The sequence below is a fragment of the Roseobacter sp. HKCCD6576-2 genome (assembly GCF_013179285.1).
Taxonomy (GTDB): Bacteria; Pseudomonadota; Alphaproteobacteria; order Rhodobacterales; family Rhodobacteraceae; genus Rhodophyticola; species Rhodophyticola oceani.
In genome coordinates, this window is record NZ_WVNW01000008.1 from 1 (window position 1) to 47,379 (window position 47,379).

General features: G+C 58.0%; 33 protein-coding genes, 1 tRNA gene and 1 pseudogene. 14 read left to right on the forward strand and 21 right to left on the reverse strand.

The window, feature by feature from the left end:
• Nucleotides 1–174: 174 nt before the first annotated feature.
• The 6 genes from GTF44_RS18685 to GTF44_RS18710 all read right to left on the reverse strand — a co-directional run bounded on the left by GTF44_RS18685 (nt 175) and on the right by GTF44_RS18710 (nt 6,501).
• A complete protein-coding gene (locus tag GTF44_RS18685; protein ID WP_171562409.1) occupies nt 175–1,995 on the reverse strand; it encodes a RiPP maturation radical SAM C-methyltransferase in 1,821 nt (606 codons plus the stop codon).
• An 8-nt stretch (nt 1,996–2,003) separates the two neighbouring features.
• Nucleotides 2,004–2,237, reverse strand: coding sequence for a hypothetical protein (locus GTF44_RS18690; RefSeq protein ID WP_171562411.1), 234 nt, complete (start codon nt 2,235–2,237; stop codon nt 2,004–2,006).
• 43 nt (nt 2,238–2,280) lie between these two features.
• The gene (locus GTF44_RS18695; RefSeq protein WP_171562413.1) at nt 2,281–3,630 is read right to left on the reverse strand and encodes a radical SAM protein; all 1,350 of its coding nucleotides are present in this window, start codon (nt 3,628–3,630) and stop codon (nt 2,281–2,283) included.
• On the reverse strand, nt 3,594–3,830 hold the full coding sequence (locus GTF44_RS18700) for a hypothetical protein (RefSeq protein WP_171562415.1): 237 nt from the start codon (nt 3,828–3,830) through the stop codon (nt 3,594–3,596). The genes GTF44_RS18695 and GTF44_RS18700 overlap by 37 nt, the downstream gene beginning before the upstream one ends.
• Before the next feature lie 499 nt (nt 3,831–4,329).
• Nucleotides 4,330–6,003 carry a hypothetical protein gene (locus tag GTF44_RS18705; protein ID WP_171562417.1) on the reverse strand — a complete coding sequence of 558 codons (1,674 nt, stop codon included), beginning with the start codon at nt 6,001–6,003 and terminating at the stop codon, nt 4,330–4,332.
• 60 nt (nt 6,004–6,063) lie between these two features.
• Nucleotides 6,064–6,501, reverse strand: coding sequence for a hypothetical protein (locus tag GTF44_RS18710; protein WP_171562419.1), 438 nt, complete (start codon nt 6,499–6,501; stop codon nt 6,064–6,066).
• A gap of 385 nt (nt 6,502–6,886) precedes the next feature.
• Between GTF44_RS18710 and GTF44_RS18715 the strand changes: the two genes are divergently transcribed.
• The 4 genes from GTF44_RS18715 (at nt 6,887) to GTF44_RS18730 (ending at nt 21,571) form a co-directional block, all read left to right on the forward strand.
• A complete protein-coding gene (locus GTF44_RS18715) occupies nt 6,887–7,123 on the forward strand; it encodes a hypothetical protein (protein ID WP_171566157.1) in 237 nt (78 codons plus the stop codon).
• Nucleotides 7,124–7,474: 351 nt separating this feature from the next.
• Nucleotides 7,475–10,528 (forward strand): hypothetical protein, encoded by a 3,054-nt coding sequence (locus GTF44_RS18720; protein WP_171562424.1) that lies wholly within the window; start codon nt 7,475–7,477, stop codon nt 10,526–10,528.
• Nucleotides 10,525–15,468, forward strand: a complete 4,944-nt coding sequence (locus GTF44_RS18725) for a DEAD/DEAH box helicase (RefSeq protein ID WP_171562427.1) — start codon at nt 10,525–10,527, stop codon at nt 15,466–15,468. The genes GTF44_RS18720 and GTF44_RS18725 overlap by 4 nt, the downstream gene beginning before the upstream one ends.
• 67 nt (nt 15,469–15,535) lie before the next feature.
• Nucleotides 15,536–21,571 (forward strand): hypothetical protein, encoded by a 6,036-nt coding sequence (locus tag GTF44_RS18730; protein ID WP_171562430.1) that lies wholly within the window; start codon nt 15,536–15,538, stop codon nt 21,569–21,571.
• Nucleotides 21,572–23,379: 1,808 nt separating this feature from the next.
• Here the strand turns inward: GTF44_RS18730 and GTF44_RS18735 are convergent.
• The 6 genes and pseudogenes from GTF44_RS18735 to GTF44_RS18760 form a co-directional block, all read right to left on the reverse strand.
• A pseudogene (locus GTF44_RS18735) lies at nt 23,380–23,549 on the reverse strand (IS5/IS1182 family transposase); the annotation flags it as partial.
• A gap of 96 nt (nt 23,550–23,645) precedes the next feature.
• On the reverse strand, nt 23,646–23,849 hold the full coding sequence (locus GTF44_RS18740) for a hypothetical protein (RefSeq protein ID WP_171562432.1): 204 nt from the start codon (nt 23,847–23,849) through the stop codon (nt 23,646–23,648).
• 165 nt (nt 23,850–24,014) lie between these two features.
• Nucleotides 24,015–26,915 carry a UvrD-helicase domain-containing protein gene (locus GTF44_RS18745; protein WP_253261353.1) on the reverse strand — a complete coding sequence of 967 codons (2,901 nt, stop codon included), beginning with the start codon at nt 26,913–26,915 and terminating at the stop codon, nt 24,015–24,017.
• Nucleotides 26,912–28,231: a type II toxin-antitoxin system HipA family toxin gene (locus GTF44_RS18750; RefSeq protein ID WP_171562434.1), complete on the reverse strand. Its 1,320-nt coding sequence runs from the start codon at nt 28,229–28,231 to the stop codon at nt 26,912–26,914. The genes GTF44_RS18745 and GTF44_RS18750 overlap by 4 nt, the downstream gene beginning before the upstream one ends.
• On the reverse strand, nt 28,231–28,524 hold the full coding sequence (locus tag GTF44_RS18755; RefSeq protein ID WP_171562436.1) for a helix-turn-helix domain-containing protein: 294 nt from the start codon (nt 28,522–28,524) through the stop codon (nt 28,231–28,233). The genes GTF44_RS18750 and GTF44_RS18755 overlap by 1 nt, the downstream gene beginning before the upstream one ends.
• Before the next feature lie 203 nt (nt 28,525–28,727).
• Nucleotides 28,728–28,871, reverse strand: a complete 144-nt coding sequence (locus GTF44_RS18760) for a hypothetical protein (protein WP_171562438.1) — start codon at nt 28,869–28,871, stop codon at nt 28,728–28,730.
• A gap of 66 nt (nt 28,872–28,937) precedes the next feature.
• On the opposite strand from GTF44_RS18760, the gene GTF44_RS18765 reads away from it, so the two are divergent.
• On the forward strand, nt 28,938–29,465 hold the full coding sequence (locus GTF44_RS18765; RefSeq protein ID WP_171562440.1) for a hypothetical protein: 528 nt from the start codon (nt 28,938–28,940) through the stop codon (nt 29,463–29,465).
• A gap of 53 nt (nt 29,466–29,518) precedes the next feature.
• Nucleotides 29,519–29,621 (forward strand) — tRNA-Pro (locus GTF44_RS18770).
• A 66-nt stretch (nt 29,622–29,687) separates the two neighbouring features.
• On the opposite strand, the gene GTF44_RS18775 is transcribed toward GTF44_RS18770, so the two are convergent.
• From GTF44_RS18775 to GTF44_RS18785, 3 genes are all read right to left on the reverse strand, one after another.
• A complete protein-coding gene (locus GTF44_RS18775) occupies nt 29,688–30,650 on the reverse strand; it encodes an IS1595 family transposase (RefSeq protein ID WP_171562441.1) in 963 nt (320 codons plus the stop codon).
• A 165-nt stretch (nt 30,651–30,815) separates the two neighbouring features.
• Nucleotides 30,816–32,258 (reverse strand): hypothetical protein, encoded by a 1,443-nt coding sequence (locus tag GTF44_RS18780; RefSeq protein ID WP_171562443.1) that lies wholly within the window; start codon nt 32,256–32,258, stop codon nt 30,816–30,818.
• Nucleotides 32,255–33,598, reverse strand: a complete 1,344-nt coding sequence (locus tag GTF44_RS18785; RefSeq protein WP_171562445.1) for a DUF4365 domain-containing protein — start codon at nt 33,596–33,598, stop codon at nt 32,255–32,257. Before GTF44_RS18785 ends, GTF44_RS18780 begins: the two co-directional genes overlap by 4 nt.
• Before the next feature lie 269 nt (nt 33,599–33,867).
• Between GTF44_RS18785 and GTF44_RS18790 the strand changes: the two genes are divergently transcribed.
• A complete protein-coding gene (locus GTF44_RS18790) occupies nt 33,868–34,422 on the forward strand; it encodes a recombinase family protein (protein ID WP_171562447.1) in 555 nt (184 codons plus the stop codon).
• Here GTF44_RS18790 and GTF44_RS18795 read toward each other — a convergent pair.
• A complete protein-coding gene (locus GTF44_RS18795; RefSeq protein ID WP_171562449.1) occupies nt 34,330–35,502 on the reverse strand; it encodes an ABC transporter substrate-binding protein in 1,173 nt (390 codons plus the stop codon). The two genes, GTF44_RS18790 and GTF44_RS18795, sit on opposite strands and share 93 nt — an antisense overlap.
• Nucleotides 35,502–36,344 carry an N-formylglutamate amidohydrolase gene (locus tag GTF44_RS18800; RefSeq protein WP_171562451.1) on the reverse strand — a complete coding sequence of 281 codons (843 nt, stop codon included), beginning with the start codon at nt 36,342–36,344 and terminating at the stop codon, nt 35,502–35,504. Before GTF44_RS18800 ends, GTF44_RS18795 begins: the two co-directional genes overlap by 1 nt.
• Before the next feature lie 288 nt (nt 36,345–36,632).
• Here GTF44_RS18800 and GTF44_RS18805 point away from each other — a divergent pair, with 288 nt between their 5' ends.
• A complete protein-coding gene (locus GTF44_RS18805) occupies nt 36,633–36,995 on the forward strand; it encodes a hypothetical protein (RefSeq protein WP_171562453.1) in 363 nt (120 codons plus the stop codon).
• Nucleotides 36,995–37,381, forward strand: a complete 387-nt coding sequence (locus GTF44_RS18810) for a hypothetical protein (RefSeq protein ID WP_171562455.1) — start codon at nt 36,995–36,997, stop codon at nt 37,379–37,381. The genes GTF44_RS18805 and GTF44_RS18810 overlap by 1 nt, the downstream gene beginning before the upstream one ends.
• Before the next feature lie 539 nt (nt 37,382–37,920).
• On the opposite strand, the gene GTF44_RS18815 is transcribed toward GTF44_RS18810, so the two are convergent.
• Complete coding sequence (locus GTF44_RS18815) at nt 37,921–38,820, reverse strand: LysR family transcriptional regulator (protein WP_171562456.1); 900 nt, start codon at nt 38,818–38,820, stop codon at nt 37,921–37,923.
• 115 nt (nt 38,821–38,935) lie between these two features.
• On the opposite strand from GTF44_RS18815, the gene GTF44_RS18820 reads away from it, so the two are divergent.
• The 4 genes from GTF44_RS18820 to GTF44_RS18835 are packed head-to-tail and all read left to right on the forward strand — an operon-like array spanning nt 38,936 to nt 43,625.
• Complete coding sequence (locus tag GTF44_RS18820) at nt 38,936–40,516, forward strand: sulfatase (RefSeq protein WP_367383421.1); 1,581 nt, start codon at nt 38,936–38,938, stop codon at nt 40,514–40,516.
• A gap of 31 nt (nt 40,517–40,547) precedes the next feature.
• Nucleotides 40,548–41,537: a tripartite tricarboxylate transporter substrate binding protein gene (locus GTF44_RS18825; RefSeq protein WP_171562460.1), complete on the forward strand. Its 990-nt coding sequence runs from the start codon at nt 40,548–40,550 to the stop codon at nt 41,535–41,537.
• A gap of 24 nt (nt 41,538–41,561) precedes the next feature.
• Nucleotides 41,562–42,113: a tripartite tricarboxylate transporter TctB family protein gene (locus GTF44_RS18830; protein WP_171562462.1), complete on the forward strand. Its 552-nt coding sequence runs from the start codon at nt 41,562–41,564 to the stop codon at nt 42,111–42,113.
• 9 nt (nt 42,114–42,122) lie between these two features.
• Nucleotides 42,123–43,625, forward strand: a complete 1,503-nt coding sequence (locus tag GTF44_RS18835; protein WP_171562464.1) for a tripartite tricarboxylate transporter permease — start codon at nt 42,123–42,125, stop codon at nt 43,623–43,625.
• Between the two features lie 533 nt (nt 43,626–44,158).
• Here the strand turns inward: GTF44_RS18835 and GTF44_RS18840 are convergent.
• Nucleotides 44,159–44,872: a FadR/GntR family transcriptional regulator gene (locus GTF44_RS18840; protein ID WP_171562466.1), complete on the reverse strand. Its 714-nt coding sequence runs from the start codon at nt 44,870–44,872 to the stop codon at nt 44,159–44,161.
• A gap of 74 nt (nt 44,873–44,946) precedes the next feature.
• Between GTF44_RS18840 and GTF44_RS18845 the strand changes: the two genes are divergently transcribed.
• Entirely contained in the window at nt 44,947–45,696 is a 750-nt protein-coding gene (locus GTF44_RS18845) for a TSUP family transporter (RefSeq protein WP_171562468.1), read from the forward strand.
• A 696-nt stretch (nt 45,697–46,392) separates the two neighbouring features.
• Here GTF44_RS18845 and GTF44_RS18850 read toward each other — a convergent pair.
• Entirely contained in the window at nt 46,393–46,698 is a 306-nt protein-coding gene (locus tag GTF44_RS18850; RefSeq protein ID WP_171562473.1) for an H-NS family nucleoid-associated regulatory protein, read from the reverse strand.
• Nucleotides 46,699–46,846: 148 nt separating this feature from the next.
• Nucleotides 46,847–47,140, reverse strand: coding sequence for a hypothetical protein (locus GTF44_RS18855; protein ID WP_171562469.1), 294 nt, complete (start codon nt 47,138–47,140; stop codon nt 46,847–46,849).
• Between the last annotated feature and the right edge of the window lie 239 nt (nt 47,141–47,379).

The window sequence follows — 47,379 nt, forward strand, 5'->3', positions numbered from 1 at the left end:
AGCAAAACAGGAACGGATTCTACACCTGAGCGGCCCGGATCAGGGGGCTGGGTCACCAGGACCGTACTTTCGCCTAAGTCATGTTGGACAACTGAGACCCTACCTAGCAGCCTTTGGATCAATGAAGGCAGTGCCTGAAGGCTACGATGCGAAGGCTGGGATGCCTATGAAGTTCTAAACGGTGATGAGTTCCTGTGAAGTTTCCAGCTTTTCCTCGCGAAACTCCAGAAATAGTTGCGGTGTGCAAGTAGCCAAGGGCGTCAACGTGTCCTCAATTTCCGCGATTGCCGAGCAACTTTTCGCAAAGGACAGGGACTTTTCATCACCTACGCCAACAAGACACGCTCTTGCCTGTTTACGGTCTATGAGCCTGATCTCCTTCTCTGCAATGCGTCGTCGGTCCACCAAGACAAAGATATCCTCCCCCATCTTGATGATCGAAAGCGTTGGCACTTGTGATTCTCCAAACCACTGTTCCCTCCACTCTTCGACCCGCTCAGAAAGCATGAAGTAAACCTCCGGGCTAGTGCGACTCGCTGTTTGGTAGTCACCTTCAAAGTGGTAAGAAAGTGCTCTGATCTCTGAGGTTTCAGGAAATACAGATTGGTACGCTTTCATGGGCCGGACGTTAGATATGCCGTATTCGCCGGGTTCGTTGAAGTACGGGCTGAACCTATCAATTGACAAATGCGATAGCCCGGACGGAGGGAAAAGGTGCTCGATTAAGGGTATCAATTCTGCGGGTTTGGTATAGTCCTCAGGTCGGTCTTCCGGCATTGCATACAAGAGATTCCACTGAACTTTGATCCCAAACATTTGCGCATACCGAAGTGTTGCCACGTTCTGCGCAGACTTCACGCCTTTCTTCATCAGTTTTAGAGCGTGATCAGAAAGCGCTTCAATGCCAGGTTGAATTATTTTGATGCCCGCTCCTGCTATTTGAGCCATTTTCTGAAAATTGATATTGGCTTTTTGCTCGTAAAAGATTTCGAAACCATGGTTCAATTCGCATAGATCACTTAGCGCCCCCTTAAAGAACGTATGCGGCATAATGTTGTCGACCATCAGTATCTTTTTCGCAGGGTATTTCTTTAGTTCTTTGATCTCAGAAATGAACTTTTCTCGGCGCTTTTCTCGAAAACCCATTCCGGAACCGTTCACGCCGCAGAAAGTGCAATGATGTTTCTGGCCCCACCAGCACCCACGTGAGCCTTCATAGGGTAACCAGCTCTGTTTTTCCTTGTGCACTCCCGATTCCGGAAAGCAGTTCGACAAGTAGTCAAAGTAGTCGCTATAATCGACCATCGGGACGCTGTTCAGGTCAAAGTTTGGCTGACACTTCACGATGCGCTGTCGAGCCTCCTCTTCCGTAAGTCCACCCTTGATAACCCGGGCGATAGCTGCCTCGGCCTCGCCCGAAAAGATTAGGTCGATAGGCGTAGGCAAGGAACGAAGCCCCAGTGCCAACTCGTCATCGCAAAGTGCCCCCCCAAACCAAATTTCAGTTTGGCTAGACCCCTTCTTTAGGCGTTTGGCAATCGCGCAAGCGGCATTCACTTGTTCGAACATCAGGTTGAAGCCGACGATATCAGAACCCTCTTCACGCAACCTGTCTGCAAAGGCAATCGTCCACCTCTCTGCGACTTCCAGCAGCTCTCGTCCTGGACGCGCCTTCCTCGCGCCTGTGGTGGGAGAATGCGGTTCAAACAACTCTGAAAGTTGGCTCTGTTGAGCCAATTTTCTGGGGAAATCTTCTCCCCACGCGCTTCGTGAGAATACTTGCTCGCCGAATAGAGTCCCAGTATCTCCGTAGCAAATGTTGGCATAGTCAAGCTCGCCAATCTGTTTAGCAAAGTCGATGTTAGCGTAAACAACTTTTGAGTACACATCATGTTGCTTCAGAACGGCTTGCAAAATGTGTAGACCCAAAGAAGGCCGGTCTATTGCTGCAAACGGGGGGACGACGAAAAGAATCTTCGGTTTAGAGCCACGCATCTATCAACTCAGAATTCGATCCGGATTGCGATACCAACCCCTGCAGCCTCGACTTCTCCCGCAGATTTCGAGGCCTCCTGACGTGCTTCTACGTCGCGCAAGTCTGAAGACATTTTCTCTGCCATCTCGTCAGAAATCTCAACGCCATAGTTTGCGAGAAAAGCCTTCGGGTCTGCTAGGAATGCCTTCTTGGAATCCTCTGAAGCGTTAATCGCTTCTTCAATTTCAGATAAGTTTGCCATCGCTATTTTCTCCAGTTAAAATTCTACAAGTCTCTCAAAAACCTCAATAGTATGTCGTTAAGACTTCTTTGGCATTGAACTTTAGAGGCGTACAAATGAAACGTTTGTCAGGGTTCGAAGCCTTATGCTTGCTACAACCTCCCAAGCACACTGGTGAGAATGTGCACGACGCGCACTCTGGATCGTTCGCGTATTCTGCTTCACGCCACTTCTGCAGATTTTGCTTCTGAGTGATACCTTCGTACACTGTTCCGAAGCTTTCTGACAAATCGCCGGCATCCAAGTAGCATTTCGCTAAGCTTCCGTCTGAATGAATGACTGCAGTGTTGTCTCTAACAGCACTGCAAACGCCATAGTCGACGTCAAGCGGGTCTGGTGTCGAAAACCCATTGGCGACAGCATCCTTCAATAGTTTGTGCTGAATTTCCGCAAACTCTTGGGATGACAAAAAACCTGAGCTGCCGTCCTGAAACTGGCGGCTCGGATCATCTTGCCGAAAATTGAACAATGGGGCGAAGTAGATGCTCTTGATAATTGCTTCGAGACCTCGGGCCTTCAATTGCTCGAAAAGCTTACCGATTGTGTCCTTGCTTTCGGGTGTTACATGCACCCGAACGCTGATGTCGATCAGATTTTCCGCCGTCGTAATGTTGTCCAGAATTCTGTCAAACGATCCAGACTTGCCGTGTCTTCGGATGCTGTCATGATGGTCACGATCCCCCTCCAAAGTGATCTGCGCCTTCGTTATGCCAGCGTTTGCTATCCGTGCAGACGTGCTTCGATCCAAGAAGTAACCATTTGTAACGATATCTCCGGCGAAGCGTTTTCCCATACTCTGGGCCAATCGTCTGAGCGCAGTTGAGGCGTCCTCTACAAGTTTTGGACGTATTAGCGGTTCACCGCCAAACCATCGCAGGCTGAGAGCCTCAGTCTCGGTGTTGCTGAGTTTGGAAACCACAAAGTGTTCAATTTTATCGACTAAGGTTTCAGCTTCGCGATTTAGCCTGTTCGTCTTCTGTTCGAAACAGTAGTGGCAAGACATATTACAGGAAAGCGTGGGAACAATGATGATCCCAAAAACAGTTGGATCAGCACGTGCAAAGGCACTCTGTTGCCGAACAAACTCCGTCTCATCAAAAGAGCTGTCCTTCAACACGCGGCTTGCTACCAGGTGTTGGATCAGCTCTGAATGCGCGCGATCTGTTGGTGCAAACGCAAAATTCTTAACTTGCGACCATACCGATTTTTTTATGCGAACAGCGGTCCGCTTTAAAAGCCCAACTACGAGTACCTCATCATCGTCATCGACAACGATTGTATGATTGGATAGTTCGTAGGGCCCTTCGAGCCCTATGGTCATAGTGCGGCAATGGCCGTGTTGCCGCTGCAGCATCGGATCGTCACTTCGTCGGATGCACGGCCACCAGTTGGCTTGCCTTTTGAAATAATTTTGTGCTTCTCGATCGCCTCAACAATATCCTCAATTGTCAAGTCGTTGGACGTTAAATGTAGACCATCTGGAAGGACGAGTTCGACCTCTGAATCTGATTTTCGTTTTACGATCCAACCCTTGTTTTCTTCGTTCGATGACATACTGAAATCTCCATATCTCGCTCAAAATATGCGACAAACATAACATGTACTACTCGGGTTGTCTGCCTGTTTTCGCCTGCCTCTTTTCTGATTGCAGAAAAATGAGGTCACCGATCGCTCTGTCCCACGCCATGAAGACTATGGCTATAGGTTTTGGCTTGCGCAGAACGAATGGCCAGTGTCCACGCTGCTTCGCGATGCGAGAAATTTCGCTGATGTATACCTCCGAGCGCGGTTTTCGCTCGTTGCACGAACTCGCTTTGACCAGGTTGGGCTCACTGCCGACCTGAAAGGCGGCGCAGCATCTCTTGTCGCCTGGCACAGCAGGCACGACGACGGCCCATACCGGTCACTCAACTTGCCATCCGGATTCTGCAGTCGCAGCCCGCATTGCTGACATTCGCTGCAGCCCTCGGATTAGTAGATAGATGACTTCTGGAACATCGGCTGTGTTCGCATTGGTCAAACGCGTTCGTGAGTCATTTGTTGCGAAGTGCAACTAGTCCGTGTCTGCATACGGCGCTGCGCCTTGCTCTTCGACTGCTGGAGAATAAGGATGCGAAAGATCGTCCAGCAGATCGATCGCATGTTGCTTCAGTGACTTCTGCTTCTGGGTACTAGCTATCCTTGTGAATTCTTTGATAGGCGTTTTGCCGGGACAGTCAGCCAACAGTGACATGAGTGCTTTTATCTGCGGGCCGCGCCCGCTGTGATCCTTGAGATAGAAGCGCAGCGTCTTTCGAATATCACTTGCAGGCAAGGTACAGCACAACGCTAGGGCGCCTTTCGCGTCGTAGGATGAACTGACATATCGGCCCCAGGTTGTCTTGCCGCGAAGGAACTCCTTCACCTCATCGGGCGAAATGTCGGCTGCGTGTTCGGTGGGAGTTTTAGGCGGCTTGCCAGGTACGTATCGATGGCGATACCAGCGCGCTCCAATCTCGTGAATGCTGAGGTAGAGCTGATACATCTCGGGCTCGAAGAGCGGCCGGTGTCTTTCGAAAGTCAACTCTTTCCACATAAGCGTGTCATGTCGCACCCATCCCTCCAGCACCACTCGTGCAAGGGCCAACTGGCTGCTTTCGTCGAGATGGATAAGGCGGAGGTTCAGCAATTCATTGCGCGATGGCAGGCCCATGTCGGCGGCATATCGGACGAGCCATGGCGCAAGTTCCAGTGGCGCCGGGGAGCCATCATCGAAGAAAAGATCGGGAAGGTCGAGATCGGCCAGGAAAGCACGTTGCTCTGGCAAAGGTTTGCCGAGGCCGGTCCGCGCTTCTTCCACCAATGCGGCTCGGTCGAGGCCGAAGCCCGTGACCTCCTCGCCAAGTGCCCTAAGCGCGGCGATACAGATGTTTTTTACTTCGACGTTCTTTTCCTTCGCGATGCGCGCCGCCAGCATTTTACCGGCGGACTTGTTGCCTGACCGGCCCAGACACGCGGCGGCCTGGACACGTTCGTCCTTGCCTTTTGCGTTCAGCGACTTCTCCAGACGCGGCAGGAGCCCTTGCGCGCCTTTCAGAAGTCTTTGGGCATCGATCCGTCCGCTTCGCTTCTTGCCGAGAGCAAGACGATAAAGTGCGTCTTTGTATCGGTTCGGCGTTTTCGGCAGATGCCTCAACAGTTCGGCGGCAAATCTTGGCTGATACCCATGATCGGCGACCGGCTCGTCGTTCAAGCCGAACGCCAGATCGATGATATCGAGACGTTCGGAAATATACCGCGCCAGCAACTCCGTGGGCAAACGCGTCAGACCGCTCCGGCTACCGCCGCATCTGAGGTAATAGGCCGCAAAGGCGCCGCGGGGAGGCTTCCGGACCTGCGATCGGGCTTCGCGGGCCGAACGCTCGAGAAGCGATCCCATCACACCGAACTCTTCAAGTTCGCCTGCCTTCAGTTCGACGCCGAGCACCTCGGACACGATCGGCTCCGCTGGTGGGGTCTCCTTCTTCAACTCTGCCAACTTCCGCCTCAGCGTGCGAGTTGCCTTGCGCGCCTCACTGGTACCGCCCATCATGACGTCCTTGATGTTGATCCCAAGATCAATACGGCTGTGGTCAAGCGGCGTGCTTCCTTCAAGTTGACGAAGATCGCCGTAGGGACCGTTGAGAAAGGCGACAAGGCTGGGCTCGTGGAAGAAGGGACGAAAAGGATCGAGAAGGTAGCCGCTCAATCCTCCGCTGACCGCCGGGACGAGCCGGGCCGGTGGCAGGCTTTCCAGAAGCCGAAGGACTCAGGGATGCTCCCGCTCCATCCAGCTGGCGTAACCATTTGCATAGTTCAAAGGGGCGAACCCCAAAACGCCTGGCAAAAGCGATTGAAATGCGCCGGCGGTTTCAGGTGACGCGAGACAATCGATCAGCGCATCAACATTCGCGCCTACATTGGCTTCCCGATGCGCCCGTGCCTGCATGAGGATGTTCTCGATGCGACGAAACATCGGAGCGCTCATGTTTTCGCGCGCCCATTTCGGAAGCGCATCCTGCGCATCAAGCGTTTGATCGAGCATACCGAAGAGGCGGCTGCAGGAGTTTCTTGCGGCCTTCACAGCCGACGTGAGAGCACTCTGACGGAACGAGTTCAGATCAATCTCGCCATCGGGCAAGGCAGTTATCGGCTCAGTCGCGACGAATGCACCGTCCGTGGCGACGTACCCTTTTGCCTCAACCATTCATTCGAGCTCCGTAGCCAACTCTCCTGATCCCTACGAAAAGAATTTGGAAACAATTGGGCAAGCAGCAAGCCTGCAAGCCGGCCTGGTGCAGTTTGCACTACGGATGCCCTTAAGCTCGAACTCGATTTCAGGCGCGACAACGCCTCTGCACAGCTTGAGTTATTCTGGCTGGGTCAAGGACTCGGCCCTGAGCTGCCCTTCGACCGGGGCACATTGCGCCGCAGTGAGTCCGTCAGAACGGACATTCGCTGCGACCGCTTCATCGGGCTGCGGCCGATATCTTCGTATGACACCCGTGACCAAGCTGGAGCGACGGGCGATTTGATCCGGAGCTCCTGCCATGTGCTACCATCTTGATACCGTTCACCAAGAAAGCGCCGGCATGTCGCAACGGAAGCCACGCCAGATCACCTTCGCGCGCTTGCCGGACGTCCCGTTGGATGTGCTGATCGCGCACACGTCCAACCCACGCATCGCCGAGCACATGCCGTTCTTGACTTTCGCGTGGGATCGCGAGGCCGCTGCGCGCTTCGTCGCGACCAAGGAGGAGTGCTGGCACCGCGACGGCCTATCGTCGAGCATAGGCTTGGTGCGAAGCCGATATCGTTTGATACCATAGGCCCAATCCAATTCCGACCTCGGGACTGAAATGAAGCGCCAAAAAAATTACAACGAGCGTCGCTTGATTCGCCGACTACCGGAACGGGGTCAAACATCTTCGTAGGGTGTCCGCTGGAGCACCATCTGGGCGCGGGCGCGTTAACAAACCCCGACCGGACACCTTTTCTTGCGAGATCGGGCACGATAAATTCAGATCGGATCTGCCGTTTGATTGATTTTTCAGGGCCATTGGTTTTGGGTGACTCTGATTTGACCAACATATTGTGCATCCGGCCGTCGACACAAAGAAAAGGCCTAAATGAAGACTACGGGATTTAGCAACACCAAAGCCGCCCAAGCCGAGCAGCGCTTGCCGAACATCGAAAACAGACTCCACACCGTGTGGACCGGTTCCGGATCAACTCCCTTTATCGTCGATATCCAGCCCGGGTCGAGCGTTCTCGACGAGGCGGCGGAGATTGCACGCGCACTACCCCTCTGGCGTCTCTTCAACCTCGCTCCGACACTCGCCGTCTGGGCGGCATTGCGGCCTCTTGCGCTCAACTACGGCGAGGCCACCAAGGACGTCTATCTGCATATCAGCCGGTTCGTCGGAGAGGACTATGGCGACCTTGCTGCACGCGACGACTTGAAGACGCGCTTCCGGCGCGCAGCGCGTGATCTTGGTCTTCCCGTCTCCGGAAATGACCCGACAAGCCTGTTTTTTGCACCCCTTGGCCCAGCTCATGCACAGCACGGTGACCTCGCGCGAGCTTTCGTTGGTGTCGCACTCCACCACGGCCCGCCGGCGATCGAGGACACGGCGACGGCGCGCCACTGGCAGCGACGCGCGGTCATTGAGCGGTGCCCCAACCTCACGAGGCTGCGCGCGACGGCGCTCTTCGACAATTCGGCCCACCTGGCCCGGCGTTTTGAGGCCTGGCGCCAGGGCATCGCTCCGATCGGGGACACCGAGACACACCTTTTCGAAGCCTATGACCATGCGGCCGCGTCCATGGGGCGCAATCGCTCCGACCTTGTCGGTCCGCCGCGCCTCTTCTGGGCCGGCGACCGCCTCGGTCTCGAGTTTGAGCGTTCCAAGAGGCCGCAATCGCTTCGCCTCGGCGCCATACCGACGCGCCTGGCCGGCGGAGATCGCCTCAGGATCGAGCCACCGTGGGCCCGCGAACTCACATGGAGCGCCGGCACGGTAACGCAGAAGATCTCCTTCGCGCCAGCTCCTGACGAAGCCCTGGTCTTCGACGCGGATAGTGGCGCGTTCCTTGCGCGCCTCACGGGAGAGCACGAAGAGCTCGAAGTCGCCGCGGAACGGCTCATCGTTCTTTCACCCCAAGCGTTTTCAAGCACGTCTTTTGGCGATGCCATCCCGGCCAAGGATCCCGGCTTCTATGTGGCTTGGGTGAATGCCGCCGAGACGCTCTCCTTCTCGGATCGTCCGGATATTGCGCTGAAGACGCCGCATGAGGATGCGATCTGGATCGATGGCTCTGTCTTGGGGCGCGACGGAAGTCGCGCGCTCTATGCCTGCGACGGCACATTGTGCCTCAAGGCGGATCCCGATATTGGCGGACCTGCGCGGATCATTCGTGCGCGCATTGGCGACGACGTCAGATTCCACAGCATTTCCCTCTCCTCGACCGGGGAAGTTCAAGTGCCTTTCTCCGAGGTCCGGCTCGATAGGACGTCCGACCCTTGCGAGGTTGTCTTCGAGGTCCTGACCCCAGGTGCCGCGGGCGATCTCGGCGCCCGCGCAGCGCTATCGACGCGCGGCTGGATCTGGCCGGGAATGGCATCACCCGAGGATGACCTGGCCGATGTTCCGGTCCCGGGAAACTTCAGCCCAGCACGAAGCTCTGGTTTACGCGTGCTCGACGGCCTGCTTTCCGTCGATCCGCATTCCGACGAAGAAACACCCATCCTGGGCCTCAAGGGTCCGGACCGGGTTCACGAATTTCGATTGGCCGCACGCGGCGAGAAACTCTGGCATTACCGCGTCGCGAGCGGCGACAAGGCCTTCGTTCCGCGTGGCTCTACGATGCATTTCGGGCATGAGAACCGACATGACACACTCCTGCTGCGGTCGCCGGATCGCGACGCATTCCTTCTAGTTCTTGGGCGCGAGACGCGTCGCCCCTTCTTCCAGCGCCAGATCATCGAGATCGGGGCAGCTCAGCTTGAGGATGTGGAGGATGGAGATGACCGGATCGCGCTCCGGCGCGCCGACGGACGGGTCGACCTGCTCGCGCGGCTGCACCGCACGGCAGACCCGTCGGGTTTGGCGGTCTCGGTTTTTGAGGGTGGGTTACATCTGAGCTTCACGCCGGCATTGGCCTGCCACGGCCTGCGTGTGCGCATCGAGCCCATCGCAGGACCGACACGCGAGGGAGAGCATGTCTTTGACTATTCCCCGCCGGAGATCCCGCCTCTTGATGGCGTGCAGGCTGTCCAGGATCCATCGAGTCGCCGGATTGATATTCGACTTCGGCTTGCGGAACTTCCCGCACCTGCGCGCGCCACGTTCTACCTGCGTGGCGCGGATGGATCCTATTCTCTGCTGCGCGACAGTCGCAATGCCACGGTCGCCCTGGGTCTGCCCGGCGAACTCATCCATCCAGACCACCGTCAACTCATAACGCTTGCGCGTTTCCTGTCCCGGCTGGAGCCGGAAAGCCTTGGGGGGCAGCTGAGCGAGGCCCTTGCCCCGCTCTACGAGGCCGCTATCGATCATATCGGTGCCTCCCGCATGCTGGGATCCGTGAAGGGCGTCCTGAACGTCGTGCGGCCGGGTGGGCAGCCGGCGCGTCATGATCTGGTCGCGGCGGCGCCTTGGATCTTCGAGGCACAACCGCTCGCCTTCCGTGGATTGAGTGCCGAAGCTGGGCTTGAGCCCCTTGCCCGCATGGTCTCGACCGTGTCGCCCGACCCGGCACCCAGTCTCGACGGTGATACCCCCCTTTCTGACTGGCTCACCCGGATCGGCGCAGACTCTAACATCCCGCCCGAATTCCAGGCCGACAAACTTCAGCATGGCTTCCGGGTCCTGCGCTACCGACTCAGGGAAACCGACCTGCATGATCTCGTGGGCGGCGGCGCACTTTCGAGCACCGTCAGGCTGATCTGCGGAGCGCGCGTCGATGGCCTGGAGCAGCTTCGCTCGTTTGACGACAACGGCGGCGGAGATCCGCTCCCTGCCCGGATTGCGGCCCAGGTAGAGCGACATGCCCGGAGCTGTGCGGATAAGCGCGCCTCCGAACTCGTCGATGCCATCGTGTTCCGAACAGGTCTCCCGCGCCACGAGGTCGGCCAGGCTCTCACCCTGATGCTTCGCGCCGGTGTCGAGATATTCGCTTATTTTCGTGCCCTCTGGGGGCATGCCACAAGAAACGGACCCTCCCCGTCATGACGATCCTCGACCCGAATTCGTTTCGCGAACACCTGAACGCTATTCTCGCGCGCTTCGTGGCGACGTCATCGCCCATCAACGAGGTGAGGGCTCCGCGCCTGGCCGAAGAGTTGCGCCAGGGCATCGGCCGCCTCGACTTTGTCAAGGGCCCGTTTGTCGAGACCCTGCCGGATTTTGAAAAGGGAAAATCGCTCCGGGATCTTCATGGCGAGGGGGTTCTCGATCCGGCGTGGCAAACGCTCGCGGCAAACGCGCCGTCGATCTGGTCGCGCTCCTTGCACACGCACCAGGAGGCTGCCATCCGCAGGCAGGAAAACTACCTGGTTGCCACGGGAACCGGGTCCGGGAAAACCGAGAGTTTCCTTTTTCCGCTGGTCAATGACATTCTTGCGCAGGGGGATCTCCAGCGTCCGGGCGTGCGCGCCGTATTGGTCTATCCTCTCAATGCGCTAGCCAATGATCAGCTGGGCCGGATCGCGCGCCTTCTATTCAGGGATCTGGGCGATCCTGGCATCACGCTTGGGCGCTACACCGGACAGGTGAAGTCGCGCGCGACCCGACCCGAAGAGATCACGCGACTCCGCTCGACACCCAGCTTCATCGAGAGCTTCGGCGAAGATGCGGACGTGCCGGACAACTGGCTCCTGTCGCGATCCGAAATGCGGGATTCTCCACCGCATATCCTCATCACCAACTACGCCATGCTCGAGCACATCCTCCTGCTGCCCACAAACCGGCAACTGTTGAGCAGCGCCGATCTTCGCTGGATCGTGCTCGACGAGATTCACACCTATGCCGGCGCACAGGCGATCGAAGTCTCCTTTCTCCTGAGACGCCTGAAAGCCCATCTCGGCATTCCCGATGGTCAGGTGCGCTGCGTGGGCACGTCGGCATCGCTCGATCCTAAGCGGAAGGCTGAGCTTGCAGATTTCGCGTCGCGCCTCTTCGGAGAGCCGTTCGGCGGGGAGCCCGCCGTCATCACATCGGAACGCAAGGTTCACCCGAGCCTCGATCGCTCAGCCGCTCCAAGCGGTCTTTCCCCACGCCGCTGGGCCGAGGCCAATGAGCTTGCCGAGACGGCGCGAGACGCCGTGCAGAATGACACCCCGATGACGATCGAGGATTGGAACCTCGAAGCCGACATGCTGAACCTTCCGGAGCTCCGTCTCGAGGACGGGCCCTCGGTGGGGGATGCCTTGATCGAGCGCCTTGCCGGGTTAGAGGAAATCCACCAGATCGCCCGCCGGCTCGAGGGTGGATCGATTGCGATCGAGACTCTCGCCCGAGAGATTTTCCCCGACGCCGGCGACGACGCGGTGCCCGGCCTCGTCGGACTGATTTCGATTGGTGTGCTGGCCGTCAGTGCCGACGCAGCCGTATTCCCGCTGCTTCCGGCGCGCTATCACCTGATCTCCCGCGCGCCCGATCGAACCGGAATCACCCTCAGGTCGGGTGCCGGCGACAATCTCGGTTCCGTCGTGATCGGCGCGGAACGGGACGACGAGGACCGGCCGGCCTACGAGCTCTATGTCTGTCGGAATTGCGGCGAACCCTATGTCGAGGCCTGGGACAATGGCGCCTATCTCGATCCCGTTGCCGGTGGCGGTGACAGGCACCTGCTGCGGCTTGTGCCGGGAGGAATGGCGCTCGAGGAAGAGGGTGAGGACGTCGACGACGTCGATCCGGGGCAGATCGTCTACATCGATCCAACCAATGGCCACCCGATGGAACCCGACGATGCGGGCGCCGTGGCCCTTGAAGCCGTGACGCTGCAAGTGGATCCGGAAGATGGCGGTCGCTACATGCGCCGTTGCGCCGCGTGTAATCACCGTTCGGCGCGCTTCAACGAGCCCGTCACCACGGTCCGACCCGGCGACGAAGCGATCGCGGCGGTGGCCGCCCAGTCGTTGCTCGAGGCCATGCCGCCGAGGGATCTGGGCACCAGCCCACCCATGGGCGGACGCAACCTTCTGGTCTTCTCGGATAACCGGCAGGACGCCGCCTTCTTCGCGCCCTTTTTCGAGCGCACTTCGCGGGAACAGGCGATCCGCAGCGCGATCCTGCGCGCCGTCGAAGCCGGCGGGCGTATGGATATCGACAACCTGGTCGGCGCAATTCTCCGGGAACTCCAGACGGACGGCCTGCGGCTCTACCGACCGGGCGTGGTTCCTGAACTCGAAACCGGATCCAACGAGTTGCTGCGCCTCAAGGCTCTCATTGCCGCGGAGATCACGGTCTTCGGTCGGGGACGACTGAGCCTCGAGGGCTTTGGCCTGATCGGCGTCGATTACGAGCAGATCAACCGCCCGGTGGAAATGGTTCGGCGGGCCATGCCGGAACCGCTTCAGCCGCACGCCGAGGCCTTCGTTCGGCACGTGCTCAAGCTCATTCGCGAACACCGCGCGATCGCCCAGAAGGAGTCGGGGATGATCGATCTGGCCGACGAGTCGATCTGGACCCGCATTGCCGCCCAGCCGAACCGGTGCGTCAGCCGCGAGCGCAATCCCCACACCAGCTTGCCGCTCAACCTCATCCCGGCTAGCGGACGCCCAAACCGGCTCACCGACCTCCTGTCCAGGATGGCCTTGGCCTGCGGCACCGAGATCGACGACAACCAGATGCGCGATGTGTTGACCCAGTTCTGGAAAGCGATCGAGCACCCCAAATCGATGACCGCCAAGCACGGCGTCGGGCGCGGCCTCAAGCTCGACCGCTCACTCTTCATCGTGCCCGGCGCGGATGTGTCGCTTTACCAGTGCCTGTCCTGCGGCGCCCGGACACAGTTCAATACCGCCGGCATCTGCCAGGCGATGCGCTGTTCCGGCACCTTGCACGAAATCACGCAGGTAGAGCGGGGTGAGTTGGCCGGGCGCAACCACTACGTGGCCCGCTACCGCGAACGCCCACAGATGGGCATCGCGCGCGAACATACGGCCGCGATTGCCGGAGAGATCCGGTCCGACATCGAAGAGGAATTCAAGGCCGGGGAAGTCAACCTTCTCTCCTGCACGACAACCATGGAGATGGGCGTCGATCTCGGGGATCTCGAGGCCGTGCTCTGCAAGAACGTCCCGCCGTCGATCGCCAATTACCAGCAGAGGGCTGGACGGGCTGGGCGCCGGGCGCAGGTGGCCCCCGTCGTGCTGACAACGGCGCGGTCGGGGCGCTATGACCGCGCGGTCTTCGAAAAATTCTCCGAGTATCTCGCGGCCCAGCCCATCATCCCTTACCTCAGTCTCGACAATGCCGGGTTCTTTCAGCGACATCAGATCTCGATGGTGCTCGCCCGGTTCCTCGAGCATCGTCTTGCGGGATACACGCGAACCGGATCGCCCAGGATGCGGGACATCTTCGCAGATGCTCTGACCGATGAGGAGCGGACCGCGTTCAACCAGGATTTTGCCGATTGGCTCGACCACGCGGGAGACCACCTCCGCGACGCTGCCGCGCTTGGAGCCCGACTGCCTCCGGACCTGGTCTCGATTGCCCTCGATGAGGCGGACCTCGCGACAACTCTGCGGGAGCGCATCATGCACTTTGCGGACATGGCCTGGGGTCGGTTCGGTCTCATGCAGGAGGCGATCGACGATCTCGAAGCGCGCCGCCAGATGCTCGACAAGACCGACGCGCAGGGGTTCATCAGGCTCGATCGGTCGCTGGCAGCACTGCGCACGCAGCAACGGCTCTACATGAACCAGTTCCTGATCGATCAATTGTCGCGCCGCGCGATCATCCCGACATACTCCTTCCCAGTGCACTCGGTCTCGCTGGAGATTCTGAACTCAGCCGGACAAACCTCGGACACGGCTGTCCTCGAGCTTGACCGCGACGGCTCGATTGGAATTTCCGAGTATGCACCCAGTGCCGAGATCGTTGCCGGCGGTCGGGTCTGGGTGAGTGACGGGATCTCGAAGCGATCGAAGTTTACCGGAGACGACGCCTTCATCGAGCGGGCGCGCTACCGCGTGTGCACCGCGTGCCGATCTCCCCAGATAACGCCACAAGGCGTGGACCCGGAAGAGTCATGCCAGCAATGCGGGGCCACCTTCCAGAGAGTGACCGCAACGAGAGCCTTCATTCGTCCGCATGGGTTCGTGACGTCGGTCGCCGACGGACAGGGTCGCGATCCAGGCGCGACGCGCATCCGCCCGACTGTGTCCGATGAAGCACTTCTTCTCACGGAGGCTCCCCGATCGCGATACGCGGCCACCGACCTGCCGGGCGTAAGGACGTTCCACGCGCCGGGCTCGAACCGCCCCGACCACGAGCTCGGTCGCATCATCACGGTCAACCGGGGCCGGCACGGCGGCGGTTTTGCCTGGTGCCACAATTGCGAGCATGCCGTCCCGGCTCATGGTCATGGCCCGGATCTTGCGTGGCAGCAGCAGACCTTCCTTCAGCCTCACCAGAACCCTCGTAGCGGACAGCCCTGCCGGTTTGATGCCTCCAATCCCAGCTGGCCGATCGACCTTGCCCATGTCTTCGAGACGGATGTTCGAGGACTGCTCTTCGAGGGCCTTCCCCGCACGCCCTCGGGAGATGCAATCCCCCCGGATATCTCGCTCGATCGAACCCTCCAGGAGGCCCTGCGCCTCGGGGCGGCCGAGCTCCTCGAAACCGATCCCCGGGATCTTCGGGCGCTGGTGCAGAGGCTCGACGGATTGCTCGTTGTCGTGATCTACGACTCCGTGTCTGGCGGCGCGGGATACGCAAAGCGTTTGACCAGCGAGGAGGGTTATCTCGCGCGGGACCTGTTGCTCGTGGCCCGAAATATCCTAAACTGCCCGAACCCAGATTGCATCACCAGCTGCACGCGCTGCCTCAACGACTACTCGAACCAGCGTAACTGGCCAGATTTTGACCGCAGGCCCGCACAGGCATGGATCGAGACGATCCTGATCGATGCCGGCGTGCAGATCGACCCGGAATGGGACCTGTGAGACAGACGGAAAGACAGACATGTCAACACTGCTCGATGACGATAGCCGCCCAGGGGATCGATCCAAGATGACGAACCTTTTCTTCCCAACCTCCCGCCAACAGAAGGCGGAGGCTTCGGATCCCCACTCGGCGTGCATTGCGATGGCAGGCTGGACGCCGGAGGACTGGACACCGCCGGACGAGATCTCCCGTTTTCCTCTTCTCGAGATCTGCCCGGAGGCGCCTGCCTATTTCGCACAAGCTGGCCATTTCACGGCACGAGACTTGCGCTCCATCGTGGCGCTCCTCAACCTGGAAATCGATCATCGTGACCAGGAGGAGATTTACCGGTTGGTTCTCGAGCGGTGCGAGAGAGCCCCATGGGTTCTGCCGATGCTAGAGGCAAGGGTGGCTGCGAAGCGCATGTCCGCTGGATCGAAGTCGAGGCGCAAGGTCCCCATGATCTTCAGCAAGATGCCGTTGATGAAGCTGTGCCTTCGATGCAATCCGCACCTTCATTCGCGCACCGGAGAGCTTCTGTCGCCCGAGGTGGAGGCCGACATCGCCGTTGCGGCATTCTGTGAATATGCCATCGCGCTCTATCACAAGAAGCGACGGGAGGACGACATCGATCACATGGACGACGAAGCGAGCAGAATCCTGTTGTTCGAAGGTCCTGCGGAAATCATTGCCGAAGAACTCGGTGAGATTCAGGACGTCGACGATTGGGAAGATCACGCGGCTCTGATCCTTGCGCTGGCGGCGGGCTACCCTGACTCAGTTTCGGATCAACTCCACCTTCACGCCATCACGACCCTGAGGGCCTTGTCGGACGGGATCGCGACGTCGACCGCTGCGGAGGATCTCTACAAGTTGGCGGCTCTTGCCTTCGTTTGCGCCAAGCAGGCCGACGGTCTGAAAACGCCACTTCGAGACGTCGTCCTGCATGAGATCTCCAAGCTCGGTCTGGCACACAAACCCGATCAGGTTGATGCGCAGACGATCGAGACCTTCTCGACAGCCCTCGACGAGGGTCTCGCAGGCAGCCTGCGCGCACGGAAGATCAGGATCACAGAGCTCGAAGAGAACGCGGCGGAGACAAAGGAGAAAATCCAGGCCGCAGGTGAGAGCGAAGATTACGCACTCCTCGCCGAGTTCGCGGCGAAGGCCAAGGAAGAGAAAGAAGCCCTTGGCGCCGCACGCAAAGAGCAGTCGGAGTTCCTGGCCTATCTTGAGCGCCTGTTGTCGGACGGCGTTGATGACCCTACGGTGGATCTCAAGGGTATTCGCGGCTTTCTTGCCCAGGTGTCTATGGACGCCACCGAAGAGGCCAGTGCGCATGACGCGTTGGCGACCGATCCCTTCGCCGAAGCCAGCAGGGCCATTGCTGACGACGAGATCGATGACGACATCGAGGACGATGACGAGGCCGACGATGAAGATGACCATCCGTGCGATGACGCCGACACGTCGTCAGTCGGAGACGCTTCGGATGATCAGGCGGAGATCCGGCCTGTCGCCGAGGACGACGGTAAGGATGTTGCCGAAGAGGGCGTCACGCCCGATGGCGACGAAAGTGGAAGCGATCCCCTTGAAGATCCTGATGAACTCCAGGGATCTGACGATGACGTCCATGTTGAGGCGGATGAGGTCCCCGGAACTGACCATGGCGAGGCGCCTGGAACGGATATCGACATCGAGCCCGCCTCGTCTCCGGCAGATGTCGAGCCGCCCGTGGACAGTTCGCCACCGGTCTCACCGGACATCCTTGCCGCGCTCATCGAGCGCGATCTGTTGGGCGTGGCCGCAGATGCTGCCGAGAGCTTCGAGTTGCACGGCCGCCCCTGGCCCATCGAGGCGGCGGTTCTGAAGGCCGCCGCCGGCAGTCGGGCGCCGCAGCGCGACTACGGTCCCGACACCCAGCGTTTCCAATCCCTCGCCAGCAGGGCAGCGGGTGTTGTGTCTTCGGACTTTGGCTCCGTCCTCCTTGTCGGCGCCCTCATGCGCCCGTCGATCTTCGAGAAGTCTGCATCCGGTCTCTGGAGTGGCCTGCCGCGCCTGTGCCGCGGAAACCTGGGCCAGCATCTTCAGCAGGCCGTCGAGGCGATTTCCGAGCTGGACTACGACTTCCCGCCGGACGCCGACGAGTTGGCGCGTCTGGCGGGCGCCAAGCGCGTTCCGCAGAGGCAACGGATTGCCACCCAACTGGGACAATGGGCCGACACAGTCTCCAACAAGACCTCGCGCTGGCCATTCGCCACCGCGGTGATGCACCACGTCGCTTCGGAAGATGGCCCCATCGGCGCTGCGCGCGCCGCGATCGATGCCGACAGGAGCGATGCTCCCAGGCTGGCTCAGGACGCAATCGAGGCACTCTCGTCCGCCTCCGAGATCGAGAACGTCTCTGTCGAGTTTGCGGCAAATTCCCCCCGGCAAAACGCCCGCCTCCATCCCAAGGGCGTGGAGTATCTCGAGCGTCAATTCGATGAACCGCTCGGCCTGCTCGCTGGCTGGCTGCGCGCCACGGCGCGAGAGGCCAGCCAGGGTCAGCAATCGGAAGCCCGCATGCGAGCGACGATCGGGAACCTGGTCTCGCGCCTCGAGAAGGCCCAGGCCGGGCTGTCGACCGAGGCCGACCGCGCCCCGGATGCCCTGACGGCCGCGTTGTCGCGATGGATCGCCGCACAGATTGACGAGACCTTGCGCGCTCTGCGCGGCGAGGACGTTGGCTCATTCGCCACCCTGGAAGAAGCACTGACTGCGGAACGGGATCTTCTGCCTTCCAGCGTTCGGGGCTCTTTGGATGTGCCTGATCTGCGCTTTGATGCCTTCCGGGACATGCTCCTTTCGGACGCGGTTCCCGATCCCGAGGGTGCCCTTCTCCAGGCGCGCAAGGAAGGTTCCTTCGAGACGGCTACGAGGCTGGCGACACGGTTTGGGATCGACGCGCAGGACGCGATCGCCCAAGACATGGCCACGTTTGCGAAGACCTGGGAGGCGGAAATCGCCGCGCGCTCCCGCGGGCTGAAGACCCTCGCAAAGGTGGATTACAAGCACCAGGACGAGATCGCCCGCTGGCTCAGCTGGTGCGACATCGCCCTCGCCCGGCTTGCGGCGATCAAGAATCGCTCCGAGGTTCACGACCTCGCCGAGATTCCGGCGGCCACGGCCGATCTCGATGCCATCTCGAGCATGATCGAAGACAAGATCCGTGAAGACCAGGTCGAGCGGATCGCGCAGTATCGCAACGAGCGCAATGCCGAGGAAGCCGATGCGCTTCTCGCCGGTCTCGAGGGTGTTACCGTCGAGGCCACGGAAGATCGGATTGCCCAGCTGCGCGACGGGCGCTCGGCGGCAACCTTCGAGACCGAACTTGGAGGGATCATTTCCGACTTCGCCCCGGAGTTTCTCGCTTTTGCGGCCTCGCCCGGATGGCCTGCGACGGATGCCGCCTTCGAGCAGGCCGTCGCAGCTGAAGGACCGCTCCATATCGAGGAGGACCGCCGGGCGGCCGGCCTCGACTTCATTCACCTCTACCGTGCGATCGGAGCCTCGCTCGCGCAAAAGCAGCCCTCTGTGCCAAAGATCCGCGCGCTCTTCGAGGATATCGGCTACGACAACGTGAAGATCCACGACTTTCGCCCGCTCGGGCGCACCGGGGTCTGGCAGGGCAGGCTCACCGGATCGATCCGCACGGCACTGACCGACGAGTGGTTCCTGCCGCCTGTCTTCGGCTCGCAGGCCAGTGCCGGGACGAACTTCTTGCTGGTTGGACCCGACGTCCTGTCGGAGAACATCATGAAGGCCGTGTCGCCCGACACACCTTCTATATTCCTGTGTGCGGGCACGCTCGACGCGGCGAAGCGCCACGAGCTTGCCGAGCGCCTGCGCGCGAAAGTCATTCCCGCCGTTCTCGTTGACGAGGCGCTCATCGGTTTCGCCGCGACCCGCCGGCAAACCCGCGCTCATACGATCTTCGAGTGCGGCCTGCCTTATGGCCGTGTCGAGCCATACACCACGGATGCCGGCAAACTGCCGCCCGAGATGTTTTTCGGACGAGGCGAGGAGATCCGCCTCATCATGTCGAAGACGGCGGACGGCTGCCTCGTCTACGGCGGCCGTCAACTGGGGAAATCCGCGCTTCTCGGGCATATCGAGCGGACCCAGCATGCCCCGGAACAGGATCGAATCGTGGTCAATCGCGAGGTCAGGTGGCTCGGCAACTCCGAGAAGACCTCCGAGATCTGGACCCATCTCGCGTCGATGCTTTCGCCGGAGGTCGTGAAGCCGAGCAGCCGAACGGCCGACGAGGTTTCGCGCGATATCGAAGCATGGCTGATGCACAAGCCGCACGGGCGCGTCATCGCGATGTTCGACGAGGCCGACAATTTCATGGATGCGGACACAAGGGAGGACTATCCCGAACTGGCCCGCATCAAGAAGTTGATGGAGCAAACCGGCCGTGCCTTCAAGGTCGTCTTTGCGGGTCTTCACAACGTCCAGCGGATGTATCGGCAGCCGAACTCACCCCTGGCACATCTGGGCCAGCCCATTTGTATCGGCCCGCTCAACCGCACCGAGGATGACAAGCGCGCCGCCTACGACCTCGTCGTGACGCCGATGCGCGCCGCAGGCTTCCGGTTCGAGAGCCATGAGGCTGTCGAGGAGATCCTTGCCTGGGCGAATTACTACCCGTCTCTCGTGCAGGAATACATGAAAGGCCTGCTCTCGACCCTGCACGGTTCGGGAACAGGCAAGTCCTACAAGCGGGATGTTGACGGTCCGCTCTGGCCGATCCCGAGCGATACGCTGTTTGCGCATCGCGGGTTCGGACATATCGAGAGCCGCATTCGCTACAAGTTCCACCTCACCCTCGGTCTCGATCCGCGCTATGCGTTGGTCGCCTACACGCTGGGGCGCCTCAATGCCGAAGGGCAGGAAGACAAGGCGAGGGTTACCGGCTTCGACACGGAAGATCTCCTCGAAGAAGCCAGCGTCTTTTGGCCGAATAGTTCCGAGAGTCCGTCGCTTGCCGCGTTCGAGGCTCTGCTCGAGGAGCTGTTCGACCTCGGCGTTCTGGGGCGCGTGCCGATTTCCGGGACCAAGCGCTATCGCTACCTGCTGGGGTCGCGCCAGGTCGCCACGATGCTGGGGTCGGGAGACGATATCTACCATGCCCTGGGCGAGATCGAGGAAAAAGATCCGGCGGTTGCCTATGATCGTGCGATCCATCGGAGGCGCTACAGCACGGGGAATGTGTCCGATCAGTCTGACTGGCATTATTGCCCGCTCACCGATCTCCAGATCGAGCGGATCGTCCTTCCCGAGAGCGTCCCGGTCCAGATCGTCTGTGGTCTCAAAGTTCTCGGGCTTTCCACGGTCGGCCCGGCGTTGAAGCGCATCGCGCTCGCGGGTCGTCTTCCGGGCGCCCGAGATCGGAGCATTGCGGTTGATCTCGTCAAGAACACGCGCGAACTACGGGCGAGTGTCGATCGCAAGTCCGGCGACGGCCATGACGCGATCTTGGTCTTCAGCCCGGACACGCAGAAGCAGGCGCACGAGGCCATTTCGTGGCTCGAGCGGCAGCCGCGGGTGATTGGCGGGAAGGTGCGCCCGGTGCTGCTTCTGGATGCGGCCGAATCCAACATGCGAGACATCGCAACGCGACGTCCCGAGCAAAGCCAGTTCCTGGCGGCCTGGGGTGCAGAGATGGTGAGAGTCCATCTCCACCACATCGAGAAAGTCGAGCTCGACACCCGGACTTTACGAGACGCGATCCTGCGCGCCACCGGTGGCGTTCCTTCGGAGACGATCAAGCTGATCTCGGCAATGCGTGTAGCCTCGGATCCGATGGAGGCGGCTCGAGACTGGAAGTCGACGCTGAAGGTCCCGCCGGCGCTTCTCAAGGGCGCATTGGGTCAGGTTCTTTCGATCCTGGATATGGCAGATGGCGAGGACTATGATGCGTTTAACGAACTCGTGCGTGAGCATGTCGGCTCTGACCTCGTCGATCTCGGCCCTGACCTTGTCGCAACAGGACTCGTGAGTGCGTGGAAGCCGAACTCGGGTCGCATTCGCAGATCGGCCTTGGGAGATATTCTGAGCCGGAACACTGCCATCTGACGGTCTTCTTCCCGATGAATGCTCCGCCATTGATCGACGCATGCCGCCAGCACCCATGCCTTTCACGAGTTCGTCGACAGAACGTGCGGATATGCCATTGGCGTAGATCTACTGGATCACCGCGACCAGGCCACATGAGATTTCCGCAGACGAGGCATTGAGAGGGCCACATCGCGTATATCCCCCGACACCCTTACCAGCCCGAGAGACAGACTACCAGAATCCGGCACGCTTGCCAGGTCGTAACTCGCGGAGCCGTTCCGAATTGTAGGACAAGGGTCCTTTTGCTTATCGAGCGAAAAGTCGTTCTTGGTAGCAACCCTGACACGTGTGCCGAAGATTCCTTCCCGCCGTTGCAAAATCATAGCGCGAAAACGATTTCTTGGCACATTCTCGGCCCGGAGTTGCCATTGCCTCCAGGTCCTACGCTGCGGTGCGGCTTCACTGGACCGTAAGACGGCGTCTGGACTGCCCGTGCGGCTGGTCCCCCGCCAACGACCAACTGCCGACGACGGATCCCAATGCCGGTGACGGAAGCCCGCTCCCGCGTTCTCGCAGGACGGATGACTGTGGTTGGCTCATCACGACCGTTGGTTGCCCGACCCAGAGATCGACGACCGGCTGCGCGGCTGCCCGCACTGAAGGCCCGCTTTCGCCCTACTCGGCTGAATCTATTGCTTCCGCAGCGAATTCACACTTTCCGCCCATTCTGCGGAAAAACAACGGGTTGAGAGCGGCTTGATTAAGCGATTTGAGCGAGCGCAAGCTGTATAAAGAAGCGTTGCAGATGCCTAAACTCCGATGGTTGGCATCAATATTTAGAAATTGAACGGCAGTGTCTTTCCACGCAGCCGACCTTCGATCACACTTGATGCGCACTAGTCGAGACCGAACCATCTTCCATTTGTCCAGCAGATTGGACGGGCGCCTCTTTAGCATCTTACCGCATGTTTCAAACCTTCGAGACTGCCCATCCCACGCTTGCTCCTTATGGGAGGATCTTTCAACGTGTGAACACACCAAAGTGGTAGACTCGGCCATCGCTTTTCGGGTATTTTTTTCCTGGGGAGACGTTTTCACGTTTGTTCCGGCGTTTGTTTGATCTGGATGTTGCAGCAAAATCTACCGCAAAGACAAAGGGTAGTAAGGGCAACATCGAGAAAATCCTTGCAGCTCTAGCTGCGTCAGGTGTGTTAGGTCGCCCGTGGCGTTAACTTGACTTATTCGAGTGCATCCATTGTCGCGCTCGATTGCTCGATCATTGAATCGAGCCCGATGCAGCAGAACAAGCTTGCAATGATTCGCAGCGGCTTGGGCGGCACTCGGGCGCCAGCGTGGCGCGAGGACCATTTGGCTCACAGTGGAAAGAACTGCCACCACCGGTCGTTCCCGTCGCACTCGGCTGACCAGACAATCCACTCACCACACCGGTCAGGATCGCTGTCGCGTTTCGGATTGCACGATCGTTGTTCTGCCGCTGTTCCGCGGCGCGCTGCTCTGACTGCGCGAGCCTCTCGCCGGAATAGAGACTGACCATGCGCGCCCACTGGCTCTGCGCCGTCGTACGCTGTGCCGCCGTCTGATACCAAACACCGGACCGGAAATAGTCAGGCTCGTCGAAAGAGAACTCCGCCCGGCTCAGGGAGACCCGTCCGTCGCTCAGGAAGGTGACACGCCTCAATTGTCCCGACCCGGATCGAAAATCACAGCGAAGCGCCCCGCTTCCTATTCCAGAACACTGGTATCCAGAAGGTCCGAACTGAAATCCGCAAGTCGGGCCGTCACATCCATCAGGCAGGGCGAAACTCCAGGTCTCGCCACGGATCCCCGGTGCGGGCAATCCCCAAAAAGCCCCATCAAGAACAAGTCGGTGGTTGGTCGGTTTGCGCCCGCTCGGGGAGCAAATCTCAAGGATGAAGCGTTCAAAGAACGCCTATTCCTCGTCCGACATTATGTCTCGTGCCAAGCTGGTCTCCATGGCAGATACCGGCTTGAATCACACTCAAGCCCCGGAGTGAACCCCTTTTGTCAACACGGTCCAATAAGCAGGATGGTCTTCATCAAAGGCGATGGCTTACGGTGGTGTGGCGTGCTTAGGAAGTGGGCGGTCCACGCCCAGTTCAGCCGCAAGAGCACGGCGGTCTTCTTCAGTGAAGTCCTCTCCCGCAAGCACGGCAACCGGATCAGACACCACATACATGCCGACAAAAACCAGCGCCGACATGATAAGGATCAATATCGCGCTTTGTCCAAGGCGCTTGACGATGAAATTCAGCATGACCGCCTCCGTTGGCAGATTGGAGTTTCCGGGGGCGGACCATACCTAGTGTGTAAAGTCAGGCGCTTAGGTGAAAGTGGGACAGTCTGAATTGCCGCGATGTTACACTTTATGTAACGGAACTGTCCCACCGCTCTGGATCAGTTCATGCATGATATCCTTAGCTCACGTCAGCTTACCTTTTCCTTTGCATCTTGGAAAGCTGACACATCCAAGGAACCGACCGTAACGGCTCTTGCGCTCAACGAGCCAACCATTATCACACGCCGGACAGGCTTGGTATTCGGCACCGCAGTTGGCACATTTCATGGGACCAGAGCGGCCCTGTTGTTCCGGCAAACCGATCCCACATGACGTACAAGCGTTAATCGAGAAGCCGCATAGGTCTGCATGTTCGCACCGATACCACATCCCACCGTCCTTGGTTGGGAAACCAAGAAGATGGCCGCCGCATTCTCCGCAGGTATGAACCTTTTCCGTCGTCCCGGCACTGCCCACAACTCCATACTCCGGATCATCGAGCATCTCTGTGATGAACGCGGATTGTTTGGAAGCGGATGCCATCAGAGTCACGGTGTGCCGTGCCCTGGTCAAAGCGACGTACATTACCCGCCGCTCCTCGGCATTCTCGAACGGTTCCGCCTCGGGCGACACCAGACCGAGCAGCGGATCATCGACGATCTCCGACGGGAAGCCCGTCCGTCCTCGAAACAGCCCCAGGACGATGACATGATCGGCTTCCAGTCCCTTGGATGCATGGATAGTCTTGAAGGAGATGTCGAGATGGGGGAATTCGCGTCGAATACGGGAAAGGTTGTCCGGCACCAAATGGCGATATCGTCCAAGCAGCAGGACCGTGGGCTTTCTATCCCCGTCTTTCTTCTCTGGTATTGCTCTCAGCGTGGCACGCAGCTTGGCATCTGCATCATGAAGGAAAGTTGGCACGACCCCCAGCGCCGGAGCCTGGGCGACACCAGCGGGGATCACGGTCTTCTGCAACTGCGCCGGGTTTTGCAGGACAAACCTCTTGGCGGCTTCCGCTATCTGATCGACGGACCGGAACGTGCGGCCAAGATCGACTGTTCGGTGAACGCCAGTCTGACCGTCGAACGTGCCGCCAAACTCCGCCCCGAAGCGTCGCATCAGGTTGATGTCTGATCCAGCAAACCGGTAGATCGACTGCCAGTCGTCGCCGACGGCAAAGACACGCCCGTCGGCATGTTGTCCCTTCAGTGCTTTGACCAGGCGTCCACGACTCTGGGAGATATCCTGAAACTCATCCACCAGTATGTGTTTGAACGGGCTGCGATACCGACCGCTCTCTGTGTATTCACAGGCCCTCAGGATCATGTCTTCAAAGTCGATCCTGCCATCCAGACGCGCCTGATATTCTAGGTAAACCGGCTCGAAGATAGATAGGAAAGCTTTGGCCCGTTTCCCGAGTTTGAGCTTATCTGCTCTAATTTCACAGTCACTCACCCGGTAGCCACCGCTTTTGTAATGCCGGAGGAATGTACCAACCAACTGGACAAAGCTATCCACCTGTCCCAGTTCGGCCACTTGGTCGAACAAGGTTTCAGGTGACCGGGGGGCGATTTCCTCGTGAGCCGAGACTTTCTCCGCCAGAGCCTCCAAAAGTCGGCCTTCCTCGCGTTCATAGCTGTAGGTCTCAATCAGCGTAGTTTCATGTTCTTTGTGGACGCTACGCTTCCACTGCATACCTTCGAGATATTCGTCGCGATCCACGAACGGGGCCGTGGTCAATTCTTCCTTACCATCGCTGGTCTTGCGGCGGCGAACGCCGAAATGCTCAATGTACACCCCGCTCTTTACGAGACGAAAGTCCGGACAATAGTCACGGAAGCCGCCCTCAGAAACCCTGTGTTCGTAGTTCGGCTCGTACTGATATTCGACGCCGTTTTCGAACAGCCAGTTGGCGATCATCAACTCTTCGAAGCTTTTGACCTGTTCCCCTTGCAGGGTGCGTAGGTCAAGCTTCTCAATATAGGTGTAGTAGTCGTGCTTTTTCTTGAAATCCCACTCGGTCTTGGCTTCCAGGCGGGCGTAAGAGAACCATCCAATGATAGCCTTCGAAACCTCGGCAGCAGTACGTACCAACACGCTTAGAATGTCTTTGATTAGGGCGAGGTAGGCTTTGTCGTCGGTCGCATGTTCGGCCAAAGCGGGCTTGCTGTCTTCAACGATCCCGATGATGTCGTAGGCCAGAGCGTGAAAGGTTCGGGCCTCCAGTGGTTCACCGCACCGTTCTTCGATACGCTCTGACATTTCCTTCGCCGCGTCCTTTGCGAATGCCAGGAGCAGTATCTCGTTTGAAGCCCTGGTTTTGGATTTGATGAGGTATCCGGCCTTCGCGGTGATGACACTGGTCTTACCGGACCCCGCCCCGGCCAGGACCAGAGTCGCGTCTTCGTCCACGATGATTGCGATCCTCTGTTCGGGTGTCAGCGGGTTGCTTTCGAAGGTGTCGAAGAACTCTTCCCAGGTGCTCAGTTGCTGCTGCTCGAATACTGATATGGCTCGATTGCGCATTGAGACTGCATTCTGGATGAAGCCTTGTACCTCCCTGACCTGCCGTTGTGCATATTCTCCGATTGATGCCATCGGAAGCCTGCCCAACAGGCTATCGTTAAGGTGCTGAGCCTGCTCAACCACGGGATTTATGAGGCAAGCTGATGGGTACTTCGTAGGGGCATGAAGCTCCGCTATCATTTCGAGCACTGCGTCAATCGACGAACGGTTGGCCTCGAAGCGTTCCGTGTTGTGGTTGATCCAGTCGGTTTCAACAGTCTGGGCAAACTCTACGGCGCTTCGCCGGTTAGCCCCCTTCAAAGATGTAGTGTAACCGTCGTCGCAGCGGATCGTCAGATCGCTGCCAAATAGTCGGTCGGAAACATTAGGTGCCGCAGCAATGCCGTTCAGATGTATCGTCCGAGAACGCCGGGCAGAAACATACAACCGGCCTTCACGGTACTCCAAACTTTTTGCGTGCTTGCCAAGCGGGTTCAGCAACAACCCGAACAACGGCTTTTGCTGGAGGTGGGTCAATGACGCTCCTCCAATCGACCAGCTATTCGCAAGGCGTTGCTTTCGATCAAACCTGCGACGTGATCGACCATGCCAGCTTCTGCTCCAGCCTGGCTTTTGATCCGGTGCATGGCTTCGACCCGGGCAGCAACCATGGTATCGACCAGTTCCTGCACTCGCATTCTGACTCCACGGGCATTGAGGCCAGCTTCTTCGGCGATCCGATCCCAATGTCGTCCGGCTGTATCTACGGGCTTACGTCTCCGACCTGCGATCTTCTGCGCGTGGTATTGGTTCACATGATCCCAATGCAGAACAGACGACACATCGTAGAGGGGTGCCATCGTCGGACCGTTGCTCAAGATCATCGAGTAGTTCTTGGCATGCGCGTCGGTGTTGGCGACCAGAATGTTAAAGATTACCTGATCTAGGAGTTTCAGGGCTTCAGTAGGTGGCAGACTATTTCCGGTATTCAGCAGAGTATTCAGATCGAGTCCTGGCACCGTACCCTGTTCGTATTTCTGACCAGGGTAGATGCCATTCGCCTGCGCAAAGTCTTCTTGATGAAGTCGTCTTACGGTACCATCAGATCGCGCTCTTCGGTCATACCTAGACACAGCCAACCCAGTCCTATCACCTGCTTTAACGATAGTGCAGTCAACAGCGGTTATTCCGATCAAACTGGCCAAATTCAGGCAATAGGCTTCGTTCTCGACGATGCCAGGAAGCGTCGGATTGTCCGGTTTTATGATGATCGTTGATGGAGCGCCGTTTTTGGGGATCGCCAGTCTGTCGGTGGGCCCGGGTAGGCCCAGTTTGGGGTTCCCGTCGCCATCGAGGACAGCTAGCGCCGTCTTCTTCTGGCCACCGGCAAGAGACAACCTGACACCATCTTCGCCGACGAGGAACGGACGGCACCCAAGATCGTCGAAATGGCGGTCCAGGGCTGCACCGTCGGTATCAATCCCGTAGTGGGCCTGTAGGGGCTCATAGGTCCATTCGGAGCGTTCGCTCGGCTCCCCGATTGAGATAGCGCCTGCGGTGTCACCGCCGATCTCCCGAAGTATGGCCAGGGCATCCGACGTGGACAGCCCCAGAGCCCTTGAGAGGGCCATGAGTTGCTGTTCTTCCGGCAACAGGTTGGCAAGCCATGGGGTAATGACTTGATCGTCGAAGTCGCCTGAACACAGAGGGAGCGTCAAGGATAGCTGGAAGTTTCCGTCGGTTGCCAGCCACCTCGGATCGTAGGTGAAACCGATCTGCTCCTGATCGTGGATGACGATGCGACCAACAACGAACTTTTCGTAGTAGACCTCGATCTCTTCACGGATTGCCATCAGTCGTCATCCAAGTCGTAGCCGATGGTCCCAGATTGAGGATCATGATGCGCGTCCTTGATTTCATTCTTGACGAACAAAATCGATAGGTCGATGCGGAGTGCCGTGGCTAACGATACCAAGGTGGATAGTTTTACGTCACGCTTCCCACGTTCGATATTTGAGAGCGTAGGGACTGTTGAACCGGACAGCCGTGAGAGGTCCTCCAGGCTGAGCCCGAGGAGCTTTCTCCGTTTCCGAAGTCTGTCGCCGATCTTTTGTGCCCATTGCAGTGTATCGCTTTGTCCGGACATTTGCCCTCCTTATCATGAAGGATAAATTAGGCGATCTGGCCCCATAATCAAGCCGAATCTATCTTGCAAGATAAAAAATAGGATGGAAAGAAAAGGCGATTGTATATTTGACAAACCCATGGCTTTGAGAGATCACGCAGTAGCGTGACAGGCCCCCAGCTCAAACACGCGGCGGATGAACGATATCCAAGCCGCCTGCACGGTCATTTCTGCCCTTTGGGGTCAGGTTTAGCGTTAGGCTTCGCCAACCGTCTTAGTTTCTCGTTGAACCGCTCTTCGTCGTCGTCCGCCTCGAGTTCACGGGCGGCTTCTTTGAAGCGTTCGAGTTGTTCGCGTTTCGTTTCCATGCTCAACCCCTTGCACGACTGCCGTCGCGGTGATAACAACGCCCCATAACAACACGAGGGCGACTCATGAGCAGCACCCACCTAGATGAGATAGCCGCAGTTCTGAAGCGTGCGGAAGCCGCAGCTTACGAGCGCGGCAAAGCTGATGCGAAACGGGAACTTCTTGAGTTCCTGGGGCAAAAGGACGCCCAGATCGGTGCTGCGCCAAAGCCGCAACAGCATGATACCACGCGGGTTCCGCCGCAACAACAGCCCGCAGAGGGGAGGCAACGCGCACCCAAAGGCATCGCCCGTCAACTGGCGATGCGGGCAATGTATTGCGCTAAAGCAGGCATGACAGCAGCAGACATTCTTTCACATGCCGACTCTGATCATGAAAAAATGGTCAAACCAGCATCGATGCGAAGCGAGCTTCGCAATGGGAAGAAGGACGGCCTGTACATTGATAACAACGGCGAGTGGTTTTTAACTGACACTGCCAAGATTAGAATTGAAGCGGAGAGCCAAGCTTTGGAGGGCCAGCCCTCCGCTTCTGAGAGCAACAACAATGGAGGTAAGTCCAATGAAGCCGCCTTAGATATTGAGTGGGAGTAACCCCACGACCCGCTCCTGCCGAGGGTTATCCCGGTAAGGGGCGGGCCACCTGCGCGGACGTGGTGGAAATGGTAGACACAGTGGCTTTGGGTGCCACGGGGGCGAGCCGCTAAACTCACATGCCCCGTGCCGGTTCAAGTCCGGTCGTCCGCACCACCCTTCTACAACACACTGACTCCGCTGGCAAATCCTAAATTACCTTGAATTGCCAGCGGGTTAATCTCACTTGCCCGCCACAGGCTGTGCGTAGGTCAACCGCTTGCCGGTCGCAGATCGCAAAGCGATCCGCCCCCGCTCCGCATCGTCCACACCGTTCGCGATCCGATTATTGTAACGAAAGTCGAACTCAGCCGCATAACGGTGCAAGTGCTGCTTGCCGCAGTGCTGATACACACCCTTCATGCCACGCTTGAAGATGCTGTAGAAGCCTTCAACCGTGTTGGTATGAACTTGCGGCTTCTCGCGCTTCACGTATTCGCCTTTGCTGTGCGTGGTAAAGTCGTGATCTGCAAAATCATCGGACAGGCGCGTGTATTGCTTGGCGTCATCAGTGTAAATCACGGCTTCCTTAGCGATATTCTCGCGCAGGATCGGCACCAGCGTATCCTTCTTAATATCGTCCACAACAATGGACTTGGCTTGTTTGGTGTTGCGGTCAACAAGGGTCAGCATGGCGTTCTTGTGCGCAAAGCCACGAGCGCCTTTTGGCTTCTCGGCTTTCTTGCCGATAAACGTCTCATCCACTTCTACAGTACCGCCACCAGAACCAAACGGGGCAAGCGCACCGTCACGCATACACTCGCGGATGCGGTGGGTCAGGAACCATGCAGACTTGTATGTGATGCCCAGAACGCGGTGTAGCTGGTGGCTGCTGATGCCCTTCTTGCTGGACACCATCAGGTGGATGGCTTGCAGCCACAGGTGCAGCGGCAGGTGGCTTTCTTCAAAGATCGTGCCCTTGCGCACGGTGAACTGACCGCGACACTCACGGCACTTCCAGAGGCCATGGCGCACCTTTCCCTCCGGGTTCTTCTTGGACGGCTTGGTGCGGACACCCTCAAGCCGGTAGGCGCGGTCGATAACACCACAATGCGGGCAGATAGGACCATCGGCCCAAAGCATGGCTTCAACGTGCGCAAAAGCGGCGGCTTCGTCGTGCATGTAAGGGGCGGACAGAACGGACATTTCATAACCCTCGTTTCGTTAAGGGTTATATGGGGTTAGCCCTTGGGTTTGTCAAGTATACAATCGCCAAAGAAAACTATGGGTCCAATTTATCACAGAGGATAAGTCTGGCATATGGAGAAGGGGCCAGCCTCGCCATCAACAATCTCAACGCGGCGGCTCTATCTAGGTGTAGTACCGAAAATCCGACTGCACCACACCACCTTCCGGAACGTACTTCAGGACACGTCCAACCTCCCTAGATGCCCTGATCGGAGCCGGTAGTTTCTGGTCGAACTGGGTGGAGTTCCAATTTACCTTTGTTAGCGCCAGGATTTCCTCGGCGATCTGTGTGATGCTCCTGTCAGTTTGCTGGTGGGGGTACAGAAGCAGCGGGTTTGGAACCCGCATCCCTGGATATGTCGAATAGTATGGAACACTGCCCCTGGTGTAGAGGAGGCCCTTTCCGTCCAGTTCGACGAAGGTGCCCCGAAGGACTGGATAACTACCGTTCCTGAGCAGCGAGATCGGGGAGCTTTCTTGGACCCAAACCATGTCACACATGCTGACATCGAGTTCGTCCAGGGCGTCATCAACACCGTCAGCCTCCTCGTCACGGAAGTGAGAAGTCTTCAGAACGACGAGCCGGGTAGGAAGGGCTTTATGGTGCTCCTTGTATGACCGAAGGGCATCCAGCACCAATGCCTTCATGTCAGCCCTGGTCAGGTATGGACGACGCCCTCTCGTTTCGGTCTGTGCCCTCGCCCCACGTAGGATCAGGCCGTGCCCGGTCTCATCGAACATCTGGGCCGTCGATGTCCAAAGCTGCTGACCATCCAGGCTGCGGTGAAACCCGATCCCGAGAAAGTTGGTGGTGTAGTCTCGGGGTTCATAGAGCCGCCATGGGACCTTGCCCGCCTTGTAGAACAAGCCATTCAGCAGGTTCCAGGTTCGCGCGGCAGGGCTCTGGATTTTCCGGTCGTTCTGACGTTTGATTTTTTGCGGAATCTTCGCGTCCGGATCGAAAACGTCCGGCCAGACGATCTGGGTCGCCACACCCATCTCCATCATCTTGGCCTTCATCATGTCTCTGAAATTCAGAACGTCCGGACCGCCATCGTCATCGGGTTCCCCGGTCTCCGACCTGGCCATTACAACCTTCTCGATCAGATCGATTGGCATGGAGAACACCACAACGTCAGGCTTGGCACTGCTTTCCTGGAGAACCCGAGCCTCAGCCGCCACCGCATCCAGGAGCAAGTTGACAGCCTGTAGAGTGGAACCGGCCTGGACGATCTTCTTGATTTGCCGCTTGCTCAGGGCTCGCTGTCCAGTATCAGGCACCACGAAGCGGCAACCGAAAGGGTTCGCGTTGCCCAATCCTGGGAAGTCTGGGTTGAGGTTCGGCAAAGCGTTTGATGCCGCTTCAACGCCCCGCTGTGACTCGGACAGGAACTGCGTGAAGCCTTCGGCGGTTTCTGATGATCCGATCACGCCGACAGTTACAACCTCACCCGCATGGAGTTGGAGTGGACCGAAGCGACGGAGCCCTTCTCTTGGATCAACGTGCTTCTGCCCACTGCCGAATTGCAATTCCGGTTCATCGAATACAGTGGCTTTGAACGTCATACCGGCAACTCCCATTGGTCGCTTTCGTCCACCAAAGCATCTGAACCGCCACTCCTCGACCAAGCGGCCTCAGGTGTCGCAACTGGCAACTCAATGACGGGAGCCGGTTCAAACCTCAGAGTTTCAGGTACGCTCTGTGTTGGTTCATGAAAGAGATCGTCGATATCTCGTTCATCAGCCTTGCACAGTAGGTGCTGCCACATGAGCACCTGACCCCATATTGCCGAGTTTTTCTCCAACCGCTTCTTTCCGCTCAGGAGCGCCTCGGCTCTTTGGTGCCACCGGAAACCATCGTGGGTGAAGAAATAGGTCGGTTCGACAACCAGAAACCAATGCTGGCCAATGCGTTCGAACTTGGGGTGAAAGGCGTGGTGCCGGACATATGCCACTCGATCTTCTTCATCTTTGCGCATCTTCACTGCAACTACCCGGGCTTTCGCCGGGTTTGTCGCCGAACGGTAGGAATAGTCGAGGGGCTTGCAGATGTCCTCAGGTCGGAACATCAACAAAGGCCGACCCTGATGACGACCGAACATCAGGCGGTCTTCGAACTGCCGCTCCAGACATCTCCGGAGAAGATGAGCGATATCATTCTGGTCATCCTGGTCGTCTGTGTTCGCGATGAGTTCGGTGTCCACAGCTTCGACGGTATCCGTCTCGACCAGCAACTCAGAGCCTTCGCCACGCGGGTCGTGGAATGCGACAAAGCGATTGCCCCTAATTGACCAGTCGAAGCGCCCATCATCTTCCTCGGCCATCACAGCACTAGCCTGCCGCCCATTGGGATATACCGGAACTGCAACGAATATCTCGTCCGGCAGAACCACTCGGAACATGTTGAGGACCGCCGTCTCTCCAGTGTTCAGTGGCGGTATCCACACACCGGGGGACGCCTGATCGACCATCAGACCGGCTATCGCGTCAACCGACGACCGGGTGAGCCTATCTTCCGCCTTGTTAAACCGTAGGCGGCGCTCCTCGCCAGGAACATGATCCGAGAATGGCTTCCAGAAGGTCGAGTTGTCCTCCATTCGGTGTAGCACAACAATCAAAGGCAGATTGGCCTGCTTCCAGTTCTTCAGGTCCTTCTCGTCAATCAGGTAGTCAAACCCGTTATCCGACTCGTGGGAGTAATTTCCTTTGACCCTGGTCTTGGCCTGGACGGCTACGAACTGGGATGAGGTTTCCCCGGACTTTGGATCGCGGAGTTCCACCATGCCATCGGTCCCGGATTCCAATCGTCCGAAACTCTGGTAGATCAGCCCAATCTTTTGGAACTCAGCCTTGATGATGGCCTCACCCGTATCGCCGGTCATCTGGTTGTCAGTTACGATCTTCATGTCGCTGTCCTTAGAAGCAGGACATAAGCAATAGCACATATCGACTCAAAGAACAAAACAGGATCACCATCTAGTGGTGGCGACAAGATTATGTAGTTTGTGTGGCTTGTACCGCTGTAACACGCAGTCTCGAAAACGGTCGATTTTGATTTCTTGATACTAAGCGGCACCAGGAAGCAGCTTTTGGCCATCAAACATTATCAAAAACCCCTATCGTTTCGAATCGATAGTCCTGCTACAAAGACGATGAGTTTCGAGAAGGAGGTGCTATGGAAGTTGGGTATGCACGGGTTTCGACGGCGGATCAGAGTGTGGAAGGCCAAACGGCGGCTTTGAAGGCGGCTGGTTGTGAACGGGTCTTCACGGAGGTTGCATCTGGAGCGAACAAGACACGACCCGTTCTTGCCGAGGCGCTGGAGTTTCTTCGTCCCGGCGACAAGCTGGTTGTCTTCAAGCTCGACCGTGTGGCGCGAAGCCTTCCCCATCTGATTGAACTGATGGACCGGCTAAAGGTGAAGGATATCGCTTTCAAAAGCCTGACTGAAGAGATCAACACCACGACGCCCGGAGGCAAACTGCTCTTCCACTTGATGGCAGCGATAGCCGAGTTTGAAAGGGACTTGATCCGGGAAAGGACGATGGTCGGGTTGAAGGCAGCCAAGGCCAAAGGTCGAACAGGTGGCAGGCCACGGCAGATGACCGAAGAGAAGATCAAGGCTGTGCGCACTCTTCTAGCAAATGGTACCGCTGTAAAGGATGCCGCCCAAGCCGTTGGTGTTTCGGTTCCGACGCTTTATCGGCATCTCCCGGGCTCGGCTCGATAGCTCCATTCTCGCTAGGCACCCCCGGCCATACTCGAGGACCGGCATGTCCGGTGCGCCCGTCCGGTAGTTGGGCGCAAACTGGTTGGCCACGGTCGCCTCACCACCAAACAGGCGACTGGCAATGGCCTCGCGGTTGATCGCCAGCGAAATCGCCTGGCGCACGCGCAGATCAGACAGTGGCGCGCTGCCGTCACCGGCCACAACTCCGGGTGCGCCTTCTGGATTGACGTCCATCAGAAGGAATATCGAACGCCAGGACGGCGCTGCCGTGTACGCAAGATCAGGGTTGGCCTCAAGGCTAGGAAGATCCTCTGTCGTGGGGTTTTCGACGATATCGAAATCCCCCGCCAATAGGCCCGCCAAACCGGCACCGGGATTCCCAATGGTGCGAATTTCAACGCCATCCCATTCCGACACTTCGCCCCAATAAGCGTCATTGCGCACAAGGCTTGCCTCACCAGACGGATCGAAGCTGACGAATTCGAACGGACCGGTGCCGACGGCTGCGGAACCGTCTTCGAAATCCACGCGGGTCGGATAAGAGATAATGCTGCAATCGCCTTCGCTGTCATAAGAAATCGGGCCTTCGGGTACATCGGCTTCGGTTGCAGACATAATCGGAAGGAACTTCATCTTCTGGATCCACAGCGGGTAAGGTGCACGCATGTCAAACCGAACGGTGTGGTCATCGACGGCCACAACATCGGCTATTGGCCCCATGGACGAGGTCAGCAGATTCCGCCGCCCGTCAATCAGATACATCATCCGGCAGGCCGAGTAGACCACGTCCCGCGCCGTGAGTGGATCACCATCATGAAAGGTGACATCATTGCGCAGATTGACCTCAAGCGAGGTATCGCTCAGCCAAGTCCAACCAGTGGCCAGCAGCGGGCTGTCATCGGCTGCAACAAGCGCCTCAAACACATGTTCGCGCAAGGAGGCAGTTGGCGCGCCCCCAAAGGGGATCGGATCCATTGAGCGCGGCGCCGAGGAAAACGCAATGCGCAACGTCTCGGCACCCGCTGCACCCGGCAGGGCCAGTGCGGCGGCAAGACCCAGGGCAATCAGAGAGTGTTTCATCAGGCTTCTCCTTCGTTGGAAGATGTGTCGGCGGCCCGACCGGCTTGACCGGAGCGGCGTTCAACGAATTCTTTGAATTCCGCCAACACCCAGGCGCAATCGGCTTGGACTTTGGCGAAGTTCCCGCTTCTTTCGCGGGTCGCTTCGTTCATGTAGAGGTCGCGCCGAAGTTCGACTTGCAGGATATGCTGGTCAATCTCGGGCCAACCGTAGCGCAAGGTGATTTCGTCACCGATGAAGCGCTTGTTCATACCGACATCGTAGCCACGCGCGGCGAACAACTCGGCCATCTTTGTCGCCAGAGCCGGATCGCAGGAGGCACCGTTGCGGGTGCCAATATCAATCTCAGGCCGTTCTTTACCTCCACGAAGCTCATGATCGAACTGGGTCATGGAATGGCAATCGACGATGAAGGCCTGGCCATGCTGATCGCGCAGGCGCTCGACGATGCGGGTCATGGTTTGATGATAGGGAATGAAATAGCAGGACAAGCGATGATGCGCCTCAGCAACGCTGAGCTTCCGATCATAGATCGGCGTGCCGTGAGCCTTCGACCAGAACAGCGTCGCACCCACTTCGACTGAACCACTCGGTAGGAAACGGCCGGGCCAGGCCTCGGCATCGTCCAACATAGCGGCATCGATGTCGTGCTGGTGGCGATTGACGTCGACATAGGCTCGCGGGAAGTTGGCTTTAATCGTGCTCAGACCAAGGGCACGGGCATTCCCGAACAGTTCGTCCACGTATTTATCGGACGGATGGTCGATCTCTGCAAAACTGAGCTTTGGATCATAGCCGAAGTCCTCCGGGTATACGTCGCCCGAATGGGGAAAGGACAGCATCAAGGGCGACACGCCGTCTGAGGTTGTGAGAACCTCTATGGGTAGTGCTTTTGTTATGGAATACCTATCCGTCGGTATAATGGTTATTGTCGCTTTCCGCGCTGATTAGATTGAGATCAAGCTACACTGCGAAGATTCCATCAGAAACCTTATTGCCCTATCCGAGAAAGATATAAGCTGACGTTATGGATGCGCCTTATGACCTCATCACGCGCCGCAATAATCTGGCAGCACGGGAAACCGAACGATAAAGGTCCGGATGAACGACCAACTCAATCCGAGACCCTGATGAACATCTGCATCCTCCATATCGGCGATCTCGGGCCCCAGGACAAACCGAAGCACCCGCCCTCGCCAGAGCGTTTCCGGGTCGGGATCTCCCGTCATCTGGCAGACGCGCGCTGGACCGTCATCAGCGCCGTGCGAGACCACCTACCGGCGCCATCGGATTTTGACGCCTACCTGATCACCGGCGGCAAGTATTCGGTATTCGAACAGCTGGACTGGCAGGACCGCCTTTTCGACTTCATCCAGGCGCTGCACCGCGCGGAAATCCCCTTGGTCGGTATCTGCTATGGGCACCAGGCGATTGCCCATGCCCTAGGCGGCGCGGTTGTGCGGTCGGAGAAGGGTTGTGGGGCGTGGGGCTGATGCCGGTCGATGTCGTCAGGTCGACCGCCTGGGCTGAGGTACAAAGCAGCGTCATGCTTCATGCCATGCACCAAGATCAGGTCTCCGTCGCGCCGGACGGGGCCGATGTGTTCCTGTCTAGCACGTTCTGCCCCATCTCCGGGTTCACGATAGATCGCCATATCCTGGCGATCCAGCAGCATCCGGATTTCACCCCTGGCCTGAATACCGACCTCATCAATCGGCGCTTTGACCGTGTCGGAGCGGCTGCCGAGCCAGGTCTAATGTCCCTTTCCGGTCGAGATGACACGGAAACGAGCCTCGTATGGATCTCAGAGTTTCTTAAAGGGACCTCGCGCCAGCCAGTCGAGACTGCATTCAACGTACCAAACGGCGAAGCAATCTGAGCGATGGCAGTTTTTGGGCACCTATTCAACCGGATTGAAACGAGTGGTGGCGGCTGCACCGCTTGGCCGATGATGGGGTTGAAAGAACCAGCACCAGCCCCAATGCTTCGAATCCAAGAAGTCTCTAAGCGATCTAGGCCGGGCGCGCATCAAGTACCGCGGCTGATTGCGCCAGTCTAGATACTGTAGATAAGAGTTTGCCGAGGGGCCGTCATGGCCACATTGATGAGAACGGCTGCTTGTGTGGGTTTACAACAATTCGTGATCATACCGTCACAGCCACTCATAGCCCCTCAAAGCGAAACACTCCCGGTAATACCGAACTAATACAGAAGCTTACAAGTGTGTCATGACTTCTTGGAGAACGCCCTTAGGATGAAGACATGACCAAATTCAAACCGATGATCCCGGTGGACCCGATTTCGCCCGCTGTACGCTATTGCGGCGGTAAACCGCACATCTTTCCTGGTTTCTGTCATACAGCTAATGCCAGCTTCAGAGAGCTCAGGCCAATTAGGGCGCGTAAAGGCATCCTTTCGTCAACTTTCTTCCTGATTAATCAGTAGGGGCAAGGTTTTTATTACAAAATCTACGGCGGCGATCTTTCGTGAACTCGGTCTAAAATGTAATCCTGCCTGCCGAACGGGCATTCCCTGGACCAACGGTTGGATCAAGAGCCCTTCCTTCTCGACAAGGGGGCTGAGTTGCATTGGGGCCGACATTGCGAACCCCCAATCCCTAACCAACTGCAACCCCGTCGAGAACGAGCCGGTCCGCACATCAATAGTGGGCGGCACCTTTCCGCGCCGGCGAAAGTGATCGCGGATCGAATTCTCGGTGTACGGGTCCTCCGTATATAGAACCCATTTCTTGTCCGTCAGATCGGCAGGTTCAATGGCCTCCCGGCAAGAGTGCGGATCACCCTTTGGCAGAACAATTCCGTGACGAACGGTTGTCGCAGGCACGGTCATGATCGTGTCATTGCTCTCGTCGGGATCAATCAAACCAAGGACTATATCCAACTCATGGCTCAGCAAAAGTGGAAGCGTACGAACATTGGAGTCAGCAATTAGATCGATTGCAAGGTTCGGGTATCGGGTCTTGAGCCGCGACAGAAGCGGTGCAGCGTAGATCAGATGAAACAAAGGCCCTGCTCCGATCTTCAACTCTGATAGACCGGCGCCTGCAATGGCGGCAACCTCCTCGCGCGCTTGGGCGTGTTCTCGCTCGATCCGGATCGCGCGTGGCAGATACGCTGCCCCGGCCGCAGTCAACTCCATCCCGCGCCGGTGACGGGTAAAAAGCGGCACGCCAAGCTCTTGCTCCAGATTGGCAACCCGCTTGGTCATCGATGGCTGCGTTAGGTTCAACTGGTGAGCGGCATCCGTCAGGGTGTCGCTCCGGGCTACCGCCAGGAAAGCCGCGAGATTTCGATCCATCTGGCATTCCCTTTTTTTATCTCAAGCCAACAAAAATCTATTTTACAGAATATCACCATCCACTCAAGTTATCGACCACTGCAGAGCGATTTGGGAGGGTCGGCATTTGCGCACAGTGTTCGTGTTGTTTGACTCGCTAAACCGCCTGGCACTCGGCGCCTATGGCGGCTCCGCGATTGTCACGCCCAATTTCGACCGCTTCGCGACGCGAGCCGTAACCTTTGACAAACACTATGTCGGCAGCTTGCCCTGCATGCCGGCTCGGCGCGACATGCACACCGGCCGATTGAATTTCATGCACCGATCTTGGGGTCCGCTTGAGCCGTTCGATGACAGCTTCGCCCGCATCCTCAGCCAAAACGGTGTTTACACCCATTTGATCTCGGACCACCTTCATTACTTCGAAGATGGCGGGTGGGGCTATGCCACCGCCTTCGACAGTTGGGATTTTGTGCGAGGGCAGGAATACGATCCGATGGAGGCGCTGGTCTCCCCGCCGCTAGACCGCTACCGCGAGAAGTTCGACTCGCGACACTATCCTTTGAGCAATAAGCAGCCTGCAACGATGACGCGCCACGCCACCGACCCGCGGCTATGGAAGAAGTCCCGTGGTGCGATCAACCGTGATTTCCTGACGGAAGAGACTGATTTCCCAACAGCGAAATGCTTCGCAGCAGCCTTCGAGTTTCTTGACCGAAACCGAGCGGCCGACGACTGGTTTTTGCAACTGGAGTGCTTTGATCCGCATGAGCCCTTTGTCGCGCCGGCGCGTTTCAAAGCCGCGTATGCCTCGGGTTACGAGGGCAAGATCCTTGATTGGCCGAACTATGAAAAAGCGGCGAACTCGCCCGATGAAATTGCCGAAATCCGGGGCAACTACGCCGCCCTTGTCGCGATGTGCGATGAATATTTCGGCAAGCTCCTCGATTATTTCGACACCGCAGGTTTGTGGGAAGATACTGCGCTGGTTCTGACCACGGATCACGGGTTTCTGCTGGCCGAGCATGAGTGGTGGGGCAAGAACCGGATGCCCTATTACGAGGAGATCTCACACATCCCCCTGATGATTTGGCACCCCGAACAGACTTCGCAAGGGGCGCGTCGCGGTGGGCTGAGCCAGACGCCGGACCTGATGCCGACCTTCCTGGATTTGCACGGATGCGACATCCCCGAAAGCGTCACCGGCCGATCGCTTGCGCCTGCGTTGAAGGCCGAGGTTGATCTGCACGACACGATCATCCTTGGCATGTTCGGCGGCCCCGTTTGCGTGACCGACGGACGGCACAGCTATTTCCGATATCCGACGGATGTGAATGCACCACTGAACCTCTACACCTTGATGCCCGCGCATCTGTCGAAACCCTTCGATCTGACGGAGTTGCGGCAGAGCGAGTTGGTCGCACCGTTCAATTTCACAAAGGGTGTGCCGGTGTTGAAAGTGCCAATGGACGCGAAAAACAGCCAAGTCGGGCAAGATGGCTTGTCCCTCGATGACTGTGAGACGGTGCTCTTTGACCTCAAGAAGGACCCACGCCAGGACCGACCTATCGCCGACGATCTGGCCGAAGATTGGCTCATGCACCGGATCATCCGGCATTTCATCGAGCACGATGCCCCGCGTGAAATCTATGCGCATTTCGGCTTGAAGGCCCCTCGGGTGCCGACCGCGGAGCCGGGCCGACGGACGGCGGAATAGAAACGACGAAGCACGAAAGGGAGGAAGATCAATGAACATACTGAAACAAGCTCGGATCGGCATTGCCGCTTTGGCGATGACGGCAGTGGGCTCGGGCTCGGCTTTTGCCGAGTTCCCCGAGCGCAATATCGAGAACATATTCCCATGGGGCCCTGGCGGCGCGATGGCTGTCAGTCAGATCATCGCCGATGCGATGGGAGAGGAATTGGGCGTGTCAATCCCGGTGGTGTCCACCCCTGGTGCGGGTGGCGTCAGGGCGTTTGAAACCGCGAACGCCCGGCCCGCGGATGGCTATACGATCTATGACGGATATGTCGCTCCGCTTGTGTTGCAGCCGCTCTTAGGCAATGCCGATTGGAGTCATGAAGACTTCATCCCGCTCCATGCCGCGACGGCCAATGCCTTCGCCATTATTGTGCGTAAGGATGACGAGCGGTTCGAATCCCTTGATGATCTGATCGCCTATATGCAGGAAAACCCAGACCAGGCGCGGTATACCACGGGCTCGCCCACGAATCTGCCACATATGGTACTGGCACGCGTCTTGGATGTGAACGGCGTCAGTGGCCGTGTCGTGCCCTACGACGAGCTGGAACAGGGCGTGCGAGATCTTCGAGCCGGGGTCTTGGATTTTATGATGGCGAATCCGGCCTTTTATCGCACAAATGCTGAACACGTGCGTGCGCTCGCCGCGATGAGCGAGCAGCCGGAGGTGTCCGACATCTACGATGGCGCGCCGCTGATCGGGGATTTGGGCTACGAACTGGGCTTCACCGGCCTAGCGCCAATGGGCTGGAATTGGTGGCTGGTCCACTCCGACACGCCGCCCGACGTCGTCGAAACCCTGCGGGACGCTATGGCCGCGGCGCTTGCCCGTGACGACGTGCGGGAGCGTATCCTGAACACGGGCTTCGTGCCCACCGGCTTTACCGCGGCTCAATATGACGAGGTTGTCGGTGGTGTCGGGGTCCAGTTGCAGAGCGGGATCGACGCAATACAAAGAATCCTTGATCAACAGTAACTCCCAAATCAAGGATCCACTCGGATGGCACGACGGTACACCAAAGTCTCAGCAACGTTCCTCGAGATTGCCGTCGTCGCCATCCTTTTTTGCGGGATGGCCGCGGTTGCGTTCTGGCAATTCGCGACCTCCTTCGTTGCGCAGGACGCCAATTCCGGCGGCCCCTTCGACAACGCTGCGATGTTTCCCCGGCTGGTGGCCTGGGGGCTTTTGCTGTTGTCCGGGATCGAGATCACCCGACTGCTGATCCGCTGGCATCGCGGCGGTGCGACGGACGGCGCAGGCCAAGGTGGTCTGCTCCGCCCGGGCCCGGAAGACGAAAGCCTTCGTGTTCTGACCTATCGCGCATTGGCCTGTTCGGGCGTGTTCATGGTGTACCTGGTCGCGTTGACACCCATTGGTTATATCGCCTCGACGCCGGTTCTGATCGCGGCGATGGCGATGATCCTGGGGGCGCGCTTTTGGGTTGCGATCCTGGTCGCGGTCACCGCGACGACTGCCATCGGGATCGTGTTCGCCACCATTCTGAACGTTGTTCTGCCGGTGGGCCGTTTGGGCCTACCGACTCTGTTCTGAGCGAAGGCCATGTTGGGCGATCTAATTACATCCGGTGCGGAACTCTTCTTCACGCCAGAGGCGATCCTTCTGACGGCTCTGGGTTGTCTGGCGGGGTTGGTCATCGGAGTTCTGCCGGGCCTCGGGCCACTGATGGGGATTATCCTGATGCTGCCCGTGGCCTTCTATCTGCCCCCTGTCCCGGGGATGGGTATGCTGGTGGCGATTTTCGTCGGTGGTTCCTGCGGCGGTGCGGTCACGGCGATCCTACTGAGAATTCCGGGCACACCGATTGCGGCGGCGACCTTGCTCGACGGGCATCCGATGGCCGCGAAAGGCCGGGCGGGCGATGCAATTGGCCTGGCCGTGTCCGCTTCGGCGATTGGAGGCGTTTTTGCCGGGCTGATCTTGCTCGTTTTCTCGCCGCTTCTATCGGCCATGGCACTGCGCTTTGCGCCACCGGAGTACTTCGCGCTCGCCCTTCTCGGCCTCCTTTCAATTGCGGTCGTTGCGCGCGAATCGACGATTAAGGGGCTGATGACCGGAGCTATGGGCCTGATGTTGTCGACCATGGGGACCGACAGCTTTAGCCAAGCCTATCGTTTCACCTTCGACAATTTCAATCTGCTGAATGGCTTTCATATCGTCCCGGTTGTTGTCGGCCTCTTCGCGTTGTCCGAAATGTTCCTGCAGATCCAAGCTGGAAAACTAGAGGCAAAGCCCGATGTCCAAAACGTGCGCGTCTCAATCGCGTCGATCCGGCGGGCCATGGGGCACAAGGTCAACCTGCTGCGCTCAAGCGCAATCGGCACATTTTTTGGTGCGCTGCCCGGGGCCGGAGGCGTGATCTCGGCCTTCACAGCTTATGCTGTGGCCAAGGCGCGGTCGAAGCCCGAGGAGGGCTATGGCGAGGGCGCCGAGGGGGGCGTTGTCGCGACCGAAGCTGCAAACAACGCCTGTTGTGGGGGCACGCTCATCCCCACCCTGTCGCTCGGCATCCCTGGCGATGCGTCGAGTGCCGTGCTGATGGGGGCTTTGTTCCTGCTTGGATTCTTCCCGGGACCAGAGCTCTTCGAGCAGAACGTCGATGTCGCAGGCGGTATCATCTTTGCCTACCTAGCGGCAAATGTCTTCCTGCTATTTTTGGGCATCCTGCTGACACCGGTCTTCGTCTCGGTCTTGAAAGTGCGCAAGAAATACCTGATCCCAATCGTCTTACTCTTGTCGGCAGTCGGGGTCTTCGCACTGCAATCCTCAACCTTCGATCTTTGGGTCATGCTCGGGTTCGGCGTTCTGGGCTATATCCTCCGTCGGTTCGACTATCCTCTTGCCCCGATCGTCATCGGAATGATCCTGGGCCCGATTGCGGAAGCGAGTTATCGCCGTGCCCTCCTTATCTCTGACAACGGGCACTGGATCTTCGTCGAGCGACCGATCTCAGGTGTGATTTTGCTCACTTGCGTCGGGCTGGCGCTGGCTTTCTTGCCCCGAAAAGGCAAATCAACCGCATTAGAAGACTCGCTGAAGAGATAGTGCCTCATCAGGGATTGCGTCCTTTGGGGCGCAGGCCGTTTTTCGGACGCGACTTGGCAGACCGACGGAAATCCGGTGATGGTGTTGCATTGTCAACCGATCCGGACTGTAGAACCAATATCGTTGCACCCATATGAGCGCGCGAAACGTCCCGCGGAGTATCAGAGAGAAACCTTAACGACCTGAGAAGGGTTGGCGCCACACCTGAACACGATCCGTGCGCAACCGACCTGGGCACCAATTCGTCAGCATGAGGTCAATGCGAAAGCCTCCAGTTATTGTAGCCGGAGACCCCTTGCCCGTGCGCCCTGCCCCGCAGGTTGTGATGATTCTCAGGATTATTATTGCCTTGAACCGATGATACCCAGACTCTGCGCTGGACGTCCGCTCTGGAGAATTGCAGTGCGGCACCGTGAACTGCAGGTTTGGCCGTTCTCACACATCTAACCAGCGTCCGACGGTGAAGCGCGGCGTGTCACCTAGGTCGTCAGCGGGCCCTTTCTACCAAATGCTGCATGATGCACGCACGTCAGCTAGCCAGAACTACGAAATTGTGGCGCCCCTGGTGCAAGTTGAAGTGCCTCGATTATCGCTTCCAGATGCGTTCGCATTTTGGCCTCGGCCTCCTCGGGATCATGGATCGCAATTGCATCAACGATCTGCTGATGCTGATCACTATGCCGCCCCTTGAACTCGCTGATGCCGATGTGCCGGTATGTACGATCCCAATGCGTTTGCCATTTCGACCGTCGTCTTGCGTCAGAAAGGAAGGTGAGGATCGAAGACAAGATCGGGTTTCGCGCAACAGTCGCAATGGTTCGGTGAAAGGTATCATCCGCCTTCTGGCACGCAAACCTGTCCGGTGCGGTACGTCCCGCTGAGACACATTCGTTTAGCTTGGCAACATCCTCTACTGTCGCTCTGCGTGCAGCTTCTGCCGCAACCGCGGGCTCGATCAAGTATCTTGCTTGCACCAGCTCCTGAACTGATGTGGCATGTACCAAGAGGTTTTCGCGAAGCGGAGCCGTGTCAGGCCGTGGACCAAAGAACGTCCCTTGTCCGACATGACGCCAAACGTCGTTTTCTTGCTCCAGCACCAAGATCGCACGTCGGAGTGTTTCGCGACTGCATGAAAACTGCTGCGCCAGCGCCCGTTCAGAAGGGAGCTTTTCCCCAATGGCCAGCTCGCCTGAGTGCAGAAGCGCCCGTAGGCCCGCAAGCACGGTTGTCGCTCTTGTGTATCGCATAACAATTTCAGACCAATTTGTAGACCAATTTACCATACTGCTAACGGTCCACAAAATAGATCGAAGGAATTGTTGTGGCGGAGGTAGCTGTAATCATTGTGGCTGGGTTTCTTTGCGGGGCGTTGAACGCCATTGCAGGCGGAGGAACCTTCGTCACACTGCCTGTTCTCATATGGATTGGCATACCGCCAATCGTCGCAAACGCGACAGCGACGACGATGGCAGTGCCCGGCTATATTGCAAGTGCCTGGGCCTACCGGCACGACATTCGCGCTGAGGGCGCCCTTCGTCTTGGAACGATAATCATGATCGCCGCAATTGGCGGTGTATTGGGCGCTGCGCTTCTTATTATTACGTCGCCGGATGCTTTCCTGGCACTCATTCCGTGGCTTCTACTGGTAGCAACACTTCTGTTCGCTTTTGCGCCTCAGGTTCAGAAGCTGTCCGAAGACGGCAACATCGGCCTGCATACGAAAACGACAGCAATCATCATCGTTCTTTTGGTGACGACCTATGGAGGCTACTTTAACGGCGGGTTGGGTATCATCATGCTCGCCGCACTTGCTTTACAGGGCTATCGTGACATTCACGGAATGAATGGGGTTAAAAACCTGCTCGCGTCCATTTTGTCTATTCTCTCCGTAGTCACATTCATGACTGCCGACCTGATCGCATGGGATGCTGCCATCTCTATGGCTGTTGCAAACATATGCGGTGCATATGCTACGTCAAAGCTTGTCCGACGCATGACGCGGACCGACGTCTTGCGCGGGGTGATCATTGCCATTGGAGCATCTATGACTCTTGTTTTCTTTGTTGTCTGATCCTCCGTTTTTCTAAACATACCGGCGGACCACTTCATTGGGGAAGACCGCCGTGGCTTGAGCAGATAAGGTTCAAACGACATGAACTCGAAGACCAGCGCTTTCGATTGCGTCAATATTTGCTGGGAAAAGCATGCACCCGTTCCATCGAGATATCCAAGATGCCCGTATCCTCTTGAACCAGCCGAGCGAGCACGGTTGTAATCGCTGGCTTCTTTCACCCCTGCGACCGCCGCCACGAAGATCGTCGGTGACGACCACATCCGGCTCGTATTGAGCCAGCCATTTTTATCTTCAGGATGGCAACCGTCGGGGTTTAGACCAGAAACCCATGACGCGCCGCAGTCCGTGAGCCATTGGCCGACAGAGAGCGCATCGCTAACTATGCCGTTGGTCACCGCCACAGTCGTCACCCTAAACCCCTCCATGCGTTGTGTCATTGTTATTCAATCAAGCGCTCAACTGGCCTGGGGTCTTTTCACGCCGCTCCTTACCCAACCGCTGCGGACCTAGCTCAGGCAAAGCTTGGCAGTTGCGCCGGAAGCCCGATCCTAGCGTTCTCTGTGGCTTCATCGAAGAGGTTCCGAAACGAACGGCCATACATCGGAAGGTTTCTTCGGCATATCGATTAAGAGAGTTGGATCCGCCCCGCGATTGCGTCGCTGCTGTGGTCTACTGTTGCGGAACTTAGTTGACTTATTTGATCCGCATTGAGGCTTCATCTCGGCCGCGAGCGAGCGCATCTTTGAACCATTTGGGTCTGCGACCTCTACCGCTCCAGGTTTGTGTCGGTTTTTCGGGGTGACGGTATTTTGGAGCACTTAGAGTTTTGCGCGTCGCGGTGAGTTCTTCCAGGGAGAAGCCCATCTCTCGGGCGGCCGCCTGCGCGGCGGCGAGCGCGGCTTTTTTCCGCTCCGCCTCTGCAGCCTTGATCGCTTCTTCAACCTTGATCTGCAGTGCCTTCAGTTCGTCTGGGGACATCCCATCAAGGTATATGGTCATTCCGGTTTCATTTTCTTGTCCCATAAGGACCTCCTCATTTAAAAGAGCTCCCCCGATCTGTGCCAGTGAGGTTAGTATACACTGACCGGGAGAGAGTTGGTGTTCATGCAGTGAAGGCAGGGCCACTGCACGACGCATCTCGTCCCGCTTAAGCGAGATCGATCAACGTATCGAAGCTCCCATGGTTCATACCGAGGAAGCTGTTACGGACACGGAGGTCCTGAGACCGGCCGAAGGTCTTTATGAGGTTAAGAATGTGGTCATGTCGGGCGACGAGCTCATATCGCTCAAATCCTGCTACAGTTTCGGACCCCGCGAGTATGTTCCGGAAGATCAACCGCATTCCGGGGGCTGGCCCATAAAACTCTTCTGAGACGACATTGAGGGCTTGCAGCACGAGGTGGTTGGGCGTTGAGATGACACCGAACTGGGCAAACTCCATTTTCGAGCGATCATCTCTTGCTGTCGTGATCCGAAAGAACGGTCCCTTCGCGCATCTGCCTCGAAGCTGCCATGTGTGGCAGTCTGTTAGTATTGTGAACTCTCGAGGCCTCATGGCCATGCCTCCGCGCCGCCCTCGCGCGCGACCTCGGACTGCTGCTGCTCTGGAGTTGGGACCAGGTATCTCATAGCTCAGCAAGCGCCTCGCGCGCTCGTAGGACAGGGCGCAAAACAAAATCA

Coding starts and splice junctions, on each gene's coding strand:
- GTF44_RS18740 (WP_171562432.1), bottom strand. CDS start 23,849: ATGCTGAATTTCATCGTCAAGCGCCTTGGACAAAGCGCGATATTGATC.
- GTF44_RS18790 (WP_171562447.1), top strand. CDS start 33,868: ATGGAAGTTGGGTATGCACGGGTTTCGACGGCGGATCAGAGTGTGGAA.
- GTF44_RS18800 (WP_171562451.1), bottom strand. CDS start 36,344: ATGCTGTCCTTTCCCCATTCGGGCGACGTATACCCGGAGGACTTCGGC.
- GTF44_RS18765 (WP_171562440.1), top strand. CDS start 28,938: ATGAGCAGCACCCACCTAGATGAGATAGCCGCAGTTCTGAAGCGTGCG.
- GTF44_RS18805 (WP_171562453.1), top strand. CDS start 36,633: ATGAACATCTGCATCCTCCATATCGGCGATCTCGGGCCCCAGGACAAA.
- GTF44_RS18750 (WP_171562434.1), bottom strand. CDS start 28,231: ATGGCAATCCGTGAAGAGATCGAGGTCTACTACGAAAAGTTCGTTGTT.
- GTF44_RS18815 (WP_171562456.1), bottom strand. CDS start 38,820: ATGGATCGAAATCTCGCGGCTTTCCTGGCGGTAGCCCGGAGCGACACC.
- GTF44_RS18700 (WP_171562415.1), bottom strand. CDS start 3,830: ATGTCATCGAACGAAGAAAACAAGGGTTGGATCGTAAAACGAAAATCA.
- GTF44_RS18780 (WP_171562443.1), bottom strand. CDS start 32,258: ATGACGTTCAAAGCCACTGTATTCGATGAACCGGAATTGCAATTCGGC.
- GTF44_RS18690 (WP_171562411.1), bottom strand. CDS start 2,237: ATGGCAAACTTATCTGAAATTGAAGAAGCGATTAACGCTTCAGAGGAT.
- GTF44_RS18835 (WP_171562464.1), top strand. CDS start 42,123: ATGTTGGGCGATCTAATTACATCCGGTGCGGAACTCTTCTTCACGCCA.
- GTF44_RS18825 (WP_171562460.1), top strand. CDS start 40,548: ATGAACATACTGAAACAAGCTCGGATCGGCATTGCCGCTTTGGCGATG.
- GTF44_RS18855 (WP_171562469.1), bottom strand. CDS start 47,140: ATGGAGTTTGCCCAGTTCGGTGTCATCTCAACGCCCAACCACCTCGTG.
- GTF44_RS18715 (WP_171566157.1), top strand. CDS start 6,887: ATGTCGCAACGGAAGCCACGCCAGATCACCTTCGCGCGCTTGCCGGAC.
- GTF44_RS18795 (WP_171562449.1), bottom strand. CDS start 35,502: ATGAAACACTCTCTGATTGCCCTGGGTCTTGCCGCCGCACTGGCCCTG.
- GTF44_RS18710 (WP_171562419.1), bottom strand. CDS start 6,501: ATGGTTGAGGCAAAAGGGTACGTCGCCACGGACGGTGCATTCGTCGCG.
- GTF44_RS18775 (WP_171562441.1), bottom strand. CDS start 30,650: ATGTCCGTTCTGTCCGCCCCTTACATGCACGACGAAGCCGCCGCTTTT.
- GTF44_RS18755 (WP_171562436.1), bottom strand. CDS start 28,524: ATGTCCGGACAAAGCGATACACTGCAATGGGCACAAAAGATCGGCGAC.
- GTF44_RS18830 (WP_171562462.1), top strand. CDS start 41,562: ATGGCACGACGGTACACCAAAGTCTCAGCAACGTTCCTCGAGATTGCC.
- GTF44_RS18730 (WP_171562430.1), top strand. CDS start 15,536: ATGACGAACCTTTTCTTCCCAACCTCCCGCCAACAGAAGGCGGAGGCT.
- GTF44_RS18685 (WP_171562409.1), bottom strand. CDS start 1,995: ATGCGTGGCTCTAAACCGAAGATTCTTTTCGTCGTCCCCCCGTTTGCA.
- GTF44_RS18785 (WP_171562445.1), bottom strand. CDS start 33,598: ATGAAGATCGTAACTGACAACCAGATGACCGGCGATACGGGTGAGGCC.
- GTF44_RS18725 (WP_171562427.1), top strand. CDS start 10,525: ATGACGATCCTCGACCCGAATTCGTTTCGCGAACACCTGAACGCTATT.
- GTF44_RS18695 (WP_171562413.1), bottom strand. CDS start 3,630: ATGCTGCAGCGGCAACACGGCCATTGCCGCACTATGACCATAGGGCTC.
- GTF44_RS18810 (WP_171562455.1), top strand. CDS start 36,995: ATGCCGGTCGATGTCGTCAGGTCGACCGCCTGGGCTGAGGTACAAAGC.
- GTF44_RS18760 (WP_171562438.1), bottom strand. CDS start 28,871: ATGGAAACGAAACGCGAACAACTCGAACGCTTCAAAGAAGCCGCCCGT.
- GTF44_RS18850 (WP_171562473.1), bottom strand. CDS start 46,698: ATGACCATATACCTTGATGGGATGTCCCCAGACGAACTGAAGGCACTG.
- GTF44_RS18840 (WP_171562466.1), bottom strand. CDS start 44,872: ATGCGATACACAAGAGCGACAACCGTGCTTGCGGGCCTACGGGCGCTT.